The sequence below is a fragment of the Catenibacterium sp. GCM10023432 genome (assembly GCF_042651925.1).
Classification (GTDB): Bacteria; Bacillota_I; Bacilli_A; order Erysipelotrichales; family Coprobacillaceae; genus Catenibacterium; species Catenibacterium mitsuoka.
In genome coordinates this window covers 1-43,913 of sequence record NZ_JBHSEB010000109.1, presented here as the reverse complement: position 1 = coordinate 43,913, position 43,913 = coordinate 1, and the positions used below count along the sequence as shown (strand labels likewise).

Below are 43,913 nucleotides of genomic sequence, written 5' to 3'. Positions count from 1 at the left end.
TTCCACCTGTTTATTAATTTAATTTGCGGTTTTATTACTTTTTATTATGGGTAGAGTTTGCGGTTTAACATTTCCTCAATGACAGCGGCAAAGTGCAAATGCCGGAGCAATGGAAAGCGGGCATTGACAGGGAGGATTTCGGCTTTAACGCCGCACTCCATGAGGACGGGAAGCTGACCGACTACGGCTATATCGCAAGAAGCGGGACGGAATGGAAAGAGCTTTACACCGGGAAAGAAACGCCGGAGAAATACCGTATCATGGGCTACCCGGAAACGGAACGCACCGCCCCGGAGCAGACCGAAAAGGAAGCCGCAGCAGCCCCGCCGGACATAGCCGCCGCCAACCCCTCACGCCCTATCGAGCTAAAGGCGCAGAAGCCCGCCGAGAAAATGAAAGAGATCACTGACCGACTGGAACAGGGCATACAGGAATTATTTGAAAGTGACCGCTTCAAGGAATATCTGCGGGTAATGTCAAAATTCCATAATTACAGCTTCAACAACACCCTGCTCATTGCCATGCAGAAGCCGGACGCTACTTTAGTGGCAGGCTACAACTCATGGAAAAATCTGTTTGGGCGGCAGGTGGCAAGGGGCGCAAAAGGTATCAAAGTGCTTGCGCCGTCCCCGTACAAAATCAAGAAAGAAATAGATAAAATCGACCCCAAGACACAAAAGCCCGTGACGGATAAAGACGGAAACCCCATCAAGGAGGAAACGGAAATAACCGTCCCGGCGTTCAAGGTTGTTTCCGTCTTTGACGTGTCGCAGACCGAGGGAAAGGAGCTTCCCTCTATCGGCGTTGACGAGCTGACCGGGGACGTGGAACAGTACGCCGATTTTTTCAAGGCGGCGGAGCTTGCCGCACCCGTCCCGGTAGGTTTTGAAAAGATAGAAAGCGGCGCAAAGGGCTATTACTCCCAGACCGACAAGCGCATTACCATTAACGAGGGCATGAGCGAATTGCAGAACATTAAAACGCTGATACATGAAACCGCACACGCCAAGCTGCACGACATAGATTTGAACGCACCCCCGGAGAAGCGGGCAAACCGACCAGACCGCCGCACCCGTGAGGTACAGGCAGAGGGAATTGCCTATGCTGTATGCCAACATTACGGGCTTGACACTTCCGACTATTCCTTTTCCTATGTGGCACAATGGAGCAGCGGGCGGGAGCTTGCCGAGCTGAAAGCGTCCCTTGAAACAATCCGCAGCACCGCTTCCGAACTGATTAAGGACATAGATAAAAACTTTGCGGAGCTGACAAAGGATAAGGAGCAGGCACAGGCGCAAGAAACGCCGGGGAACGAACCCACGCCGGAGGAAAAACAGCCGGAGCCGGAAGCAGCCACACCCACAAAAGAGGAAATGCAGCCGGAGCAATCAGAAGAAGAAAATTTCCCCACGCCCGACCCTAACGCAGAGCCGATTGTCACTATCATTTGGAGCGAACACAGCCGCTTCCATGACGGCGAAACAATGAGCCTTTCCGAAGCAAACGCCCTTATCGGAAGCCTTGACGCAGCCACCGCCAAAGAGGACGGCTACTACAAGACCAAGTTCCGCATTGACTTTGTAATGGACGGACAGCCCGATAATTACGGCGGGCGGCAGGACTTAGGGGACGGGGACGGCACTCTCATAGACCATATCGAAAAATACCATACTTATTATGAGAATAACGAGCAATGGGACAATTACCTTTTACAGCACAGCGGCACGGAAAGACTGGAAGCGGACAAGGCAGAGCGTTCCATGCTCTTAAATGAATTTGTCCCCTATCTAAAACTGCACGAAAACCTCTCCAAAATGGAGCAGACCGCCACAAAAGCACTGGAAGAAAACGGGAGCATGACAGGCACGGAAACCGCCTACCATACCGCCATGCAGGAGTATGTTTCTAAATGCCGGGCAATGGTAAACAGCGGGAATTATGAGCTGCCACCTGCCCCGCAGCTCAAAGACTTTGACACGGAGCTTGAAGCCTACAAGGAACACGTCAAGGAGGAAATCGCACAGGAAGCCGCAGCCGCAGGAATGACCGTGGAGGAATACGCCGCAAACGGTTACGAGCCATACACCGCAGGGCTGCCCGACCCCTCTATCTCTGTTCCCGATATGCAGGAATACGGCTACTCATGGGACGGTATGCTGCCCCTAAAGGAAGAAGCCGCCCTGCACCTTTATGAAAAGGAGGATATGCAGAGTTTTCTACTCCATGAGGACGGAAGCGAAAGCATACCAGAGAACGCAGAGGATATAAAAGCCCATGCGGAAAAAGGCGGCATTTTCGGCGTACACAGGGAGGACTGGAACGCCCTCATGGAGTACCGTACCATGAAAGAGGAACTAGCCGGGAGCGAAGCCACAAAGGAAATGCTGCACGAATACGGCGCAAAGGAGCAGGACGAAAACACCTTTACCATTTATCAGTTAAAAGATAATGTACCCGTAGATTACCATTTCCGTTCTTTAGAGCGATTGCAGGAAAACGGGCTTGCCGTTGACTCCGCAAACTATGAAAAAGTCTATGAAGCCGCACTCACGCCGGGCATGGGCTTAGAGCGCATTTTTGAGAAGTTCAACTTTGACCGCCCGGAAGATTTCAAGGGACATTCCCTCTCCGTTTCTGACGTGGTAGTGCTTCATCAGAACGGCAAAGACACCGCCCACTATACGGACAGTATCGGTTTTGTGGATATAACAAAAGATTTCCTGTTAGAGAACCCCTTAAAAGCCGCCGAGCTTTCCACGGAACAAAATGCAAACATGATTGACGGCGTTATCAACAACACCCCCAATACGGACGCACTGGAAGCAAAAGCAAACGCCGGAGAGCAGATCTCACTTTCCGACCTTGCGGACGCAATACAGAAAGACCGGGAAGCCGCCACCGGGCAGGAAACCGCCCGTATCACAGCCGCAAGCCTTAGCCGCTATGACGGCATGACCGCCCTCTTTACTATGGACGACAAAATCTATATCGGAAAAAGCGAGAACTACGACAATAAGGGGCATTATGACAACACCGATAATTCCCTGCTCTACGTTTCCGACTGCCAACACGCCTTTACATTCCTTACAAGCGAGGGGTGCATATACCCGCAGGACGAAGCCTTAAAACAGGGCATTTACACACAGGAGGACTACAAGGAATTTTCACGCATTACGGACTTTCTATCGCAGGCAGGCTTTACCCCGGCAAAGGAGTTTTGCTTTGACGGGAAGCCCTTTTCCCTGCATGAAGATACGCCGGAGCAGGCAGCCCCGGAAAGCAAGACCATTTATTATACAATCAATGAGGGAGCTGCCCGCCGTGCAAAGGAAGCCAACAGTTACAGCGACTACAAGCCCGGCAGCGCAACCGCAGAATACCGCCAAATGGTAGACCGAGCCGTGGAGATTGGGGAAAAACAGAAAAAGCGTGTTGACCCCATGTACCATGAAAAGATTGACAACCTTGTTGACACCTACGCCCGGAAACTTGCGGAGAACATGAACAGCAGCTTTTCCATTGAAGCCCGTGTACCCTCTATCCTCATTACAGGCGGCTCTAATTTCCCGGTACGGAAGAAAGAAAAGCAGAACGCCGCCCGTGACAGGAACATGGAGGAATGGAACGACATACAGGGCTTGCTTGACAAGATACGCAGCACGGGCATGGGCGGTATCAGTGCGGACGACCCGCAGGCAGTACAAAAACTGGAAGCAAAACTGGAAAAGCTGCAAGCGTCACAGGACACCATGAAAGCAGTAAACGCCTACTACCGAAAGCACAAGACCCTTGACGGCTGCCCGAACCTCTCCGCTGAAAGTATCGAAAAAATGAAAGCGGAAATGTCGTCACAATGGCACATAGAGGATAAGCCCTACCCCTCATGGGCTTTATCGAACAACAACGCAGAGATACGCCGGGTAAAGGGGCGCATTGCGGAGCTGACAAGGAAGCAGGAAACCGCCTACGCCGGGTGGGAATTTGACGGCGGCAGGGTGGAAGCAAACCGGGAGGACAACCGCCTGCAAATCTTCTTTGAGGAAAAGCCGGACGAAAAGACCCGTGAAGCCTTAAAGGAAAGCGGCTTCCGTTGGTCGCCCAAAGCCGGGGCGTGGCAAAGGCAGCTTAACGACAACGCCATTTACGCCGCTGACCGCTTACCCTGCATACGCCCCCTTTCCGAGAAAAGCCCCGTTGAGATACAAAAGGAAGCCCGCACAGCCGCCAAGACAGAGAAAAAGCCCTCTATCCGGGCGCAGCTTGCACAGGACAAGGAAGCCTTGAAAGCCGCCCCGAAAAAGGCGGCGCAAAAAAAAAAAAAAGCAGGACTTAGAAAGGAGCTGACCCCATGCAGAAATTTGAAAACGTGGATATATTAAAATCCCTAAAGGCTATCATGCAGACCCACACCGAACACTTCCAGTCTGATTTTGACATAGACATAGAAACACTAAAGCAGGCAGCGAAAAGCCCGAACCCGGAGGATAAAAAGCAGCTATGGTTATGCCGCCCCGCCGGGACGTGGTGCCTGCGGGAGCGTGACACATTCATCAAGGACACACGGGAGCATAACACTTTCTGCTTTTACGCCGAGCAGACAAGCGACAAGATACTTGCCTATGCGGTGGAACTGACAGGCATTGAGAAAGGCAGGGTAACGGGAAACCTTTACGAACTGGACTATAAAAAGCTCTATGAACACGTCAAGGACGTTTCCGTTGACCACGGAGATACCAAGATGATATACGAGAACGGGGAACGGACGCAGGAAGCCGGAAAGCGCATTACCGGGGACGCTGACCCGGACTTAGGGAAATTCCTAAAATTCGAGGAACAGCCCAAAGACCCCGCCGCCCTGCGCAGCGTCCTATGGGACGAGAAATACAGCAGAGATCACTTTGACAGCGGCGACATAAAGGCGCATATTGAAAAACTGTCCGGCAAAGGGAAAAAGCCGTCCCTGCGGGCGCAGCTTGCAAAGGATAAGGAAACCGTAAAAGCCACCCCGAAAAGGCAGGCAGCAAAGACCAAAAACAAGGGATTGGAGGTATGACACATGAATACATTCACATTTGAGGAAATCAACCTTATCTGCTGTTACAGGAGAAAAACAAGGGCTGATACGGTGGCGGCAATGACCGCCGCCCTGCCCTACATGGAAACAGAGATACAGGAGCTTGCGGAGCGTACAGCGGGAAAGCTGAAGCAACTGACCGAGGGAGAATTTGTCGGGCTTGTGTTTCTGCCTGCTGAAGATATGGAGTAAATGAAATGCCGGGGGATAGTAGTCTGAGGATTGCTATTCCCCTTTTTTTGTTTATATTAACTCTGCATAGCAGATGTATACTATGTTGAAATTAACACTATTCCGTGAATTTCTCTTTTTAGCTCTTTCTTTTTACAAATTGATATGCTATAATGCATATATCCTAAAAAAGGGAGTTAAAAAATATGCGGCAAGGTATTCTTAAATAAAACTATAATCAAATAGTGGGAACAAAGAATTTTAAAATGCCTCTTTAAAATGAGGTTTGTTTTTTGTACCCAATTTAAGAATACTTTTACTTTATAGATTTTGACGTATCTAAATTGACCATTACTGCCTGCCAGTTTGTCATGTATATATGTCCATAAATATATTATCCCCAGTGGTAAAAGTATTTTACTGCTGGGGATTTTTATGCCCTTTAGGGCTTTGAATGGAGGACAATTACATGAAAATAATCAATATCGGCATTCTCGCCCATGTAGACGCAGGAAAGACGACCTTAACGGAAAGCCTGCTTTATACAAGTGGAGCGATTTTAGAATTAGGTAGCGTAGATAAGGGAACGACAAGGACAGACACTATGTTTTTGGAACGTCAGCGTGGAATTACCATTCAGGCAGCAGTTACTTCTTTTAATTGGAATGACTACAAAATCAATATTGTAGATACTCCTGGACATACAGATTTTATAACAGAAGTGTATCGTTCCTTATCTGTTCTTGATGGAGCTATTTTAGTAATTTCTGCTAAAGATGGTGTACAAGCACAAACCCGAATACTATTCCATGCACTTCAAAAAATGAATATACCAACAATTATTTTTATAAATAAAATAGATCAGTATGGAATTAACTTAAATAATATTTATCAAAATATCAAAGAAAAACTTTCAAATGATATTATTGTTATGCAAAATGTAACATTAACTCCAGAAATATCAATTAAAAATATCATTGATTTAGATGATTGGGATCCTGTAATTTCCAAAAATGATAAACTTTTAGAAAAATATATTGTAGGAGAAAAATTGACTATACAAGAATTAACGTATGAAGAATCTAGGTGTGTTAAAAAAGGTTCGTTGTTTCCTATATACCATGGAAGTGCTAGAAATAATATAGGGACTCAACAGCTCATCGAAGCTATTTCAAATCTTTTTTGTTCTGAAATGAATGAGAATGATTCAGAACTATGTGGAAGAGTTTTTAAAATTGAATATACAGACCATAAGCAAAGATTAGTTTATTTGCGTCTTTACAGTGGAACATTACACTTACGGGACACTATTATATTGTCAGAAAAGAAGAAAATGAAACTTACTGAAATGTATATTCCTTCAAATGGAGAAATGATACAGACGGAAATTGCCTGTTCCGGAGATATTGTTATTTTGCCTAACGATACATTAAAATTGAATGATATTGTGGGAAACGAAAAAATGTTGCCATGCAACGCATGGAATGACAATCCTGTACCCATGCTGCGGACAATGATTGAACCGATAAAACCAGAACAAAGAGAGTATTTATTGGACGCTCTTACAGAAATTGCAGATACAGATCCCCTTTTACGTTATTATGTTGATACGATAACACATGAAATCATCATTTCTTTTTTAGGAACGGTGCAGTTAGAAGTTATCTGTTCTCTGCTGACTGAAAAATACCATATAGACATAAACGTCAAAGAGCCTACTGTTATATATATGGAAAGACCGCTTAGAAAAGCAGAATATACCATCCACATAGAAGTCCCGCCAAATCCTTTTTGGGCGTCGATTGGCTTATCGGTAACTCCGCTTCCAATAGGCAGCGGAATACAGTACGAAAGCAAAGTTTCCCTCGGTTACTTAAACCAAAGTTTCCAAAATGCAGTAAAGGACGGTATTGATTATGGATTGGAGCAGGGATTGTATGGCTGGAAAGTAACAGATTGTAAAATTTGTTTTGAATATGGTGTTTATTACAGCCCTGTCAGCACTCCCGCAGATTTTCGCTTCCTTGCCCCTATTGTACTGGAACAAGTATTGAAAAAAACTGGAACGCAATTATTAGAGCCGTATCTTTCGTTTACTCTTTTTACACCGCAGGAATATCTTTCCCGTGCATATAACGACGCACCACAATACTGTGCAATTATTGAAACAATTCAACCGAAAAATGATGAAGTCATTTTTACGGGACATATTCCTGTACGTTGTATTAGTGCATACCGTAATGCTTTAACTCTATATACAAATGGGCAAGCAGTTTGTTTGACAGAATTAAAAGGCTATCAAGCTGCTGCTTGTGAACCAGTTATTCAATCACGCCGCCCCAATAGCCGAATAGATAAAGTACGCCATATGTTTAATAAAAAAACTGAACACCTTTCTAATGAAGCGTAATAAAACTATCTAAGCAACAGAAAAAAGCTGAAAATTAGGAGGTGGCAACATAGGAAAAATAATTATACTTACATTTGATGATAAAGAAGAAAAGGCAGTTGAAAAAGTTATTGCCACCATTGCTAATAACTTACAGTTGGAAACTATACAGCCGCCATACTCTCAAATACTCACTTTTTCGGAACTGGAAATAAGATTACATCAACATCGGGTATTTCAGAATGGAAAAGAGATACACCTTACCCGCCTTGAATACAGCACCCTTGTATTTCTTGCTTCCAATCCGGGTACTGTATTCACAAAGGCACAGATTTTTGAAGCCGTCTGGAACATGGATAGCGATAGCTGCTATTCAAGTGTTGTCAATGTAATTTACAACCTGCGGAAAAAAATAGAGCCGGACAGCAAGAACCCGACCTATATAAAAACCGTGTTAGGTATCGGCTATAAATTCAGCGCATGAACGCCGGGGAATGATGATTGATACATTGTCATTTCCCGGTGTTTTTTTGCCCTTATGGACGCTTAGACCCCCTTTTCCGAGCTATTTTCTGTCTACGCCCCACAAAACGCTCCGAAAATGCCCTTAAAACGCCTTTTCTGCCCCTCTGAACAGTTCGCATTATCTTTCTGTCTGCCTGTCCCGTTCCGGCTGCTTTGTCTGCCGCAAGATACTGTCTACATTCTGCTTAATCATATCGTACTGTTTCACTTTCTTTTTCAGTTTGCCGTACTCTTGATACAGTTTATCTTTCTTCTCCGTAAGCTCCTTATACTCCGTGTGCAACTTCTTGAAATCGGGCAGTTTCCCACCGTTTTTTGCCGCCTGCAACGTCTTAACGGCGGCTTCGTGAATGATGATACTGCTCTCATTCCCTCGCAGGAACTTTTCTTTGTCCTTTGCCTTTTTGTACTCCGCATAGACCGCCTTAGTCTGTTGATATGCAGATATGTTTTTCATCAAAAGGGATATGTCGGACAGACGGCTTTCCAAACCTTTCAACGTGACGGCTACCTGTTCGCTTTCCGTATGCACTTCATCAAGAACCGCCTGCAACTGCTCATACTCTGAAATGTCATGCTCCGTGAGGAAATTCAACGTCTTTGCCGCCTGTTTTAAGTTGTGTATCTTCGCCCACTGTTCGTAGCCTTTGCTCTCTGCCGCCTTGATACTGTTCTGAATGTCAATCAGCATGGAGATACCCGCTTTTTCCTGTCTTAACACTTTCGGCTTCGCCCGGTATGTCCCGGCAATCCTCTCCGTTATGGCTTCCACCGTGTAGGCTTCCCCAAGTGTCTTAGAACGGGTAAAGCGTTCCTGCCCCGGCGCACGGAATGAAACATACTTCCCCCGCTTGATCTCATAGCCTGCCGCTTCCATGAGCCGCAGGAAATCTTCAAAATCTTTCGCTTTGGGGACAGTATCATCAATGACAGCTTTCAGCTTTGCTTTCCAACTTGTGCCTTTCCGTTCAGCGTCCCATTCCGCATATTTCTTTCCCTTGTCCTGCCCCGGCGTGACGACTGACAATCCATGTTCCTTGCACAGCCTGTCACTCTCATTCCTTATCTGGTAATAGCTTTTCTTGTTGGAAACATACTTACGGTGCGTCACAAAATCAACCGAGCAAAATATGATATGGTTATGGATATGCCCCTTGTCTATGTGGGTAGTCAGTACATACTCATACTTGCCGCCGAGAACCTTGTCCGCAAGCTCCTTTCCTATACGGTGGGCTTCCTCATAGCTGACCTCTCCCGGCGCAAAAGACTGTATCAAATGGTGTCCGAGGTTGTCCCCCTTGTCCCTTGCCTTTGAGATTGTAAAACCAAATTCTATGTCTGCCGTTTCATAAGAGCAACCGTAGGAAGAAATCAAAATCTTGTCGTCCGTCTTGTCGGGATTGCAAATATAGTCAATCGCCTTATTCAGCGTAGTTTTGATAGGGTGTATCTTTGTAACTGCCATATCTTCTCCAATGCCCCCTTTATTTCTTCCAAGTCCTCTTGATAGGCGTTCCCGGTGGAATTGACCCGCTTCGCTATCTGGTTCACGTTCACGCCGACTTTCTGTATCTCTGCCGTCTGCTCCTTGATTGCAGAATAGTCTAGCTGTATGATGTAGCCGTCAATTGCCATTTTCCGCAGGTACGCCCCCAAGTTGTCTGTTTGCAGCAGCTTCATTTTTTCCTCAATCAATATGCGCTCCTGCTCCGTCACATAAAATTTTAACTGGATAGCCCGTTTTCTCTCTGCCATAGCTCCGCTTCCTTTCCGTTTTTCTAAGAGGGTAAAACCCTCTAAAATGCAGAGGGTTTGGGACACTTCCCAACAAGCGTTTTTTACGCCCGGACGGTACGCCGGGGACGGGAAAAACACGGGATTGGGTACTCAATCCCTATGCTTGCTATTCTTCCCCCTGTACTTACTACGCACTGGAAGCCCAAAATGGCAAACTACTTGAAAAATAATTGAAAGAAAAGAGGGGAAGCCGATTTTTTTATGGCTTTCCCTCTTAGCTGACCCATAAGCGGAAACGGGCGGCGGGTGCAAGGGCGGGCGTTCTCTGCCCGTGCATTTTACCCTTGCGGCTACCGCCTGTTTCTGCTACCCGGCGTTTCCATCAAATGTATAAAAATGTCATTCTTTGCAGAAAGACTTGATACAATCCCGATACAGACATGATAGAAACGTGATACGGGGGCTGTAAAATCTTTTACTGGAAAGCGGCACAAGCCCTTTCCAAAAAATCAAGGAGGTGCAGCCTATCCATAAAAAATTTTTTAATGGCAGGTACACCCGAAAAAACGCCCTTCATTTTGCAGGGCAGGCAGCGATTTACCAACGACAACACCCCACCAAACACACCCGACTGATAAAAAATTACAGCCGGGCTTTTTTATGCTTTGTCGAAAACTTTTTGAAAATTTTTTTGAAAAAGTTTGCCATTTTCGCCTTCCAGTGCGTAGTAGTAACAGCACAGGAAAAAAGCACAGGCTTTTTCCGCAGGCATGGGGAGGTGGCAGCATGAAGCCAGACCCAAAAGAAAAGCACAAGCAGCATACCTTTGACGCATACTGCAAACGCATATTGAGGAACGAAAGCAGGGATTACCACAGGCGCATGAACGTACTTAGGCAGTATGAGATACCCTTTTCCATGCTGCCGCAGGGAACGCTTGCACAGTTAAGCGCATGGGACGAGTATTTCAAAGATACATACCGTTTTGAAGCGAGGGGCTTTGAGATTTTCATAGCGGACGAGCTTCTAGCCGAAGCACTAAAGACTTTGCCAAAGGACAGGCTTGAAATCATTCTGCTGTATTACTTTTTGGGAATGAACGACCCGGAGATTGCAGCTCACTTGAACCTTTTGCGCCGGACGGTAGCCTACCGCCGGACAAGCTCTTTACAAGAACTAAAAAAATTCATGGAGGGAAATGCTGATGAATGAAACGACTTCCAACACGCCGCACTTACAGGATGGTAACGGTTTACTCCCTTACCCCGTCATTGTGTCGGCTGTTTCCGGGGACGTGGACGCTATGAATACCGTGTTGAAGCATTACGAGGGCTACATCACAACACTGTCAACACGAACCATGTATGATGAAGCAGGCTGCCCCCACCCGTGGTTAGACATGGAGCTGCGGCGCAGACTGGAAACCAAGCTGATTATAAAGGTTATGACCTTTAGCGTGGCTTAAAAGACAGGAAAAAAGAGGACAGGAAAGCACGGGCGGCATGACCGCCCGCCGCTTCTTGCCATTCCGCAAAAGTACATCTTCATGGTGTGCCTTTGCGGGCTGACAAGCCCCAAGAACTTTGACAAAGAAAGCGCACAGCGCAGCATAGGGCAATCGGACACGTTCAATATACGGCGAGCCTGTGGGCTGATACGCCAAGACCCCGCAAAGGGCGAGCGATACTATTCAGCGCACCGCAGGCGGCAAGAGGAAACTGCCGCCGCCATGACCCGCATATTGGTATAATGATACACCCGTATGACACGGCTACTCATAAGAATGAGAGGGGTGCAAGTCCCGTGGAGCTGCCAAGCCGTCCGAGCTGCCTTTCTTACTCAACTTTTTTGAAAAATAATAAAATTTATAGCGCATTTTTGCTGAAAATCTGTTATGATCGTAGACAAGATATTGAGGTTTCATTATCTGGTCTAGGAAAGGAGGGCTATGATAACCGTAACCAAAAAAGATTTAATTGCTCTGGGTTATGGGACTTCTTTTGCGGCTGACATTATACGGGAAGCAAAAAAACTTATGATTTCCAAAGGGCATACATACTATCAGTCCCGGAAATTAGACCGTGTACCGAGGGAAGCCGTGGAGGAATTATTGGGTATTACATTTCCAGACGGACAGGCTGAATGTACTTCTTGCACATCTATGTAAGGAGTGAGATTATGGCAAAAGACCCAATTAAGAAAGCAGATAACGGAACATATTATTTTAGAGCAAACTTAGGCTACAATCCGATAACAGGTAAACAGATACAGAAATACCGAAGCGGCTTTAAGACAAAAAAGGAAGCAAGGGAAGAATATTCAAAACTTGTCCTCACTTCCACCGAAGAACTGACCGCCAAAAAGGAAACAATTTCTTTCCAGACGTTCATTGAGGAAACTTATCTCCCGTGGTACAAAACACAGGTAAAGGAAAGCACCTACTTGAACCGCCGTTCCACCATTCAGAAGCATTTCGCATACTTCTACAAAATGGCAACGGACGAAATAGAACCTATCAATGTGCAGAATTGGCAGTTGGAGCTTGCGAAAGAATTTAGCCCCAACTATATCCGTGTCGTACAGGGTATGCTGTCTATTGCATTTGACCGGGCGATTGTTCTGGGAATTGCAAAAAAGAACCCGTCACGCATGATAGGCAACATCAAAAGCAAAAAGACAAAGGTTGACTTCTGGACGTTGGAAGAATTTCAGAAAGTGATTTCCCTGCTCTATAAGGGCGATTATTACGAACACTACCTTTTCATTTCCTTTTGGGTGCTGTTTATGACAGGTTTACGGATTGGCGAAGCCGCCGCCCTGCAATGGTCTGACATTGATTTTGAAACAGGGCTTTTAAGCATAACAAAGACCCTGTACTATAAGTCAATGGACGATTACAAGTTTGTTGAACCAAAGACACAGGCAAGCGTCCGCACAATCTATATTGACACGGACACCTTAAAAGAATTGCAGGCGTGGCGTGAAGTTCAGCAAAAAGTTTTGAAAGGCTGCGATTTGGTGTTGAGCTACAACGGTATTCCTACCAGTAAGCACACACTTCCAAGAGCCTTAGAAAAACTTGCCGGGCTTGCAGGCGTACACCGTATCAAAATCCATGCGTTAAGACATTCCCACGCTTCCCTTTTAATCAGCATGGGAGAAAACCCGCTTTTGATTAAAGAGCGTTTAGGGCATGAGAAGATACAGACCACTTTAGGAACATACGGGCATTTGTACCCGAACAGCAATCTTGAAGTTGCCAATAAATTAACGGGCGTACTGACATACACACCCGCTTCACACAGCATTGCAGATTACACAAGCAATCAGCACACCGCAGCATATCATAAAGAGGTTGAATAGAAAAATGCAATCGTAATGCAATGATAAAGAGAAAAAGCCGCCAAACCCTTGTGTTTACGGGCTTTGCGGCTTAGCTCCGACTATTCAAACTCAATAGTTCCAGGTGGCTTAGATGTAATATCATACATTACTCTATTCACACCACGTACTTCATTGATGATTCTATTCATAGTCTTATTTAATACTTCATAAGGGATTTCAGCTGCTTCTGCAGTCATGAAATCAACAGTATTAACAGCTCTTAATGCAACAGCATAGTCATAAGTTCTTTCATCACCCATAACACCTACTGACTGCATGTTAGTTAATGCTGCAAAATACTGACCGATAGAACGATCTAATCCAGCATTCGCAATTTCTTCTCTATAAATCGCATCTGCATCCTGTACCATACGTACCTTTTCTGCAGTAACTTCACCAATGATTCTAATACCAAGACCTGGTCCTGGGAATGGCTGTCTGAATACTAAATATTCTGGAATACCAAGTTCAAGACCAACTTTTCTTACTTCATCCTTGAATAAGTCTCTTAATGGTTCAATGATTTCTTTGAAATCTACACAATCAGGTAATCCACCAACATTATGGTGAGACTTGATCACTGCAGATTCTCCTCCAAGACCGCTTTCTACAACATCTGGATAAATAGTGCCTTGTACTAAGAAATCAACGGCACCAATCTTCTTTGATTCTTCTTCAAAGACTCTGATGAATTCTTCACCGATGATTTTTCTCTTGCTTTCAGGTTCAGTTACACCCTTAAGCTTAGAATAATATCTTTCCTGTGCATTCACTCTGATGAAGTTTAAGTCATAGCTGCCATCTTTACCAAATACAGCTTCAACTTCATCACCTTCGTTTTTACGAAGTAAACCGTGGTCTACAAATACACAAGTTAACTGATTTCCGATAGCCTTAGATAATAAGACTGCTGCAACAGAAGAGTCAACACCTCCAGATAAAGCACATAACACTTTACCATCGCCAACTTTTTCTCTGATTGCTTTAATAGATTCTTCTACGAAAGAATCCATCTTCCAGTCACCAGAACATCCACATACATCGATTACGAAGTTTCTTAACATCTTCTTACCTTCTGCCGTATGTAATACTTCTGGATGGAACTGAATACCATAAAGGTTCTTTTCTCTGTTTTCACATGCTGCAACTGGGCATTCATCAGAATGTGCTACAGATTTGAACCCAGGAGCTAAAGCTGAAATATAGTCATTATGACTCATCCAGCATACTGTCTTTTCAGATACATTTGAGAATAATGGTGAAGTTGTATCAACAACGATTTCAGTCTTTCCATATTCTCTAGTAGGTGCAGCTTCTACATTTCCACCTAATACATACTGCATTAGCTGAGCACCATAACATAAGCCAAGTACAGGAACACCACATTCAAAAAGTTCTTTTTCGCATGTTGCAGCTCCTTCTTCATAGCAGCTATTAGGACCACCAGTTAAGATGATTCCTTTAGGGTTGAGTTCTTTGATTTTCTGCATAGCAACCTTATATGAATAGATTTCACAATATACGTTGCTTTCACGAACTCTTCGCGCTACGAGCTGATTGTATTGGCCACCAAAATCAATAACCAGTACTAATTCTCTCTTCATAAGTTCTCCTTTACTATTTATTTATTAAAATACATCCTTAAGCACAATTGTCTGAGTACGATCAGGTCCAACCGAGAACATTATCACTGGACAGTGAATAAGTTCTTCAATCTTCTTGATATAGTTCTGAGCATTGACAGGAAGTTCTTCAAATGAAGTGACATTTGTGATATCTTCCTTCCAGCCTGGTAATTCTACATAAACTGGTTCTACTCTTTCTAATTCTTCAATAGTAGAAGGTAAACCATGGATTTCTTTACCATCTAACATGTAAGCAGTACAAATCTTAATAGTATCTAAACCAGTTAATACATCTAACAACATTAATGAACATCCAGTTAATGAAGCCATTCTTCTTGACTGGTTAACGACAACTGCATCGAACCAGCCGATTCTTCTAGGTCTCTTAGTTACTGTACCAAATTCATTACCTGCAGTTCTGATATAATCAGCTAATTCACCTTCAATTTCAGTAGGGAAAGCACCAGAACCAACACGAGTAGTATAAGCCTTAATAACACCTACTACATCTGTTAAATAAAGAGGACCAATGCTTGCACCAGATGGTACGCCATTAGCACCTGGGTTAGAACTTGTTACATATGGATAAGTACCATAATCAATATCAAGCATAGTACCCTGAGCACCTTCAAATAAGATTTTCTTCTTTGCCTGGAATGCTTCATCTAAAAAGATACCAGTATCACAAACCATAGGTTTGATTACTTTAGCATATTCCTTATATTCTTCAAAGATTTCTTCTGCAGTACACTGTAATCCAGGATACTGTTTCTTCTTGAATGCTATTGTTTCTTCAAGTCTCTTCTTGAATAATGGTTCATTAATGAATTCACCAATACGAATACCGATACGGTCATATTTATCTACATAAGTAGGTCCAATACCTTTCTTAGTTGTACCGATACTTGCAGCACCACGCATTTCTTCTTCTAATTTGTCAATTTCAATATGATAAGGTAAAGTGACATGTGCACGATCTGAGATGTGCATCTTATCAGTCTTGATTCCTGCATCATTTAAATACTTCATTTCTTCAAGTAAAGCTTTAGGATTGATAACCATTCCGTTGCCTAATACAACTTCACCAGTTGTAAAGATTCCGCTAGGAATAAGTCTTAAGGCAAATTTCTGGCCATTAAATTTAATAGTATGACCTGCATTATTACCTCCAGAATATCTCACTACTAGATCTGCCTGCTGTGCAAGATAATCTGTAACCTTTCCTTTTCCTTCGTCGCCCCACTGGCTTCCAACAACAACGACTCCTGCCATTTATGTTCATCCTTTCTTTCATTAAAATACAACTATATTATAGAGGATAAAGAACATTATGTAAAACATAAAACTCTCGTTAAATCAATGAAATTATGTGAATAAGTGCTATAATCAAATCACACGAGGTGATTTGATGAAAAAACTAGCAGTTCTATTTCCTGGAATTGGTTATCATTGTGATAAACCACTCCTCTACTACTCTAAAAAATGTTTATCAGCCTATGGCTATGAGATCATTGAAGTGAACTATAAACACTTTCCTCATATAAAAGATAAAGATGAATTAATTAAGCAGGCTGAAGATATTGGTTATGCGCAGACTGAAGAAATTCTTAAAGATATTCCATTTTCTACTTATGATGAAATCCTATTTGTATCAAAAAGTATTGGTACTGCCATTAGTGCACGTTTCAATGAAGAACATCATGTGAATGCGTATTCTATTTATTTCACACCACTTGCTGCGACTTTCAAGTATAGCTTAAATGGTATTGCCTTCCATGGCACAAATGACCCATGGGCCAAGACGAATCTCATTCAATGTGCATGTGATGAAGCACACATTCCACTTATTCTCTATCGTGATGCAAATCACTCATTAGAGTGTGGAGATGTGCTTGTTGATATTTCTAATCTTCATGACATCTTTCTTCATGTCATAGAAGCGATTCAAACAGTTTATCCACTATAGGGGTAAACTGTTTTTTAAATAACGATAAAGATAAAGCTGTAGTTTGCTTGTCAAACGATTCATTGAAAGATGATAATCCTTCAGCATCCCATCTGTAAATCCTTTATCGTTATTCACATGGATAGTGACCTGATCACCTAAAGAGACATGCTCCACCTTAGAATAAATAACTAAGTCAGCATCCTTTTTTACATAAGGCTTAAACCATGTGGGAACATCTATATCCCCTAAGAATTGAATAGGGACCATGATGTCTTTGAGGGCTTTTTCTATAGAACCTCCTGGAATCAGATAGCCTTTTAATAGTGTTTCTATCTCTTTCCTCATTGGGGTCATATGTTGATAAGCTTCTTCTTTTGTTTTAGCTTTAGTCGCTATGCGTACTCTCACATAGCCTTCTCCTGCATACATCGCAAGAGTGACATCTGTTTGTTTATATTGGGTTTCTGTCAGTTTTTCATCAATCATACTTTCCCCAATACCCATTACAAGATAATCTTTTGTATAGATCTGTTCCTGGCGATATTGTTCTAGATAAGGTTTTAAAGAATGTTCTAAGACATAATTGAATTCCTTAGGTGGACCAGGAAGGTTGATGATCATCTTACCATCCTTGCTCATCACACAGCCATTAGCTGTTCCTACATCATTTTCTAATATATAAGCATTTTCTGGGAAATAAGCCTGTTTGAAGTTGTTGTCAGAAACAACATCGAGTCCTGTCACAAAGCGACATTTTTCATCCACCTTACGGGCTTCTTCTTCGTTATAGACAAGTTCTAGTCCTAGATATTCTGCTGAGAGTTCCTTAGTCAAATCATCCTGCGTTGGACCAAGTCCTGCAGTAGTGATGACGCAATCAGCCCCTCTTTTAAACGCAATATCGAGACATTCTAATAAACGTTGTGGATTATCACCCACAGTCGTCTGATGATAAATATCAAATCCTAATTCCTTACACATCTTAAAGAGTACCGGAGCTTCTGTGTTGATGATTTCACCAAGAAGAAGTTCAGTCCCTACATTAATCACTTCTACATTCATACCTCCAGATACATATCATTCCATTTTGCTTCTCCATGAGTAGAAGAAGAGACACCAAGATGCTTATAGCCAAAACTTTCATAAAAGCCAATCAAGTGATCTTTACAAGTAAGGAAGATTCCTTTTTTATTTCGCTCCTTCGCAAGAGTGATATAACCATTCATAAGCATATGTGCTAAGCCTTGATGCTGATAATCAGGATGTACATCTAAGCCAAAAACTGTCATATAATCACCACTCGGATCATGTAATGAAGCATCTTCATAGAATGCATCTGGTAAGCCTTTAATATTCGATGTATTCCCATTAATAAAGCCAATAACATCTTTATCTTCTAATACAAGAAAGTTCTCTGAGAAGGCATTAAAGCGTTCTTTAAACTGCTCATAAGTCGCTGCTTCAGCTTTAGGAAAACATAGAGACTCTATATGAGAGATAGCTTCTATATCACCTATAACTGCTTGTCTTAATATCATGACATGTTCTCCTCCTTTCAAAATATTTTTTGTATCTTATACAAAAAAGACTTGATAGTCAAGTGACTATCAAGTCTTTTTACTGTCCATTTTCAAATTGTGAACGATAAAGTGTTGCATAGAAACCATTTTCTTTAAGTAATCCTTCATGATTACCGATTTCTACAATATCACCATCACGCATAACGATGATTGTATCTGCATCTCTAATAGTAGAAAGACGATGCGCAATAACAAATGATGTTCTATTCTTCATTAATTCATCCATCCCCTGCTGAATTAATACTTCTGTTCTTGTATCAACTGAGGATGTTGCTTCATCAAGAATCAAAATCTTAGGATCCTTTAAGAAGGCACGAGCAATAGTCAATAACTGCTTCTGACCTGCACTGATATTAGAAGATTCTTCATTGATCATAGTGTTATAGCCATCAGATAATGTATGAATAAAGTGGTCAACATGCGCACTCATGCATGCTTTTTTGACTTCTTCATCAGTGGCATCTAATCGACCATATTTCAAGTTATCCATGATAGTACCATTAAATAACCATGTATCCTGTAATACCATACCAAATAATGAACGAAGATCACTACGTTTCATTTGAGTGATATCTTCACCATCAATCATGATAGAACCACCATTGAGTTCATAGAAACGCATTAATAACTTAATAATAGTAGTTTTACCTGCACCAGTCGGACCAACAATGGCCACCTTCTGACCGGCATGAACATGGAGTGAGAAGTCATTGATGATGATCTTATCTGGATTATAACCAAAGTGAACATCCGCAAAAGTGACAGCACCCTTCATATTCTGTACTTCTTCAGTTGTAAGAGTGGCTGAGTCTTCTGTAAGTTCTTCTTCCTCTAAGAATTCAAAGACACGTTCTGCCGCTGCACCCGTACTTTGTAATAAGTTAGCCGCCTGAGCAATCTGTGAGATTGGCTGGTTGAACTGTCTAACATACTGGATAAATGCCTGGATATCACCAATAGTAATTGTTTTAGAGCCTGCTAGAATACCACCGATAATACAAACACCTACATAACCGATATTACCGATAAAGTTACTGATAGGCATCATGAGTGATCCAAAGAATTGTGATTTCCATGCAGATGTATAAAGTGATTCATTGTATTGTTCAAACTGTTCTACAGATTTTTCTTCGCCATTGAACGCTTTGACTACCTGATGTCCACCATACATTTCTTCAATATGACCATTGACATCACCAAGTGAGTTCTGCTGCTGAATGAAGTATTTCTGTGAATGCTTCATAACTAAACGCATCAAGGTCATTGATACAGGTAATACTACAACTGCAATTAAAGTCATCTGCCAGCTGATTGTAAGCATCATAATAAAGATACCAACAAGAGTGACTACGTTAGAAATAAGTGTAGATAAAGACTGGTTAAGTGACTGAGCGATTGTATCAATATCGTTAGTTACACGAGAGAGGATATCACCACTTGTATGCTTATCAAAATAAGAAAGTGGTAAACGGTTCATCTTTTCAGAAATATCTTTTCTTAGTGAGAAGGCTGCGTCCTGTGAAACACCAGAGATGATCCAACCCATAATATAGCTGAAGAGTGAACTTGCTACATATAACACGACAAGAATCAATAATATCTTGACGATATAATTAAAATCAATACCACCAGTATTGGCTACCTTCGCCATGATACCTTCTGATAATTTATCTGTTGCTTTCGCAAGAATTTTAGGACCTAGAATATTAAAGATAGTAGAACATATCGCAAATACCATAACCATACAAATCTTGAAATGATATGGTTTTAAGTATGTGAGTAACTTCTTTAATGTACCACCTAAATCCTTAGCTTTTTCATTATTACCACGGCCTCTGCCCATACCCATTGGAGCGCGACGATTTTTATTCATTGTCCAATTCCTCCTTTGATAACTGAGATAAGGCAATTTCCTGATAGACAGAACATGTTTTCATTAATTCTTCATGTGTGCCTTTTCCTACAATCTTACCTTCATCAAGTACGATGATCTGATCAGCATGCATGATAGATGCAATACGCTGTCCAACGATTAAGACAGTATTATGTGTCTTTGCAGTCATTTCTCCTAGACGTTTTCTAAGTGTGGCATCAGTCTTGAAGTCAAGTGCTGAGAAGCTATCATCAAAAATAAGAATTTCAGGATTCTTTGCAAGTGCTCTTGCAATTGCGAGACGCTGTTTCTGTCCACCTGATACGTTTGTACCACCCTGTGCAATAGGTTCTTCAACGCCCAATGGTTTTGTTTCAATGAATTCTTTTGCCTGCGCGACATCAATCACTTCAGCCAATTCTTCATCAGATAAATCAGGGGCACCATATTTAATATTTGATTCAATTGTACCTGAGAATAATAATCCCTTCTGAGGTACTACACCAATGCGTTCTCTTAAATCATGCATGGAAACATGTCTTACATCCACACCATCTACCATCACTTCACCTTCAGTGACATCATAGAAACGAGGAATAAGGTTAATAAGTGTTGATTTACCTGAACCTGTTGAACCAATAAAGGCTGTTGTTTGACCAGGACGGGCTGTAAAGTCAATATCAGTTAAGACTGGTTCATCAGCACCAGGATACTTAAATGATACATGTTTGAATTCTATTAAACCTTTCTTATCTTCATCAAAAGAAGTGATCTGTTCTGGATTTTTAATTGTAGGTTCAGTATTTAATACTTCTGCCACACGGTTTGCAGCAACACTTGCACGAGGTAACATAACTGCAATCATTGCGACCATCAAGAAACTCATAACGATAATCATGGCATACTGTAAGAAGGCCATCATTTCACCAATCGCAATATTACCTAAATCAACTTGCTTTGCCCCAAAGTAGATAATAAGTAAAGTCATACCCTGCATGATAAACATCATGATAGGCATTAATGAGACCATCACTCTATTAACAAATAAATTTGTATGTGTTAAATCCTTGTTTGCCTGATCAAAACGTTTTTCAGATTCTTCTTCATTTCCAAATGCACGAATGACAAGAATACCTGAAAGGTTTTCTCTCATAGCTAAGTTTAACTTATCAATTAATTGCTGGATAATCTTGAATTTAGGCATTGCGATAGAGAAAGTAACACCTAATACTCCAAAGATAATGATGACAACTAAGAAGATCATCCAAGTCATGGATGGTGAGTTCTTAACAGCCTTCATAATACCACCAATACCATTTATTGGAGCAAGCATACACATTCTTACGATTATCACAAGAACCATCTGGATCTGAACAATATCATTTGTACTACGAGTAATTAAAGAGGCTGTAGAGAACTTATTGAATTCAGTATTAGAGAAGCTTTCAACCTTCTTAAATACAGCTAAACGTAAATCTCTTGCAACTGCTGCACCAAGTCTAGATGCTAAGAATGCAACACAGATAGAAGCCACAACACCAAGTAAGGCAATAGCTAACATCTGAATACCTTTATGGGCAATATACTGGTTCTGTACTTTATTGACATCCGCACCAAGCTTCTTATATTCCGCTTTAACACCTTCACCAGCTGCAATCTTCATTGTAGATTCACCCATAGTCTTTACCTGCTTATCAACGCTTTCAAACATCTTATTACGTTCTTCTTCACTCATTGAACCAATGAAATAATAAATATCTCCATTGTTTAAATGTGTTTCCATGGCATCAATCTGTGCTTTTGCATCATCTAGTTTCTTCTTAGATTCATCTAATTGAGGTTTTGCAGAAGCGACTTTTTCTTTAGCCTGATCAAGCTGTTTCTTGATTGTTGAAGACTGGCTCTTCATTTGCGCCATCTGACCTGCTGAGGCATTGAGTTTTTCATAACCAGCGACTGCCTGAGAAATACCGGCTAATTGAGCCTGAAGCTTTGTTTTTGCCTCACCCTCAGGTAATGCATTATATTGTGCTGTTAAAGTGTTCTGCATTTCTTTGGCTTTTTCATATGAACCAAACTGAGTGTTTAGTGCGTTTAATGCACTATCATACTGCTTAATAGCAGTCTGCATCTGTTCATACTGCTTCACACCCTGATTGTATTTATCCATGCCAGCATTATACTGTTCTAAACCTTTATTATAGCCATCTAAGCCTTTTTGATACCCTTCCTTAGCAGAATTAATGGCTGAATCAATCTTTGTTTCAAATGACTTATACTGCTTTGTACCAGGTTTCATCTTATTCATAGAATGAACAATCAACATGGGCTTAGTTAATACTTTATTGAGTTTTTTTTCATCTGCATCTTTCTTTAAGATATATAAAGTCTGATTCTTTGCTTTCTTGAATGTCTTATAATAAAACTTGTCCACATCCTTTGCAGGAGTCTTCTTATACACATTTTCTAATACTTTTTGATCTTTGGAAGAGACAAATAATAATAAATGATTATAAGTTTCTTCACTTAATACAGGAGATATAGCTGAATCGAAGCCTCCTGCCTGAATACCGCTAGATACGATATCTGACATATAATCAGGAAGTGTTAATTCAGTATAGGCCTGTCCAAATATACAAACGATGGCTAATACAAATAATAGCCAATATTTCTTAAAATATTTCTTTAGTTTAAGCATCGTCTTCCTCCATTAATTCATCTTCCATATTCTTAATAATCATATCAATCATATGTAATACGGTATCATGATCTTCTTTTGTGAGTCCTCTGCTGCACACTTCTTCCATATGCCTCATCTTATCCTTACAGGTTTCTAAATACTCTTCACCCAATTTACTTAAACGCACTGTAGAATGACGTTTATCTTGAGGATTCTGTTCACGAATAATATAGCCTGCTTCTTCTAGACGCTTGATTCTTACTGAAAGTGTTGCATCAGAAACATGAAGACATTGTGCCACTTCTTTTTGAGAATGACCATGTTCTTTAATCACAAATAACAAGCGTGATTGATCACCTGTTAAAGGCATATCCTTAAAGTTACGCATCATATACTTTCCTACTACTTTTCTAAGTACTGCGACCTTATCCATCATCACTTTGACATTCTCTTGCATATCCATAGTACACCTCCTTGTCATTAGTTAGCATGCTAAACATTATAGTTAGGGTGCTAACTATTGTCAATAAAAAAGAGTAGTAATTTTTACTACTCTCTAATCTGGCCATTTCCTTCAATTTTGTATTGGTAAGAACACATTTCTTTTAAACCAAGTGGGCCTCTGGCATGAAGTTTCTGTGTACTGATACCCAGTTCTGCCCCAAAGCCAAATTCTCCACCATCTGAGAATCTTGTAGAGGCATTATGATAAACACAGGCACTATCTAAACTGTTCATGAATAATGCGGCTGTTTCATCATTTTCAGTAATAATGGATTCTGAATGCTTTGTAGAATATGTATAAATATGATTGATTGCTTCTTCTACTGAGTGAACAACTCTAATATTCACAATATAGTCATCATACTCTGTTGCATAACTGTCATCTGTAACATGTTCACAGTTAATGATTTGACATGTTGCATCATCCCCTTTGATTTCTACTTTTTCAAAGGCTTTTTTAAGTTCAGGTAAGAACTTGTCTGCCACATCCTTATGTACAAGTATTGTTTCTATCGCATTACATACTGAAGGTCTCTGTATCTTCGCATTGACTGCAATAGTTAATGCTTTATTAAGGTCTGCATCCTTGTCAACATAAAGATGACAGATACCAGCGCCTGTTTCAATAACAGGTACTGTTGCATTCTTAACAACAAACTGAATGAGTCCAGCACCACCTCTAGGTACAATAACATCCACATATTCATTGGCATGGATGAGTTCTCCTACGATGGCGTGATCTAGTTCTGTAATCAGTTCAATCACCCCTTCTGGCAAGATGTCTTTAGTGGCATCCTTCATAATTTCTACTAATTTCTTATTTGTATGAATGGCTTCTTTGCCACCTCTTAAAACACATGCATTGCCTGATTTTAAGCAAAGAGAGGCAATATCTACAGTCACATTAGGACGGGCTTCATAAATAATTCCAAATACACCAATAGGCACTCTCACCTTAGAAATCTTTAGACCATTTGGTCTTGTCCAGGATTCCATCACTTCACCAATAGGATCAGGCAATGTAGCTACCTTCTTGACTCCATCACTCACTCCTACAATACGCTCATAGGTAAATAAGAGTCTATCCTGCATTGCTTTTGTCATATTGACTTCCTTGGCATGTGCCATATCTTTTTTGTTGGCTTCTAGAATTTCATCACTATGTGCAATCAATGCATCGGCTATTTTATCTAGTGCCTGATTCTTTGTGCAAGTAGGCATATTCTTTAAAAGACGTGCAGCTGCTTTTGCACGCTTTAATTGTGTTTCTAATAATGTATTCATTATCTTTCCTCCAATACAACCATGTTATTTGCATGTACTACTTCATCATAGTCATGACGATGTAATATGTCATCTATTTCAGAAGACTGGTGTCCCTTGATCAGTCTGATTTCATCACTGGCATAATTGACTACACCCTTCGCAATTGTATTTAACTCTTCGTCCTTGATATCAACAACCTGTCCCTCTAAGAATCTTCCTTCCACATCTTTAATACCTGTAGGTAAAAGACTGACATGTTTATCAACAATCGCTTTTCTACATCCTGCATCAACTATAATTGTTCCTCTTGGTTTAGTACGATAGGCAATCCAATGTCTTCTTGCATTCATATTTGTGCCAGAAGCGCCATTGAACCAAGTCCCTTCATTATCTAAAGCATTTAATATACTGTTTTCTTTCTGTCCATTCACAATACACATATGACTACCTAATGCATTGACCATTTGAGCCGCTTTTAGTTTAGTCGCCATGCCACCTGTACCTAGACCACTGACTGCATCTCCTGCATAGCTCAAAATAGTATCATCAATCTTATCTACATAGTGGATAAGCATAGCATCAGGGTCAGTATGAGGATTGCCTGTATAAAGACCATCAATATCACTCACGAGAATTAATAATTGTGCTTCTACTAGAGGAACAATAAGTGAAGCCAATGTATCATTGTCACCAACCTTGATTTCATCTACTGCCAAAGCATCATTTTCATTAATAATAGGAACAACACCATAATTGAGTAGTGCATTGATTGTATGGTTTAAGTTCATTAAACGATGACGATCATCAAAGTCATCATGATTTAATAAGATCTGAGAACATCTCATATTAAAGACCTGGAATATTTCTTCATAGATTTCCATTAGTCTTGCCTGCCCAATCGCAGCTAAAGCCTGTTTTTCCGGTAGTGTTTTCGGTTTACTGTCTAGTCCTAATGCGCCCATACCCGCTGCAATAGCTCCTGAAGAGACTAAAACAACGATATAGCCTTCTCTTTTAAGTTTGGCAATCTGCCATGTTAACATCAATATTTTTTCTTTGTTGATTTTTCCATCTTTGTCACAAAGTGAGCTTGAGCCTACCTTAATAACAATTTTCTTTACTTCTTCTATTCTACGTTTCATCGAAAACACTCCTTTATTGTATAGTCTATTATAGGGGGTAAAACACTTTGAAAGCAAACAAAACATACGGATTTTTGTCTTTTCACAAAAAAAGACTCCCAGTGAAGGGAGTCAAATGTATTAGTGGCTTAAAGTTTTATTTTCTACTTCTGTATTTAATAATTCTACGAATTCTTCAAAAGTTACTGTAGTCTGTTTCTTTTCACCATGTTTACGATAAGTCACAGTACCATTATCTCTTTCGTTATCACCAAGTACTAACTGATAAGGGATCTTCTTTAACTGTGCTTCTCTGATACGATAACCGAGCTTTTCATCTCTATTATCGTTATTTACTCTGAAGTGTGCTTTTCTTAACTTAGCCACAACTTCTTTTGCGTATTCATCATGGTATTCAAGTTTAACTGGAATAACCTGAACCTGAGTAGGGGCTAACCATAGAGGAAGGTTACCTTTTGTTTCTTCTAATAAGAAGGCAACGAAACGGTCTAATGAACCTAAGATTGCTCTATGAATAACAACCGGTCTTACCTTATCACCATTTTCATCAACATAAGTTAATTCGAATCTTTCTGGTAGCTGGTAGTCTAACTGGATAGTAGATAAAGTAACATCATGTCCTAATGCACTCTTTACCTGTACGTCAAGTTTAGGACCATAGAATGCTGCTTCGCCTTCTGCTTCATAGAATTCTACATCCATTTCTTTTAATACTTCACGTAATTCATTTTCACTCTTTTCCCATAATTCATCATTACCGAAATACTTTTCTTTGTTGTTCTTATCTCTTAATGATAAACGGAATGAATAATCTTTAAAACCAAAGTCTTTATATACATCTAAGATTAAGTGTGCTACATTCTTGAATTCCTGAGCAATCTGGTCTGGACGACAGAAGATATGTGAATCGTTCTGTGTGAAGGCTCTTGCACGTTCGATACCAGTTAAAGCACCACTTGCTTCAAAACGGAAATCGTTCGCAATTTCCGCAATTCTAACTGGAAGATCACGATATGAATGTAATGTAGATTTATACATAACCATATGGTGTGGACAGTTCATAGGTCTTAATACATATGCTTCATCATCTAATTCCATAGCTGGGAACATATCATCTTTATAATGTGCCCAATGTCCTGATTTCTTGTATAACTTAACGTTACCAAGAGAAGGTGTCATAACATGTTCATAACCTAATTCTAATTCTTTGTTCATGATGTAATCAGATAATAAACGTCTTACAGTAAAACCATTTGGTAACCACATTGGTAACCCTTTACCTACGATATCCGCAAACATGAAGATACCTAATTCTTTACCAAGTCTTCTGTGGTCTCTTTCCTTTGCTTCTTCTAATAACTGAAGATGTGCTTCTAATTCTTCTTTAGTTGGGAAACATACACCATAGATTCTCTGAAGAACCTTGTTGTTCTTATCACCTTTCCAATAAGCACCTGAATGTTTGATTAACTTGAAGTTCTTACATAATTTAACTGTTTCTACATGTGGGCCACGACATAAGTCAGTGAAATCACCCTGTGAATAAGTTGTGATTGTACCATCTTCTAAACCATTGATTAAGTCTAGCTTATATTCATCATCCTTGAATTCTTCTAAAGCTTCTTCTTTAGAGACTTCATGTCTCACGATTCTCTTACCATCTTTACAGATTTTCTTCATTTCTTTTTCAATCTTTGGTAAGTCATCATCAGAAATAGTCTGATCACCTAAATCGATATCATAATAGAATCCTTCTTCGACTACTGGACCAACCCAGAATTTAGCCTGTGGATAAAGATGTTTAACTGCCTGTGCTAATACGTGTGCACATGAATGATTTAAAGTATTTAAATCTTTGTCATTTAAAAAATCGCTCATATTCTCCTCCTATAAATAAAAAGAGACCTCATCAAAGGACGAAGTCTCGTGTTACCACCTTTATTCGTTATGCAATGCATAACCTCTGATCTCTTAACGCGAGTAACGGAATCTCTTTCGAGTTCAGCATCACAGGGAGTACCTTTAAGTAAATATCTTGGAAGTTTCCACCATTTCTTCCTCTCTAGTAAGCTTTTATCTTAAAGACATATCCTGTTTCGTAGCTTGTGCCTTTATTGTACACCACTTCAGTTAATTGTCAATAAAGAAAAAAGGAATAGGTCACCCTATTCCTAATTATCAAAAATTATTTGATTGTAACGATTTCTAAGTAACTTGTTAAACCAGAAACACCTGGAGTACCACCAGTTACGATTACCTGTTCACCAGCTGAAATTCCGTTTTCCTTAGCGATAACCATTGCAAGATCCATTAAACCTTCTCTTGATTTCATAGATTTGCAAAGTACAGGCTTAACACCCCAGTTAAGAGCTAATTTCTTAACTGTATCATCAGATGGAGTTGGAGCGATGATTGGGCAATGTGGTCTATAACGTGACATACGTTTTGCAGTTGCACCTGTTTCAGTGAATGCGATGATAGCTGAAACGTTGAAGTTTGCAGCAATTTCAGCAACTGACATACAGATAGCTTCTGAAGGGTTTGTATTATCAGCAGTTCTGATAGCTCTTCTTAAGATTGAAGCATAGTCTAAGTTTTCTTCGATCTTATGAGCAATCTTGTTCATAGTTAATACTGCTTCTTCAGGATATTTACCCTGAGCAGATTCACCAGATAACATGATAGCATCAGTACCATCATAGATAGCGTTAGCTACGTCAGATACTTCAGCTCTTGTTGGTCTTGGGTTTTCCTGCATAGATTCAAGCATCTGAGTTGCAGTAATAACGATCTTACCAGCAGCATTACATTTCTTGATGATTGACTTCTGGATTAGAGGTACATCTTCAGCAGGTACTTCTACACCTAAGTCACCACGAGCAACCATGATACCATCAGCTACTTCGATGATTTCATCGATGTTTTCAACACCTTCAACACATTCGATCTTTGGTAATACTTTGATATCTGGCTTACCGTTTTCAGCAATTAATTTCTTAATATCTAATACATCCTGTTTTCTTCTTACGAATGAAGCAGCGATGAAGTTTACATCCTGTTTGCAACCGAAGATTAAGTCGTTCTTATCTTTTTCTGATAAGAATTCGAACTGTAACTTAGTACCTGGAACGTTGATACCACGAGTGTTCTTAACTCTACCATCGTTAGCAGCTACACAATAGATATCCTTACCTTCAACGTGGTCAACTAATAATGCAACCTGACCATCGTTAACTAAGATATAAGCACCAGGCTTAACATCTTTGTATAATTCCTTATAAGAAATTGTGAAACGATCTGCAGAACCAACAATTTCTTCTGGAGTGATTACTGAAACCTGACCTTTCTTGAATTCAGTGAATCCACCTTCGAAAGCACCAGTACGGATTTCAGGACCTTTAGTATCAAGCATGATAGCTACATCAGTACCTAATTCCTTGTTTACTTCTCTTAAAGTATCCATCTTCATAGCATGTTCTTCATAGTCACCATGAGAGAAGTTACAACGCATTACGTTCATACCAGCTTTAACAAGCTTCTTTAACATTTCTTTATCCTGTGAAGCAGGACCAATAGTACAAACAATTTTTGTTTTTTTCATTTTTTCTTTAACCATTTTAGACTCCTTAATCAACCAAATAAATTTACACTCCGTTATATATATTTAACAAACACACTGAGAAATTAACGTAATTTCTTAGCGTCTTCGTAAATACCAGAATCAGCTGCATGCTTATGACTTAATACTTCTGTGATAGGGAAAGCAGTAATCTGACCATGTACTTCACCTACGCAAAGTCCACCTTTACCTTCTTCAAGAAGTTCTACAGCCTTAACACCCATACGGCTAGCTAAGACACGGTCTCTTGCAGTTGGTCTACCACCACGCTGTAAATGACCTAAGACATTTGCACGAGTTTCGAAACCTGTTGCAGCTTCGACTTTCTTTGCAAGTTCATTGACATCAGTGATATGTTCAGTAATAACCACGATTGCATGGTCCTTATCAGATGCTTTTGACTGTTTTAATCTTTCGATGATCTTTTCTTCATCATAACCAGTATCAGAAGTGATTACTAGTTCAGCACCAGCCGCGATACCTGCATTAATTGCAAGGTCACCACATCTTCTACCCATTACTTCAAGGATAGTACATCTCTGATGTGAAGAAGAAGTATCTCTTAATCTATCTAATGCTTCAACAATTGTATTTAATGCAGTATCAAATCCAATTGTGAAATCAGTATCAGGAATATCATTGTCAATTGTTCCTGGAAGACCAATACAATTTACTCCCATTTCTGTTAGCTTTAAAGCACCATTGTATGAACCATCACCACCGATGACTACTAATGCTTCCATACCTACTTTTTTCATCTGTTCGATTGCTTCTTTTCTGATTTCAGGATCTTTGAATTCAGGGAAACGAGCAGATTTTAAAATAGTACCACCATTATTGATGATATTACGAGTACTATGACGATCGAATTTCATGAACTTACCTTCATGAAGACCTTTATAGCCAAGTCTAACGCCATATACTTCAATACCCTTGTTAAGACAAGTTCTAGCTACTGCACGAATTGCAGCGTTCATCCCAGGAGCATCTCCCCCAGAAGTCAAAACACCAATACACTTAACCATTTTTTTCTCCTCTCAACTTATGAATTATATTCAAAATCATTCTAGCATAATTGTTCGTTCCTTACCATCAATAATTCTATTCCAATCAATTTTTTTAGTCAATAATTATTTCACAACATAGCGCTTTCATTTTAGAAACAATATTTTTTGCTCTTAACTGTTCACGTTTATCATTATATTTACTCATGTAAATCGTTTCCAGATCTTCAAAACTGTATGCAGAAGTCATGAAAGTAGGCAATTCATTTAAAATACGATAGTCTAAAATCATTGCAAGAACTTCATCTCTAGACCAGTTCGTGACATTTTCTTCCCCTACACTATCCAAAAGTAAATAAGGGATGTTTTTTACAAGTTCTACTAAAAATGTATCTTCATTTGAATTAAAGCTTGCTTTGACATCTGCCATAAGTGTAGGTACATGACATAAGCCTACTTCATAGCCACGTCTCGCAAGTGCATTCATCATACCTGCCATAATTCTTGTACGATTGGGTCCACCACATACTAAGAAGCCTTTTGTTTGTGGTTTATTGACATATTCAACCAACTGTTTAGTTAAATGCATCGTACCTGAGTTTTCTTTATTCATTGCTTCAGCACTCATATCCTTTAGGCTAATAAGAGCAAGTCTAGTAGACATGTTGTTGTAATGGAAGCGAGAAAGAAGCTGATCATTTTCATGCTTTTCAAGACCATAAATACAGCTGCACACATCACGATGAACATAGGAATCATAGCTCAAAGTAATCTGCTGACCTTTATTCATCTTAGGACATTCATTGATACCATGACAATGCACACAAGGTTCATGATCATCCACATAGGCAAGTAAGTCCACCCAGGCATCTTCTAGAGCCTTTTGAGTGAGATGATTCTTTTCTACGAATTCTCTAATATCTTGTCTTTTAACTAACTCTTGTAGACTTTGGTTTCTTGTATTTTCTAATTCTTTATCAAATGAAAGAATCTGACCCGCTTTCATCATCATAGATCACCTCCTAGTTCTTCCATTAGTCTTCTTAATTCTTCTTTATCTTGTTCTGTCACTTTCTGTTGTTTCTTTTCAGGTTTCTTTGTTGTCTTCTTTATTGTTTGCTGAGGTTTTGAATTATGAACCTCCTGATACGCATCACGAGCTGTCTTTAACCCTTTTCTTACCCATGAAGCACCAATTGTTTCACAATAGTTCTTGTCTAGTCGTCCATTACTTCTACCTAAAACATATTCTATCAACATATTAGTGACTGCAGGAGTAAGACCTAAAGCCATCAATGATTCCGCAATATTGAGATCATGAAGGGCTGGTTCTTTTCCTCCCTGCTTATTCTTTAATAGCTGATAAGGTGAGATTGTCTCTAGATATCTAAAGTGCTTGTTTAAGTTATCATCATCAGTTTGTGGTGAAGCATGCTGAATGGGCTGAGTGTGATAGACCTCTTTAAGTGAATTTGCTGAATCAGCACTATAGTAACGTTTAGCCTGTTCTACTAAAGCTTTACGATTAAACTTACCTTCCACAATCGCATCCTTAACCATTAAGGCGAGAGATAATTGATCAATTGCATAAAGAGTCGCAATCTGCTTAATTGTATCTTCATTACGATTCACTATTTTCATAGGAACCTGATAATCCTTCAATGTTTCATAGAAGAGCGTGAGATCATAGTGAATAACAGGACGTTCACTTTCTTCTTCCTGATATCCTGAATCATGTCGTAATGGTTTATTCTGTGATAAATCAATTGTGAAGACATCTTCAAAGCATGATGTGACTTCCTCATATTCAGTGAGCTTTTCTAGTCCTGAACGGAAGTAATTCTTTGTTTTAGTATATTCTTCTATACCGATTGTCTTCTGTAATAAACCTGCAAGTATCTGATTTCTAAAGAAGGCATTGACAGAAAGTGGTGTCATTAAGTGAAAGATATAGACCCCCTGCCCTTCTGATTCTTTATAGTAGGACTTAAGTAAACTTAAGCCTTCTAGAGTCTTTCTTGCCTGGTCTAATTCTTCCAAGTCTAGATTTAAAGCCATAGTCAAGCGACTGATCGCACAAGGCTGATGGAAATGACGCATACGCATAGATTCAACATTCAAATACATATAAAGGCTATAAGCCTGTGTCTTGAGTAATGGTGCATATAAATAAGTGAGAATATCACAGTCATTACTACTAAGTGGTAATGAACGTTCACTTAAATAGACATCTGTTGCATATAACATCTTATTCCACCTCCTTTAAGACACGTAATATTTCTTTTTCTAAATCATAATAGTTTGTATTGTTTCTAATGATATAATCCGCACGTTTTTCTTTGTCTTCTAAAGACATCTGGTTTCTAATACGATCTAATGCCTGTGTACGTGTACAATGGTCACGGGATAAGACTCTTTGGATCTGTGTTTCTTTGTCGCAGCTAACGACTACTGTATGATCACATAGATCATCCCACCCTGCTTCAAATAACAATGGGACATCAATAAAGACAAGGTTATTTTTAGATTGTTTGATTTTTTGTACAATGACGCTTCTAATATAGGGATGTAGGATGCCTTCTAGATAGTTCTTTTCATCCTGATTATTAAAGATAATATCTGCCAGCTTCTGTCTGTTGATTTTTTCGTTTTCAAGTACAGGAAAGTGTTCAATAACCTGTTTAAAAGCTTTTGTATCAGGTTCTAATGCATGACGTGAGATTTCATCTGCATCAATCACTTCATAGCCATGAGTCATTAAATAATAACTAACTGTACTCTTCCCACTCGCAATACCACCAGTGAGTCCTATGACCTGCATATTGTTTCTCCAATACGTTCCATAAGTTCTATACAATCAATACTATCCTGATGACTCATACGATCACTTTCTACCTTAATGTACGCAATAGATTCATGACAAGCTTCTATTTCAGTATGGAAATCATCAGTATCATAAGGGATTTCTCCTGTGAAGGATTCACCATTAAATGAAATAACTGCTTTTGTAGGACGATAGAATGGATCTAGTGTGATAGTCCCTTTAGTACCTGTAATAATCATATCTTTTCTTACTGGTCCATCAAGTGAAGCTTCCATAAAGGCTTTGACACCATTTTCAAATTCTAGAGTAATCGAATCATGAACATCTACACCATGTTCTACTTTCACATCATTAGAAATAGAAACGACAGGACTCTTCACAAAATCTAAGACAGTCGCAATATTATAAATGCCTGTATCATATAAAGCACCACCTTGTTTTGGATCATAAATATAAGAATGCTCATCATAAGGTACAATGGATTGAAAATGGTTTTCTATAGAAACAATATCTCCAATAATACCTTTATCTATTTCTTTATGAACTTGATTGATCATTGGAATAAATCTGGATTTCATGGCTTCCATAAAGAAGACATGATTCTTTTCTGAATAGTCACAGAGTGTTCTTATTTCTTTGCTTGTCAAGGTGGCTGGTTTTTCTACTAAAACAGCTTTATGATGCTTCATTGCTTCTAATGCATACTTGTAATGAGAGGCATGTGGCAATGCGATATAGACAATATCTACATTCTCATCTTCTAGTAACTTCATATAATCATCATAGATTTTTTCTGGATGATAGAGTTCCTTAAATTGTTGTCTTTTTTCCGGATTATGAGAAGCCCCTGCATAAAAGCATGCTTCATCAAAATGAGAGAGACTCTCACAGAATCTCTGGGCAATTCTTCCTAATCCTATTACACCCCAATTCAACATATTTAGTATCTCCTTTTCTGACAGTGAGGACAATAATATGTTCCTCTTCCTGCAATTGTGATTTTCTTTATAGGTCCCTTGCACTTTGAACATGTTGTTTGTGCATGAACAGATAAAGTAACCTGAAATAAGCCATGGATTCCATTGGCATCAAATGAATGGATAGTTGTCCCACCCTGGGCAATGGCTTCCTTTAAAATAGTACTGGATACTTCTATTAATTCTAAAATACGTTTCTTTGAAAATCTGTCTCCTCTTGTACGAGGATCCATACCCATTCTAAAACATATTTCATTCGCATAGATATTTCCAATTCCAGTAAAAATAGTCTGGTCTAATAATAATTGTTTGATAGGCAGATGACTTTGATGGATATGTGGATAGATATAGTCAAATGTCGCTTCCATTGGTTCCTGTCCTAAACGACTCAGTGGTGGATATTCACGATAGTATTCTTTGTCTACTAACTGCATACGACCAAACTTTCTTGTATCGTTATAACGAAGATCTGTGCCATCTGTCATATGAAAGATAATATGATCATGTTTATCATAGGGTTCATCTTTCTGTTTTATATTGTATTTCCCTTCCATTCTTAGATGAGAAATAAATGCGTCATGATCTAAAATAAAGATCAAATATTTACCATATCGATCTATATCGCATATGGATTGATGAATAAGTGTAGAGACAAATGTTTCTACATCGCCATCAATAATACGTGGATAACGTACTTCTATAGAGTCAATTGTTTTATGAAGTACGAAGTTCTTAAGGGTTCTTCGTACTGTTTCTACTTCTGGTAATTCAGGCATTACTTTAATTCACACCAGTTCTTGGCATAGTTGCCTTCTACAATAAGAGGTACATCCATCTTAATGCAGTTTTCCATCTTTTCTTTCACAAGAGACATCACTTCTTCTAGTTCATCTTCAAAGACATCAAAGATCAATTCATCATGTACCTGAAGAATCATCTGAGATTTTAAGTGATGAACTTTGAGTGCTTTATCCACTTCAATCATCGCAAGTTTTAGAATATCTGCTCCCGTTCCCTGGATTGGTGTATTCATTGCATATCTCTGTGCCTGCTGACGTACCATGAAGTTCTTATCATTGATGGTAGGAATATATCTTTTTCTATTTAATAGTGTAGAGACATAACCCTGTTTTTTACATACTTCTACGACTTCATCCATATATGTTTTTACTTCTGGATATGTTTCAAAATATTTATTAATGAAGTTTCTTGCTTCGGTAATGGACATACCAATGTCCTTAGAGAGTCTGAATTCACTCATACCATAGATGATTCCAAAGTTAACGGCTTTCGCCTGTGAACGCATCTGTGGAGTGACTTCTTCATCTTTCACACCAAATACTAAAGCAGCTGTATGTCTATGGATATCCTTACCTTGATTAAAGGCATCAATAAGGTTCGTTACATGAGCCATATGTGCCAGTATTCTTAACTCAATCTGAGAATAGTCGAAGGATACAAGATAACCATTATGTGATACAAAGGCTTTTCTAATTAATTTTCCTTCTTCACTTCTTACAGGAATATTCTGAAGATTTGGATCAACAGAAGACAAACGTCCTGTATGGGTAAGTGTCTGTTTGTAGATTGTATGAATCTTATTGTCTGGGAAGACCTGTTCCTGCAGTCCTTTTAAGTATGTAGAAGAGAGTTTAGTCAACATTCTATATTCAAGAACAAGTGGGACAACAGGATGGGCATCAATGATCTTTTCTAAGACATCCTGGCTTGTAGAATAACCTGTCTTTGTCTTCTTGCCGCCCTTTAAGCCTAGATCTTCAAATAAGACCTGACCTAACTGTTTAGGTGAAGAGATGTTGAAGGTTGTACCTGAAATACGGTAGATATCATTAGACAACTTTTCAATTGTTTCATCAAAGGCTTCATCCATTTCCTTTAATACATCTAAGTCTATTTCAGTTCCTGCAAATTCCATTTCTCCTAGAATACGTGTCACAGGAAGCTCAATGTCTTCATATAGTTCATACTGCTTTTTATCTTTTAATTCTTTTGTGACAACATCTTTTAATTCATAAATAGCCTTGGCTTTAGAAACAGTATGCTGAGCAAGTAATGCATCATCTGGAATATGCTTTTTAGCACCCTTTCCAAATACTTCTTCATCATACTGAACACCATCATAGTCAAAGTGTGTACATACATATTTGAGTTCTTCTTTAATAGCTGGTTCTAATACATAAGATGCAAGAGACAAATCAAATGTATAACCATTGATTTCTACACCATTCCATCTAGAACCTATGACTGCACTCTTGATATCATAACCATACTTCTTCTTAGTTTCATCCTTTAGATAAGCAAGGAATGATTCATCCTTAAGGGCATTCTCATAAGAAATAAAATAAGCCTGTTCATCATTATAGATACCATAACCTAGAATAATAGAACGATGGTAATTTGTATCATAAATAGAAGCATAGACAGCACTGTCTTTTGTGATTTCAGGCATATGGTCCACTATTTCTAGTTTTAGTTCCTTTTTAGGTGCTGCTTCAATTGTCATAGATTTAATCAAAGAGTTCATATCATATGTTTCATAGAATGACTTTAATGTGTCATAGTCATAGCCTTCATACTCTGCTTTCTTCAAATCAACATCTAAAGGAACATCTCTAAGTATTGTAGCCACCTTCTTACTCATTAAGGCATCTTCCATACCTGCTCTGATCTTTTCACCCATCTTACCCTTGAGTTCATTCTGGTGTTCTTCTAATCCTTCAATGGTTTCATACTGGTGTAATAGTTTTAAGGCAGTCTTTTCACCTATACCTTTGATACCTGGGATATTATCAGCAGTATCACCCATTAATCCTAGGAAATCTCTGATCTGATCTGGCTTTAAGCCATATTTATCAAGTAAAGTCTGTTCGTTATAAATATCAAGTTCAGTCACACCTTTGACTGTACGATAGATTGTCGTTTGAGGCGAAATAAGCTGGAATGCATCTTTATCTCCTGTATAGACCGATACTTTCAGATTATTCTTTTCACCAAAATCAACAAGTGTACCAATAATATCATCACCTTCAAAGCCTTCTACTTCATACCATGTGATATTATGGGCTGTTAAGTATTCTCTTGCGAGAGAGAACTGAGGAATCAGTTCTTCTGGTGTTTCTTTTCTTTGGGCTTTATAGGTATCCAACAATTCATTACGGAATGTTTTCTTTCCATAATCAAATGCGACAATCACATACTTAGGATTATTATCAAGGATCTTATCCACCATACGGGCAAATCCATAGACACCATTAGTAGGAATACCATTACGATTCACCATATAGTTTCCTGTATAGCTAGTGGCATAGAATGCCTTAAATAGTAATGAGTTCCCATCTATTAAAATCAATTCTTCCATTTTATAACTCCTTTACTTGATTGATAATAAGAGATAAACGATCACGGTATTGAACACGTACATTCATTTCCACAATCTTTCCTCTTTCTAATATATTCTTAAAACGTTCATATTGGTTAGAGAAGCAGACAAATTCTACCTGTCCTGTTTCATCCTGCCCTTCAATGAATGCCATTTCTCGACCTTTCTTATCTACAATGGCACGTACTGAACTAATAGAACATACAACTAATATATTACGATCCATATAGTTTTCTACATCTACAAGATTAACTAAGGGATGCTTGATCTTCTGTTTTACATAAACAATAGGATGTGTAGATACATAGAGACCGAGTACTCCTCTTTCTCTTTCTAAACGTTCATATTTGTTTTCTCTGACTTCTTCAAAGATTGGCTTTTCATCCACCCCTAATTGAATATACTCTAACATCAGTGAAATATTCTTACGTAAATAAGCGCGATTTTTATTAAATTCATCAAAAGCTCCTGCATCAATTAAACTTTCTAGCATCTTAGATGAAAGAGAAGGGATACGGGATAAGAAATCATACATATCCTTAAAGAGACCTTTTTCTCTTTCCTTAAGAATCATCTTATAGCCTGCAGCCCCTACATTCTTAATAGAGACTAAAGAATAACGTATTCCTCCTTCTTCTACTACAAAGCGTGAATAAGAATAATTAATAGAAGGTGGAAGAATCTTGACTCCATAGCGTTTAGATTCTTCTATAATACGCATCTTACTAGAAGCAGAACCTGATTCATTGGAAAGAATAGCTGCAAAGAAATAGAGTGGATAATTCGCTTTTAAATAAGCCAATTGATAAGCCATATAACCATAGGCGACAGAGTGACTCTTATTAAAGCCATAGTTCGCAAATTTCTCTATCATCTGATAAAGTTTCAAGGCAATCTTTTCATCAAATCCTTTCTTGATAGCTCCCTGAAGGAATTCTTCCTTCATACTAGCCATCATGCTTTCATCTTTTTTAGAAACAGCTTTTCTTAATATATCTGCACGTCCTAAAGAGAATCCTGCAATGATCTGAGCAATCTGCATGATCTGTTCCTGATAAATCATAATACCATAAGTAGACTTTAGAATAGGTTCAAGTTCCTTGACTAAATAAGTAATATTATTTTTATTCTTTCTACCTTCTAGATAGAGAGGAATATTTTCCATTGGACCTGGTCGATATAAAGCCACTGCAGCGACGATATCATCAAAATGATCCGGTTTCATCTTCATAAGTAATGAACGCATTCCACTTGATTCTAACTGGAAGACACCTGTTGTATCACCACGAGAGATAAGGTGGTAGGTACGTGCATCATTAAGAGGAATACTATTGATAGAAAATGTCTGACCAAGTCTTCTTTCTATATCCTTCATAATATAATCAATCATAGTCAGATTCTTAAGTCCTAAAAAGTCCATCTTGAGTAAACCTGTTTTTTCAATATAGTCCTTAGAATACTGGCTCATGATCATATCACTTGGACCGATGACCAAAGGCACAACATCTCTTAATGGTTCATAGGATAAGACAACCCCTGCTGCATGCATTGTAATATTACGTGGAAGATATTCTACTAAGCTCATAGGCGCAATAAGGCGTGAAAGCACTGGATCTTTTTGAATCATATCCTGGAATGAGGCACTTGTAGAATAAACTTCAGTAATACTTTTACGATGTTTAGGTGCAGTAGGTATCATCTTCGCAATCATTTCGAGTCTTGGCAAAGGGATACCCATCACTTTTCCTAAATCCTTTATTGCGACACGTGGACCATATGTAGAAAAAGCGACAATCTGTGCCACATGATCATGACCATATTTGTTGCATACATATTGAATGACTTCATCACGACGATCATCCTGGAAGTCTACGTCAATATCTGGCATGGATACTCTTTCTGGATTCAAGAAACGTTCAAAAAGAAGATCATATTTTAAAGGATCAATATTTGTGATTCCTAAGCAATAGGCAACCAATGAGCCTGCCGCAGATCCTCTTCCTGGGCCTACGAGTATACCATGTTTTTTCGCATATTGTACATAATCAAATACAATTAAGAAGTAATCATCATACCCCATAGTATGAATAGTTTTTAATTCATAAAGTAAACGGTCTTTATAATCATCTGTGATAGTCTGATTTTTAAAGCGTTGTTTCAATCCTTTAATACAAAGATGTCTGAGATATGCCCCACTATCACCATGAGGTGTCTGATAGTGAGGAAGACCGTTCTTTGTTTTTTGAATAGAACCATAACAGTTATCAATCATTTCTTCTGTATTCTTAATAATATCTGGATAACGGCTAAATAATTCTCTGATTTCTTTTTCTGTTTTTAGATAACGCTCACTTGTAAGTGGTACATAATCCTTAGAAAGCACTTCTCCCTTTTTAGAAGCTTGTAAGAGATCAAGTGTAAAGGCATCATGTGGATGTAAATAACGCACATCATTACCCCAGATACAGGGAATATCTAAGAATTGAGCATATTTAATCAATGTCTGATTACGAAGTGTATGTCCCTTGAGGCCATCTTCCACAATCATGATACGATAAGAGGCACCAAAGAGCTTCTTCATAATTTTCATAAAACTTAGTACTGGACTCTCTATTTGAGCATGAGTGAGCAAGTCTTCTTTACTTGTGGCTTCTTGTTCGATGAGTCGATCTTCATATTCATGAGATACAACATAAAGATGATCACGATAGTTGGATAAAGCTTTCAATGTGATAGCTTTATTCTCATTGAGATTAATATCACTCACAATACGTACCAAATCCTTATAACCTACATCATCACGTGCATAAAGTAATAAATGTATTAACTCATCATTAAACATAATAGAGGCATTGACACCTAGTATCGGCTTAATAGAAGCCTTCTTGCAGGCTTCATAGAATTCATAGGCCCCATACATGTTGTTATCATCTGTTAAGGCAAGAGCCTGGATATGTTTTGATTTTGCGTTGTCTATAAGCGCATTAATTAATAGAGTACTCTCTTGAAAGCTATAAGCACTTTTAATCTGTAAGTGTCCAAACATGGTATCCTCTCCTTCCTTGTTCCTCATTATACCAAATTATCCCTTTCATTTATAGTTAGATGAAAAAAGAACATGCCTAAGCACGTTCTTCGAGTTCATCCATTTTAGTCTGTATTCTTGATTGTACAAGATTAGCTACTTCTACGCTGTTCATATCCTTATATTCTTCATAAGGAATTGGTGATAGATAATGAATACCACAATCAACTCTCTTAATAGAATTACTGTCTAATACTTTAAAACAGTTATGCATGACACATGGAATAATTGGCACCTGTGCATCCATAGCCGGTTTAAATGAACCACCCTTGAATTCTAATAATTCATTTCCTTTTTTAGAACGTGTCCCTTCTGGGAAGATCACATAAGGAATACCTTCAGACATTTCCTTTTTAACCTGTCTCATAAGCTTCATAGAAGCTCTTAAGTTTGTACGGTCAATAGCAGGATATTCCATGAATTCAGCCACATCTCTTAAGAAGATAACATCTAATAGTTCTTTTTTAAAGACAATCTTGAAAGGACGTTCAATACTGTCAAATAATGCAAGGATATCAAATAATCCCTGATGGTTTGGAGCTACAAAGAAACCACCTGTTTCAGGAAGATATTCTGTACCTGTAATAGTTAGATTAACACGTGCTCTTTTAGTTGCTTTCTTTAGAAGTCTTCTTGTCCAGTCAATACGATCTTCAAAAGGAATCGTATCCTTATGCTTCTTGATATGTTTTAACTGGAAGATCAGTACTGGTAATTCAAAGAAGAAACGAAGCACAATTAATATAAGTCTTTTCATTTTTGATAGATTTCTAGTGTAAATGTCTCAAATGGCTTTTCTTCTACGAGACGATAGTTATATTCAGAAAAGTCAGGGAAATATGTTTCCCCTGTATAGTCTCCAGGAATTCGTGATAAAAGAATCTGATCACAATATGGAAGTGCCTGTTTATATACAGAAGCACCACCAGAAATAAAGAGGTCTTCACCACGTTCTTTAAAAGATTGAATCGTTCCTACTAAATCATCCACGACTTCTACTCTTTCATCTTCAAAGTTATGAGAGAGAACGATTGTATGACGTTTAGGCAAAGGTTTACCAATGGCCTGGTAAGTTGTTTTACCCATTAATAATGTATGATTGAGTGTTGTACTTCTAAAGTGTTTAAAGTCTTCGCTGTTATGCCATGGCATCCCATTGTCTGTTCCCTTCTTACCAATGAGATTATTCTTATCAGCTGCAACAATGATAGTGATCATACACTGACCTTACCTTTCAATGGACCATGAGATTGATAACCTTCTAGCTTGATATCTTCAATCTTGAAATCAAATAGATTATCAATATCTTTATTTAATACAAGACGAGGAAGAGGAAGTGGTTCTCTTTCAATCTGAGTCTTAACTACATCAAAGTGATTCTTATAAATATGAGCATCACCAATTGTATGAATAAATTCTTTTGGTTCATAGCCACATACCTGTGCAAGCATACATGTAAGTAAAGCATAAGATGCAATATTAAACGGAACACCTAAGAACGTATCAGCACTTCTCTGATATAACTGACAGCTTAAATATTTCTTATCACTTGATACATAGAACTGCATGAGTGTATGACATGGTGGTAAAGCCATCTCATCAACCTGGCTAGGGTTCCATGCAGAAATAATATGTCTTCTAGAGAATGGATTATTCTTTAAAGAATCAATGAGTTTCATTAGCTGGTCAGTGCCTTCATTATTGAAGTTACGCCACTGTGCACCATAAACAGGACCAAGGTTACCATGCTTACTAGCAAAGTCATCATCATTCTTGATCTTTTCTACAAATTCTTCTAATGTTTCACCGTTAAAGTCTTCACTCTTCTTAAAGTCTTCATAAGGCCATTCGTTCCATATTTTTACATTACGGTCTACAAGATATTTGATATTTGTATCACCCTTGATAAACCATAATAGTTCTTCCGCAATAGGACGTAAATACATCTTCTTAGTAGTAAGAAGAGGAAATCCTTCACGTAAATCATAGCGTGTCTGATATCCAAATACAGAACGTGTACCAGTCCCTGTGCGATCAGGACGGTCTTCACCATGTTCTAGGATATATCGACACATATCTAGATATTGTTTCAAAATTTATTCCTCCTTTATGCATTTGTCCTCATAATAACATAAATCCTCATATAGATGTTAAACAAAAGCCCTATCTTTGTATAAAAAAGAAGAAGTATTTCTACTTCTTCATCTGTTCACGGTAGTTTTCCATCATATCTTTAAATATTTCAGCACTTGTAGGAGGTGTGAAAGTGACTGCATTCGCACCTGCTTCAATGACTTCTTTAATTGTTTCTTCAGTTGGTCCACCAGTCGCAATAATTGGAAAATCCTTATCAATAGCGCGTAGTGCCTTGACGATTTCTACTGTATTCTTTCCACCAGATACATTGATGATTCTTGCACCACTATGTAACATACGTTCTTCTAAGTCTTCGTCCAAAGATACAACAGTGAGGACAATAGGAATATCTACTATACGTGATAATTCTCTGATCATTTCTGTATGTACAGGGGCATTGAGTACAACAGCAGCTGCACCATGTAATTCTGCATCTAAGGCAATCTTGAATACTCTTGCACCATTGGTAGTGCCTCCTCCTACTCCTACAAAAACCGGTTGTCTGGCGACACCAATAATCGCATTGGTGATCTGGATTGTAGGTGTAAAAGGATAAACAGAAAGAATCGCATCTGCGTTATTATTCGCAATAAGTGCAACATCTGTACTAAACAATAAACTTTTTATACGTCTTCCATTCACATTAATACCACTGGCTTTGTACATCACTTCTGGTACTTCTACAGTATGTTTTAATGTGGACTGTATTCTTGGTGTCATTTTAGGGGTTTTCATTAAATCATTCATATTTTCCTCCATTTCCCCGCACCTTCGTTGCGCGGACACAAATATATAACCAAACTCAAATCCACCAAAACTCTAGTGTGCCTCTCGATATAATAGTATAATCAAAGAGAGGTGGTATACTACAGAGCACGTAGGGGTGAGTAGGCAATTCTGCTTAAATAGAATATCCTGAATATTTATAAGTCGCCGCTATCTTTTCAAGCACAAATAAGTTGGACTTAGA

The 43,913-nt window shown here is 39.0% G+C and carries 34 protein-coding genes and 1 pseudogene; 10 read left to right on the top strand and 25 right to left on the bottom strand.

Translation table 11 applies throughout. The features are described from left to right. Positions 1 to 68: 68 nt before the first annotated feature. From ACFOZZ_RS13085 to ACFOZZ_RS13065, 5 genes and pseudogenes are all read left to right on the top strand, one after another. Positions 69 to 4,244 (top strand): annotated as a pseudogene (locus tag ACFOZZ_RS13085) (YodL domain-containing protein); the annotation flags it as partial. Between the two features lie 104 nt (positions 4,245 to 4,348). Beyond that, positions 4,349 to 5,053: a hypothetical protein gene (locus ACFOZZ_RS13080; protein ID WP_376815406.1), complete on the top strand. Its 705-nt coding sequence runs from the start codon at positions 4,349 to 4,351 to the stop codon at positions 5,051 to 5,053. A 3-nt stretch (positions 5,054 to 5,056) separates the two neighbouring features. After that, complete coding sequence (locus ACFOZZ_RS13075; RefSeq protein WP_055235221.1) at positions 5,057 to 5,266, top strand: transposon-transfer assisting family protein; 210 nt, start codon at positions 5,057 to 5,059, stop codon at positions 5,264 to 5,266. 448 nt (positions 5,267 to 5,714) lie between these two features. After that, entirely contained in the window at positions 5,715 to 7,655 is a 1,941-nt protein-coding gene (tet, locus tag ACFOZZ_RS13070) for a TetM/TetW/TetO/TetS family tetracycline resistance ribosomal protection protein (RefSeq protein WP_376815405.1), read from the top strand. 136 nt (positions 7,656 to 7,791) lie between these two features. Then, entirely contained in the window at positions 7,792 to 8,118 is a 327-nt protein-coding gene (locus ACFOZZ_RS13065) for a winged helix-turn-helix domain-containing protein (RefSeq protein ID WP_376815404.1), read from the top strand. A 159-nt stretch (positions 8,119 to 8,277) separates the two neighbouring features. Here ACFOZZ_RS13065 and ACFOZZ_RS13060 read toward each other — a convergent pair whose 3' ends face one another. Together ACFOZZ_RS13060 and ACFOZZ_RS13055 are read right to left on the bottom strand one after the other, a co-directional pair. Then, on the bottom strand, positions 8,278 to 9,624 hold the full coding sequence (locus ACFOZZ_RS13060; RefSeq protein WP_376815403.1) for a relaxase/mobilization nuclease domain-containing protein: 1,347 nt from the start codon (positions 9,622 to 9,624) through the stop codon (positions 8,278 to 8,280). Then, the gene (locus tag ACFOZZ_RS13055) at positions 9,585 to 9,914 is read right to left on the bottom strand and encodes a plasmid mobilization protein (protein ID WP_055234952.1); all 330 of its coding nucleotides are present in this window, start codon (positions 9,912 to 9,914) and stop codon (positions 9,585 to 9,587) included. The genes ACFOZZ_RS13060 and ACFOZZ_RS13055 overlap by 40 nt, the downstream gene beginning before the upstream one ends. Before the next feature lie 768 nt (positions 9,915 to 10,682). Between ACFOZZ_RS13055 and ACFOZZ_RS13050 the strand changes: the two genes are divergently transcribed. From ACFOZZ_RS13050 to ACFOZZ_RS13035, 4 genes are all read left to right on the top strand, one after another. Beyond that, on the top strand, positions 10,683 to 11,108 hold the full coding sequence (locus tag ACFOZZ_RS13050) for an RNA polymerase sigma factor (RefSeq protein ID WP_059430522.1): 426 nt from the start codon (positions 10,683 to 10,685) through the stop codon (positions 11,106 to 11,108). Beyond that, positions 11,101 to 11,361 (top strand): helix-turn-helix domain-containing protein, encoded by a 261-nt coding sequence (locus tag ACFOZZ_RS13045; RefSeq protein WP_059430670.1) that lies wholly within the window; start codon positions 11,101 to 11,103, stop codon positions 11,359 to 11,361. The genes ACFOZZ_RS13050 and ACFOZZ_RS13045 overlap by 8 nt, the downstream gene beginning before the upstream one ends. 483 nt (positions 11,362 to 11,844) lie before the next feature. Further along, positions 11,845 to 12,063: a DUF3173 domain-containing protein gene (locus ACFOZZ_RS13040; protein ID WP_009266816.1), complete on the top strand. Its 219-nt coding sequence runs from the start codon at positions 11,845 to 11,847 to the stop codon at positions 12,061 to 12,063. 11 nt (positions 12,064 to 12,074) lie between these two features. After that, positions 12,075 to 13,259 carry a site-specific integrase gene (locus ACFOZZ_RS13035; protein WP_016295442.1) on the top strand — a complete coding sequence of 395 codons (1,185 nt, stop codon included), beginning with the start codon at positions 12,075 to 12,077 and terminating at the stop codon, positions 13,257 to 13,259. Positions 13,260 to 13,339: 80 nt separating this feature from the next. Here the strand turns inward: ACFOZZ_RS13035 and guaA are convergent, their stop codons facing one another. Together guaA and ACFOZZ_RS13025 are read right to left on the bottom strand one after the other, a co-directional pair. Then, entirely contained in the window at positions 13,340 to 14,884 is a 1,545-nt protein-coding gene (gene guaA, locus ACFOZZ_RS13030; protein ID WP_055232650.1) for a glutamine-hydrolyzing GMP synthase, read from the bottom strand. A gap of 24 nt (positions 14,885 to 14,908) precedes the next feature. After that, on the bottom strand, positions 14,909 to 16,177 hold the full coding sequence (locus ACFOZZ_RS13025) for an adenylosuccinate synthase (protein WP_278778818.1): 1,269 nt from the start codon (positions 16,175 to 16,177) through the stop codon (positions 14,909 to 14,911). Positions 16,178 to 16,313: 136 nt separating this feature from the next. Between ACFOZZ_RS13025 and ACFOZZ_RS13020 the strand changes: the two genes are divergently transcribed. Next, positions 16,314 to 16,871 carry a hypothetical protein gene (locus ACFOZZ_RS13020; protein ID WP_055232654.1) on the top strand — a complete coding sequence of 186 codons (558 nt, stop codon included), beginning with the start codon at positions 16,314 to 16,316 and terminating at the stop codon, positions 16,869 to 16,871. Here the strand turns inward: ACFOZZ_RS13020 and ACFOZZ_RS13015 are convergent. The 21 genes from ACFOZZ_RS13015 to ACFOZZ_RS12915 form a co-directional block, all read right to left on the bottom strand. Next, positions 16,866 to 17,915, bottom strand: coding sequence for a molybdopterin-binding protein (locus ACFOZZ_RS13015; RefSeq protein WP_278778816.1), 1,050 nt, complete (start codon positions 17,913 to 17,915; stop codon positions 16,866 to 16,868). The two genes, ACFOZZ_RS13020 and ACFOZZ_RS13015, sit on opposite strands and share 6 nt — an antisense overlap. Continuing rightward, positions 17,912 to 18,391: a GNAT family N-acetyltransferase gene (locus ACFOZZ_RS13010; protein WP_055232658.1), complete on the bottom strand. Its 480-nt coding sequence runs from the start codon at positions 18,389 to 18,391 to the stop codon at positions 17,912 to 17,914. Before ACFOZZ_RS13010 ends, ACFOZZ_RS13015 begins: the two co-directional genes overlap by 4 nt. A gap of 79 nt (positions 18,392 to 18,470) precedes the next feature. Next, positions 18,471 to 20,306 carry an ABC transporter ATP-binding protein gene (locus ACFOZZ_RS13005; protein WP_329966783.1) on the bottom strand — a complete coding sequence of 612 codons (1,836 nt, stop codon included), beginning with the start codon at positions 20,304 to 20,306 and terminating at the stop codon, positions 18,471 to 18,473. After that, the gene (locus ACFOZZ_RS13000) at positions 20,299 to 23,004 is read right to left on the bottom strand and encodes an ATP-binding cassette domain-containing protein (RefSeq protein ID WP_376815402.1); all 2,706 of its coding nucleotides are present in this window, start codon (positions 23,002 to 23,004) and stop codon (positions 20,299 to 20,301) included. The genes ACFOZZ_RS13005 and ACFOZZ_RS13000 overlap by 8 nt, the downstream gene beginning before the upstream one ends. Beyond that, positions 22,997 to 23,449, bottom strand: a complete 453-nt coding sequence (locus ACFOZZ_RS12995; protein WP_055232661.1) for a MarR family winged helix-turn-helix transcriptional regulator — start codon at positions 23,447 to 23,449, stop codon at positions 22,997 to 22,999. Before ACFOZZ_RS12995 ends, ACFOZZ_RS13000 begins: the two co-directional genes overlap by 8 nt. A gap of 86 nt (positions 23,450 to 23,535) precedes the next feature. Continuing rightward, positions 23,536 to 24,774, bottom strand: coding sequence for a glutamate-5-semialdehyde dehydrogenase (locus tag ACFOZZ_RS12990; protein WP_376815401.1), 1,239 nt, complete (start codon positions 24,772 to 24,774; stop codon positions 23,536 to 23,538). Further along, on the bottom strand, positions 24,774 to 25,898 hold the full coding sequence (gene proB / locus ACFOZZ_RS12985) for a glutamate 5-kinase (protein ID WP_376815400.1): 1,125 nt from the start codon (positions 25,896 to 25,898) through the stop codon (positions 24,774 to 24,776). The genes ACFOZZ_RS12990 and proB overlap by 1 nt, the downstream gene beginning before the upstream one ends. Before the next feature lie 120 nt (positions 25,899 to 26,018). Then, positions 26,019 to 27,776 (bottom strand): threonine--tRNA ligase, encoded by a 1,758-nt coding sequence (thrS, locus tag ACFOZZ_RS12980; RefSeq protein WP_055232667.1) that lies wholly within the window; start codon positions 27,774 to 27,776, stop codon positions 26,019 to 26,021. A gap of 307 nt (positions 27,777 to 28,083) precedes the next feature. Further along, on the bottom strand, positions 28,084 to 29,514 hold the full coding sequence (gene pyk / locus ACFOZZ_RS12975; RefSeq protein WP_055232669.1) for a pyruvate kinase: 1,431 nt from the start codon (positions 29,512 to 29,514) through the stop codon (positions 28,084 to 28,086). A 68-nt stretch (positions 29,515 to 29,582) separates the two neighbouring features. Further along, a complete protein-coding gene (pfkA, locus tag ACFOZZ_RS12970) occupies positions 29,583 to 30,542 on the bottom strand; it encodes a 6-phosphofructokinase (protein ID WP_278778804.1) in 960 nt (319 codons plus the stop codon). A gap of 94 nt (positions 30,543 to 30,636) precedes the next feature. Then, positions 30,637 to 31,533, bottom strand: a complete 897-nt coding sequence (locus ACFOZZ_RS12965) for a hypothetical protein (RefSeq protein ID WP_376815399.1) — start codon at positions 31,531 to 31,533, stop codon at positions 30,637 to 30,639. Then, positions 31,530 to 32,768, bottom strand: a complete 1,239-nt coding sequence (locus ACFOZZ_RS12960; RefSeq protein ID WP_286696737.1) for a DnaD domain protein — start codon at positions 32,766 to 32,768, stop codon at positions 31,530 to 31,532. The genes ACFOZZ_RS12965 and ACFOZZ_RS12960 overlap by 4 nt, the downstream gene beginning before the upstream one ends. Before the next feature lies 1 nt (position 32,769). Further along, positions 32,770 to 33,342, bottom strand: a complete 573-nt coding sequence (gene coaE, locus ACFOZZ_RS12955) for a dephospho-CoA kinase (RefSeq protein ID WP_286696738.1) — start codon at positions 33,340 to 33,342, stop codon at positions 32,770 to 32,772. Next, positions 33,330 to 34,283 (bottom strand): Gfo/Idh/MocA family protein, encoded by a 954-nt coding sequence (locus tag ACFOZZ_RS12950; protein ID WP_376815398.1) that lies wholly within the window; start codon positions 34,281 to 34,283, stop codon positions 33,330 to 33,332. Before ACFOZZ_RS12950 ends, coaE begins: the two co-directional genes overlap by 13 nt. 2 nt (positions 34,284 to 34,285) lie before the next feature. Further along, entirely contained in the window at positions 34,286 to 35,098 is an 813-nt protein-coding gene (gene mutM, locus ACFOZZ_RS12945; protein WP_376815397.1) for a bifunctional DNA-formamidopyrimidine glycosylase/DNA-(apurinic or apyrimidinic site) lyase, read from the bottom strand. Beyond that, positions 35,098 to 37,701: a DNA polymerase I gene (gene polA, locus ACFOZZ_RS12940; RefSeq protein WP_055232679.1), complete on the bottom strand. Its 2,604-nt coding sequence runs from the start codon at positions 37,699 to 37,701 to the stop codon at positions 35,098 to 35,100. Before polA ends, mutM begins: the two co-directional genes overlap by 1 nt. Before the next feature lies 1 nt (position 37,702). Further along, a complete protein-coding gene (gene dnaE, locus ACFOZZ_RS12935) occupies positions 37,703 to 40,768 on the bottom strand; it encodes a DNA polymerase III subunit alpha (protein WP_376815396.1) in 3,066 nt (1,021 codons plus the stop codon). A gap of 76 nt (positions 40,769 to 40,844) precedes the next feature. Continuing rightward, on the bottom strand, positions 40,845 to 41,564 hold the full coding sequence (locus ACFOZZ_RS12930; protein WP_055288797.1) for a lysophospholipid acyltransferase family protein: 720 nt from the start codon (positions 41,562 to 41,564) through the stop codon (positions 40,845 to 40,847). Beyond that, the gene (locus tag ACFOZZ_RS12925) at positions 41,561 to 42,025 is read right to left on the bottom strand and encodes a dihydrofolate reductase (protein WP_270396852.1); all 465 of its coding nucleotides are present in this window, start codon (positions 42,023 to 42,025) and stop codon (positions 41,561 to 41,563) included. The genes ACFOZZ_RS12930 and ACFOZZ_RS12925 overlap by 4 nt, the downstream gene beginning before the upstream one ends. After that, entirely contained in the window at positions 42,022 to 42,882 is an 861-nt protein-coding gene (locus ACFOZZ_RS12920; RefSeq protein ID WP_349677207.1) for a thymidylate synthase, read from the bottom strand. The genes ACFOZZ_RS12925 and ACFOZZ_RS12920 overlap by 4 nt, the downstream gene beginning before the upstream one ends. 118 nt (positions 42,883 to 43,000) lie before the next feature. Beyond that, positions 43,001 to 43,690 (bottom strand): hypothetical protein, encoded by a 690-nt coding sequence (locus ACFOZZ_RS12915; protein ID WP_055232691.1) that lies wholly within the window; start codon positions 43,688 to 43,690, stop codon positions 43,001 to 43,003. Positions 43,691 to 43,913: the final 223 nt, after the last annotated feature.

Coding starts and splice junctions, on each gene's coding strand:
- ACFOZZ_RS13080 (WP_376815406.1), top strand. CDS start 4,349: ATGCAGAAATTTGAAAACGTGGATATATTAAAATCCCTAAAGGCTATC.
- ACFOZZ_RS13075 (WP_055235221.1), top strand. CDS start 5,057: ATGAATACATTCACATTTGAGGAAATCAACCTTATCTGCTGTTACAGG.
- tet (WP_376815405.1), top strand. CDS start 5,715: ATGAAAATAATCAATATCGGCATTCTCGCCCATGTAGACGCAGGAAAG.
- ACFOZZ_RS13060 (WP_376815403.1), bottom strand. CDS start 9,624: ATGGCAGTTACAAAGATACACCCTATCAAAACTACGCTGAATAAGGCG.
- ACFOZZ_RS13055 (WP_055234952.1), bottom strand. CDS start 9,914: ATGGCAGAGAGAAAACGGGCTATCCAGTTAAAATTTTATGTGACGGAG.
- ACFOZZ_RS13050 (WP_059430522.1), top strand. CDS start 10,683: ATGAAGCCAGACCCAAAAGAAAAGCACAAGCAGCATACCTTTGACGCA.
- ACFOZZ_RS13045 (WP_059430670.1), top strand. CDS start 11,101: ATGAATGAAACGACTTCCAACACGCCGCACTTACAGGATGGTAACGGT.
- ACFOZZ_RS13040 (WP_009266816.1), top strand. CDS start 11,845: ATGATAACCGTAACCAAAAAAGATTTAATTGCTCTGGGTTATGGGACT.
- ACFOZZ_RS13035 (WP_016295442.1), top strand. CDS start 12,075: ATGGCAAAAGACCCAATTAAGAAAGCAGATAACGGAACATATTATTTT.
- guaA (WP_055232650.1), bottom strand. CDS start 14,884: ATGAAGAGAGAATTAGTACTGGTTATTGATTTTGGTGGCCAATACAAT.
- ACFOZZ_RS13025 (WP_278778818.1), bottom strand. CDS start 16,177: ATGGCAGGAGTCGTTGTTGTTGGAAGCCAGTGGGGCGACGAAGGAAAA.
- ACFOZZ_RS13020 (WP_055232654.1), top strand. CDS start 16,314: ATGAAAAAACTAGCAGTTCTATTTCCTGGAATTGGTTATCATTGTGAT.
- ACFOZZ_RS13015 (WP_278778816.1), bottom strand. CDS start 17,915: ATGAATGTAGAAGTGATTAATGTAGGGACTGAACTTCTTCTTGGTGAA.
- ACFOZZ_RS13010 (WP_055232658.1), bottom strand. CDS start 18,391: ATGATATTAAGACAAGCAGTTATAGGTGATATAGAAGCTATCTCTCAT.
- ACFOZZ_RS13005 (WP_329966783.1), bottom strand. CDS start 20,306: ATGAATAAAAATCGTCGCGCTCCAATGGGTATGGGCAGAGGCCGTGGT.
- ACFOZZ_RS13000 (WP_376815402.1), bottom strand. CDS start 23,004: ATGCTTAAACTAAAGAAATATTTTAAGAAATATTGGCTATTATTTGTA.
- ACFOZZ_RS12995 (WP_055232661.1), bottom strand. CDS start 23,449: ATGGATATGCAAGAGAATGTCAAAGTGATGATGGATAAGGTCGCAGTA.
- ACFOZZ_RS12990 (WP_376815401.1), bottom strand. CDS start 24,774: ATGAATACATTATTAGAAACACAATTAAAGCGTGCAAAAGCAGCTGCA.
- proB (WP_376815400.1), bottom strand. CDS start 25,898: ATGAAACGTAGAATAGAAGAAGTAAAGAAAATTGTTATTAAGGTAGGC.
- thrS (WP_055232667.1), bottom strand. CDS start 27,776: ATGAGCGATTTTTTAAATGACAAAGATTTAAATACTTTAAATCATTCA.
- pyk (WP_055232669.1), bottom strand. CDS start 29,514: ATGGTTAAAGAAAAAATGAAAAAAACAAAAATTGTTTGTACTATTGGT.
- pfkA (WP_278778804.1), bottom strand. CDS start 30,542: ATGGTTAAGTGTATTGGTGTTTTGACTTCTGGGGGAGATGCTCCTGGG.
- ACFOZZ_RS12965 (WP_376815399.1), bottom strand. CDS start 31,533: ATGATGATGAAAGCGGGTCAGATTCTTTCATTTGATAAAGAATTAGAA.
- ACFOZZ_RS12960 (WP_286696737.1), bottom strand. CDS start 32,768: ATGTTATATGCAACAGATGTCTATTTAAGTGAACGTTCATTACCACTT.
- coaE (WP_286696738.1), bottom strand. CDS start 33,342: ATGCAGGTCATAGGACTCACTGGTGGTATTGCGAGTGGGAAGAGTACA.
- ACFOZZ_RS12950 (WP_376815398.1), bottom strand. CDS start 34,283: ATGTTGAATTGGGGTGTAATAGGATTAGGAAGAATTGCCCAGAGATTC.
- mutM (WP_376815397.1), bottom strand. CDS start 35,098: ATGCCTGAATTACCAGAAGTAGAAACAGTACGAAGAACCCTTAAGAAC.
- polA (WP_055232679.1), bottom strand. CDS start 37,701: ATGGAAGAATTGATTTTAATAGATGGGAACTCATTACTATTTAAGGCA.
- dnaE (WP_376815396.1), bottom strand. CDS start 40,768: ATGTTTGGACACTTACAGATTAAAAGTGCTTATAGCTTTCAAGAGAGT.
- ACFOZZ_RS12930 (WP_055288797.1), bottom strand. CDS start 41,564: ATGAAAAGACTTATATTAATTGTGCTTCGTTTCTTCTTTGAATTACCA.
- ACFOZZ_RS12925 (WP_270396852.1), bottom strand. CDS start 42,025: ATGATCACTATCATTGTTGCAGCTGATAAGAATAATCTCATTGGTAAG.
- ACFOZZ_RS12920 (WP_349677207.1), bottom strand. CDS start 42,882: ATGTGTCGATATATCCTAGAACATGGTGAAGACCGTCCTGATCGCACA.
- ACFOZZ_RS12915 (WP_055232691.1), bottom strand. CDS start 43,690: ATGAATGATTTAATGAAAACCCCTAAAATGACACCAAGAATACAGTCC.